This window comes from Streptomyces sp. NBC_00510, from assembly GCA_036013505.1.
Lineage (GTDB): Bacteria > Actinomycetota > Actinomycetes > Streptomycetales > Streptomycetaceae > Actinacidiphila.
This window is the reverse complement of record CP107851.1, coordinates 3529281-3586951: the sequence shown is the minus strand read 5'-3', so window position 1 is coordinate 3586951 and position 57671 is coordinate 3529281. Positions and strand designations below refer to the sequence as shown.

Below are 57671 nucleotides of genomic sequence, written 5' to 3'. Positions count from 1 at the left end.
TGGCCCTCACCCAGGAGCTGGCCCAGAAGGAGAACCACTTCCGGTCGCTCGTGCAGGGCTCCAGCGACGTCATCATGATCGCCTCGCCGACCGGCGTGCTGCGCTACGTGAGCCCCGCCGCCAAGGGTGTGTACGGCTGCGATCCCGAGGAATGGGTCGGCACCGAGTTCGCCACCCACATCCATCCCGAGGACCTGGGCCGGGTGGTGCACGAGGTGCGCCGCTTCCTGGCCGCCCACGCGGCCGAGGAGCCCGCCACCCGCATCGAGTGCCGCATACGGCACGGTGACGGCAGCTGGCTCAACGTCGAGTCGATCGTCAACCGGCACCAGGGCGGCCTGATCTTCAACAGCCGGGATGTCACCGAGCGCGTCCGGCTCCAGGCCCAGCTGCAGCACAACGCCTCGCACGACCCGCTCACCGACCTGCCCAACCGGGCCCTGTTCACCGAACGGATCCGCCAGGCGATCGGCGGCCGCCGGGCCGGCGACGGCGACACCGGCACCACGGCGGTGCTCTTCATCGACCTCGACGGCTTCAAGGCGGTCAACGACACCGTCGGCCACCAGGCCGGCGACGAACTCCTCGTCCAGGCGGCGCGGCGCCTGCGGGACTCGGTGCGCGCCGGCGACACCGCCGCGCGCCTGGGCGGCGACGAGTTCGCCGCCCTCATCTGCGGCACCAGCGCCGACCGCCATCTGCGCGAGTACCAGGTCCACGAGGTCGCCGACCGGCTCCGCGCCGCCCTCTCCGAGCCGTACCGGGTGGACGGCACCGAGGTCCGGGTGGCCGCCAGCATCGGCGTGGCCTTCGCCGACCCCGGGGTCAGCGCCGGCGAGCTGCTGCGCAACGCCGACCTGGCGATGTACCGGGCCAAGCAGGCCGGCAAGGGCCGGGTCGAGATGTACGCGCCCGCCATGCAGGCCGAGGTGGTGCGCCGGGCCGAGCTCGCGGGGCGGCTGCGCACGGCCCTGCGGGACGGCGAGTTCGCCCTGCTCCACCAGCCCGTGGTCGACCTCGGCACCGGCGAGGTGACGGCGGTCGAGGCGCAGGCCCGCTGGCGCTCCGCGCAGGGCATCCTCTTCACCCCGGCGGAGTTCCTGCGGGTCGCGGAGGACACCGACCGCACCGCGCAGTTGGCCCGCTGGCTGCTGGAGGAGGCGGTCGGCCAGGCCGCGCTGCGCCACGCCGCGGGCTGCCCGGTCCCCGTCGCCGTACGGCTGTCCACCCGGCGCCTGATGCACCGCGAGCTGCCCACCAAGGACGTCGAGGCCCTGCTCGAACGGCACGGGCTGCCACCGGACTCCCTCGTCCTGCAGATCGCCGACCAGGACCCGCGGATCTCCCTGGACGAGCTGGAGCGGCGGCTGACCGCGCTGAGCCGGCTCGGGGTGCGCATCTCCCTGGAGGGATTCGGCAGCGGCTACGCGCCCATGAACGCGCTGCGGCGGCTCCCCGTCGACGTGCTCAAGCTGGACCGGGGGCTCACCGAGGGCGTCGTGGAGTCACCACGGCTGCGGAAGATCACCGCGGGGCTGCTGCGCATCGCCGAGGACCTCGGGATCCGCTCGGTGGCCGAGGGCGTGGACCGTCCCGAGCAAGTGCTGGTCCTGCGTGAGATGAGCTGCACCCACGGTCAGGGCATGGCATTCTCGGGGCCGCTGGACGAGCACCGGCTGCGCTCCTCGCTGACCCGCGGGGGCTACCCGGTGCCCGGTGGGCCGGTCCCGCTCGGCAGCAGCCGGATCTCCGTGCGCGGCACACGTAAGGCGGACGAGCTACGCTCAAATAATGAGACGCCCGTCCCACCCGCTTGACACTCCCCGCTCGCGAGGAGGAAGGTCAGTCCCATGCGCACCCGAATTCTCGTACTTGGAAAGCGCGTCGGCTGACCCGGGGCCCCTGACCGCCTCGTGGAACGCACCGACGCGCTCCCCTCGCTTGCCTGCCGGCACGAGGGGTTTTTTGTTGCCTGGGATCCAGACATACCGCCCTCTCCACCCTCAAACTCCTGAGAGATGAGAACCAGATGACCGAGCAGGCCACCGGGGCCCACCACCCGCAGCCGCGGGCCCGCGGCGCCGCGCCGCAGCCCACCCCCGCCGAGCGCGTCACGGGCGCCCAGTCCCTCATTCGTTCTCTTGAGGCGGTCGGTGCCGACACGGTGTTCGGCATCCCGGGTGGTGCGATCCTCCCCGCGTACGACCCGCTCATGGATTCCTCGAAGGTGCGCCACGTCCTGGTCCGGCACGAGCAGGGGGCGGGCCACGCCGCCACCGGCTACGCGCAGGCCACCGGCAAGGTCGGCGTCTGCATGGCGACCTCGGGCCCGGGCGCGACCAACCTGGTCACCCCGATCGCCGACGCCCACATGGACTCGGTCCCCATCGTCGCGATCACCGGCCAGGTGGCCTCCAAGGCGATCGGCACCGACGCCTTCCAGGAGGCGGACATCTGCGGCATCACGATGCCGATCACCAAGCACAACTTCCTCGTCACCAACGCGGACGACATCCCGCGCACCATCGCCGAGGCCTTCCACATCGCCTCCACCGGCCGCCCCGGCCCGGTCCTGGTCGACATCGCCAAGGACGCCCTGCAGTCGCAGACCACGTTCTCCTGGCCGCCCACCGCCGACCTGCCCGGCTACCGCCCGGTCACCAAGCCGCACGCCAAGCAGATCCGTGAGGCCGCCCGGCTGATCAACGAGGCCAAGCGCCCCGTGCTGTACGTCGGCGGCGGCGTCCTCAAGGCCCGCGCCACGGGCGAGCTGCGCATCCTGGCCGAGCTGACCGGCGCCCCGGTCACCACCACCCTCATGGCGCTGGGCGCGTTCCCCGACAGCCACGCCCAGCACGTCGGCATGCCCGGCATGCACGGCTCGGTCTCCGCCGTCGCGGCCCTGCAGAAGGCCGACCTGATCGTCGCCCTCGGCGCGCGCTTCGACGACCGCGTCACCGGCAAGCTCGACTCCTTCGCCCCGTACGCCAAGATCGTGCACGCCGACATCGACCCGGCCGAGATCTCCAAGAACCGCGTCGCCGACGTGCCGATCGTGGGTGACGCCCGTGAGGTCATCGCCGACCTGATCGTCGCCGTCCAGGCCGACCACGAGGCGGGCCGCCGCGGCGACTACGCCGACTGGTGGAAGCTGCTGAGCGGGCTGCGCGACACCTACCCGCTCGGCTACGACCTGCCCGCAGACGGCAGCCTGTCCCCGCAGCAGGTCATCCAGCGGATCGGCGAGCTGGCCCCCGAGGGCACCCTCTTCGCGGCCGGCGTCGGCCAGCACCAGATGTGGGCCTCGCAGTTCATCTCCTTCGAGCGGCCCAACACCTGGTTCAACTCCGGCGGCGCCGGGACGATGGGCTACGCCGTCCCCGCGGCCATGGGCGCCAAGGCCGGCCGGCCCGGCGCGACGGTGTGGGCGGTCGACGGCGACGGCTGCTTCCAGATGACCAACCAGGAGCTGGTCACCTGCGCGCTGAACAACATCCCGATCAAGGTCGCCATCATCAACAACGGCGCCCTGGGCATGGTCCGGCAGTGGCAGTCGCTCTTCTACAACGAGCGCTACTCCAACACCGTCCTGCACGCCGGCGAGACCAACGCGGGCCGCGGCTCCCACCAGGGCGTCAGCCAGACCCCGCCGGCCGGTACCCGCGTCCCGGACTTCGTCAAGCTGTCGGAGGCCATGGGCTGCGTCGGCCTGCGCTGCGAGTCCCCCGACGAGCTGGACGAGGTCATCGAGAAGGCCAACGCCATCAACGACCGCCCGGTCGTCGTGGACTTCATCGTCCACGAGGACGCCATGGTGTGGCCGATGGTCGCCGCCGGCACCTCCAACGACGAGATCATGGCCGCCCGTGACGTCCGCCCCGACTTCGGCGACGCCGCGGACGACTGAGGACCGAGAGAGAAGCAGAGGAACGACGCGACATGTCCAAGCACACGCTCTCCGTCCTGGTGGAGAACAAGCCCGGCGTCCTGGCCAGGATCACCGCCCTGTTCTCCCGGCGCGGCTTCAACATCGACTCCCTCGCCGTCGGCACCACCGAGCACGCCGACATCTCCCGCATCACCATCGTGGTGAACGTGATCGAGGACCTCCCGCTGGAGCAGGTCACCAAGCAGCTGAACAAGCTGGTCAACGTCCTGAAGATCGTCGAGCTGGAGCCGTCCGCCGCCGTCCAGCGCGAACTCGTCCTGGTGAAGGTGCGCGCCGACAACGAGTCCCGCTCCCAGATCGTGGAGATCGTCCAGCTGTTCCGCGCCAAGACCGTGGACGTCTCGCCCGAGGCGGTCACCATCGAGGCCACCGGCGGCGCCGACAAGCTCGAGGCCATGCTGAAGATGCTGGAGCCCTTCGGCATCAAGGAGCTCGTCCAGTCCGGCACGATCGCGATCGGCCGCGGCGCCCGCTCGATCACCGACCGCTCCCTGCGCGCCCTCGACCGGACCGCATAGCGAGACCGTAAAACTTGATTCCGCCCGCGGACGTAGTGTGTGGGCAACCCCCCAGATCACCAAGGAGAGACCCGAAGTGGCCGAGCTGTTCTACGACGACGATGCCGACCTGTCCATCATCCAGGGCCGCAAGGTCGCGGTCATCGGCTACGGGAGCCAGGGGCACGCGCACGCGCTGTCGCTGCGCGACTCGGGTGTGGACGTGCGGGTCGGCCTGCACGAGGGCTCCAAGTCCAAGGCGAAGGCCGAGGAGCAGGGCCTGCGCGTGGTGACCCCCGCGGAGGCCGCGACCGAGGCCGACGTCATCATGATCCTGGTCCCGGACCCGATCCAGGCGCGGGTGTACGAGGAGTCCGTCAAGGACAACCTGAAGGACGGCGACGCGCTGTTCTTCGGTCACGGCCTGAACATCCGCTACGGCTTCATCAAGCCCCCGGCCGGTGTCGACGTGTGCATGGTCGCGCCCAAGGGCCCGGGTCACCTGGTGCGCCGTCAGTACGAGGAGGGCCGCGGCGTGCCGTGCATCGCGGCCGTGGAGCAGGACGCGACCGGGAACGGCTTCGCGCTGGCGCTGTCCTACGCCAAGGCGATCGGCGGCACCCGTGCGGGTGTCATCAAGACGACGTTCACCGAGGAGACCGAGACCGACCTGTTCGGTGAGCAGGCGGTGCTGTGCGGTGGCACGGCGGCGCTGGTCAAGGCCGGTTTCGAGACGCTGACCGAGGCCGGTTACCAGCCGGAGATCGCGTACTTCGAGTGCCTGCACGAGCTGAAGCTCATCGTGGACCTGATGTACGAGGGCGGCCTGGAGAAGATGCGCTGGTCGATCTCCGAGACCGCCGAGTGGGGTGACTACGTCACCGGTCCGCGCATCATCACCGACGCCACCAAGGCGGAGATGAAGAAGATCCTCGGTGAGATCCAGGACGGCTCCTTCGCCAACAACTGGATCGCCGAGTACAACGCCGGCCTGCCCCGGTACAACGAGTACAAGAAGGCCGACGAGAACCACCTGCTGGAGACCACCGGCAAGAAGCTCCGCAAGCTCATGAGCTGGGTGGACGAGGAGGCGTAAGTCCTCCGCACCGCGGTCGGAACCGGTCCCGGGGGCGCCGCGCCCCCGGGACCGGCGGCTTTGGCCACCCCGTACACCCTCGTGCGGGTGATCCTTCCACGTTGGCGCAGGATGCCGGGCCCGCCGCCGATACACTCCATTAACAAGCGCGTCAGGCTCACAGCGTCGTGCGTCTTCCACGCGGCATGCCATCCCTCTCCACCGCCTTCGGCCGTCGGGACGCGGCCGTAGACCAGGGACTAGTGAGGACTCACGTGAGCAACCCCGTCGTACTCATCGCTGAAGAGCTGTCGCCCGCCACCGTTGACGCCCTCGGGCCGGACTTCGAGATCCGGCACTGCAACGGCGCCGACCGGGGAGAACTCCTGAGCGCGATCGCCGACGCCGACGCCATCCTGATCCGCAGCGCCACCAAGGTGGACGCCGAGGCCATCGCCGCAGCCCCCAAGCTCAAGGTCGTGGCCCGCGCGGGCGTCGGCCTGGACAACGTGGACGTCTCCGCGGCCACCAAGGCCGGCGTGATGGTCGTCAACGCCCCGACCTCCAACATCGTCACCGCCGCCGAGCTGGCGTGCGGCCTGCTGATCGCCGTGGCCCGCAACATCGCGCCGGCGAACGCGGCCCTGAAGCAGGGCGAGTGGAAGCGCAACAAGTACACCGGCGTCGAGCTCGCCGAGAAGACCCTCGGCGTGGTCGGCCTCGGCCGCATCGGCGCCCTGGTGGCGCAGCGCATGTCGGCCTTCGGGATGAAGATCGTCGCGTACGACCCCTACATCCAGCCCGCGCGCGCCGCCCAGATGGGCGTGAAGATCCTCAGCCTCGACGAACTGCTGCAGGTCTCCGACTTCATCACCGTGCACCTCCCCAAGACCCCGGAGACCGTGGGCCTGATCGGCGAGGAGGCGCTGCGCAAGGTCAAGCCGCACGTCCGCATCGTCAACGCCGCCCGCGGCGGCATCGTGGACGAGGAGGCGCTGTCCGCCGCGCTCAAGGAGGGCCGGGTCGGCGGCGCCGGCCTGGACGTGTACGCCAAGGAGCCGTGCACGGACTCGCCGCTCTTCCAGTTCGACAACGTCGTGGCCACCCCGCACCTGGGCGCCTCCACCGACGAGGCCCAGGAGAAGGCGGGCATCTCCGTCGCCCGCTCCGTGCGCCTGGCGCTCGCCGGTGAGCTGGTGCCGGACGCGGTCAACGTCCAGGGCGGTGTCATCGCCGAGGACGTCCGCCCGGGCCTGCCGCTCGCCGAGAAGCTCGGCCGGATCTTCACCGCCCTCGCGGGCGAGGTCGCGGTCCGCCTCGACGTCGAGGTGCGCGGCGAGATCACCCAGCACGACGTGAAGGTGCTGGAGCTCTCCGCCCTCAAGGGCGTCTTCGAGGACGTGGTCGACGAGACCGTCAGCTACGTCAACGCCCCGCTCTTCGCGCAGGAGCGCGGGGTCGAGGTCCGCCTCACCACCAGCAGCGAGTCGCCCGACCACCGCAACCTGGTCACCGTGCGGGGCACCCTCTCCGACGGCACCGAGGTGGCCGTCTCCGGCACGCTGGCGGGCCCCAAGCACATCCAGAAGATCGTCGCCGTCGGCGACGACGACGTGGACCTGGTCTTCGCCGACCACATGGGCTTCCTGCGCTACACCGATCGTCCCGGCGTCGTCGGCACCATCGGCCGGATCCTGGGTGACGCCGGCGTCAACATCGCGGGCATGCAGGTCGCCCGTGACCAGGCCGGCGGCGAGGCGCTGGTCGCGCTGACCGTCGACACCGCCATCCCGGCGCCGGTGCTGGCCGAGATCGCCGAGGAGATCGGCGCGAGCTCGGCCCGCGCGGTCAATCTCGAGGACTGACGGCCGGTTCGCTCCGCTGGGGGCGGCCGACCCGGGCGATCCGGGACGGCCGCCCCTTCGCCGTCAGCGCCGCCATCGCGGGGGAGCCGGGCCGGAAGCGCAGCGCCACCGCCGCCAGGAAGACCAGGCCCAGCACGGGGTACGGGGAGGCGAAGGGCTGCAGCCACCACGCCAGGTGCAGATCGAGGTCACCGGCCTTCGGCACGATCCACAGCGTGCGCGCCAGGAAGGCCACCGCGGCCACCCGCAGCGCCCAGCGGGGCGCTTCGGCGGCGAGCAGGATCAGCATCGGCACGCACCACACCCAGTGGTGCGACCAGCTGATCGGCGTGATGAGCAGCGCCGTCACCGCGCAGCACACCACGCCCCAGGCCTCCCGGCCCAGCCGGCCCATCCGCACCGAGACCGCGAGCCCCGCGCAGGCCACCACGAACGCGGCGACCGCCCACACGGCGCCAGGGTGGGCGGTGTGCAGCATCCGGGCGACCAGGCCCTGCAGGGACTGGTTGTCGACGATCCAGACCTTGCCGATCCGGCCGGTGTCGAACAGGCAGCGGGTCCAGTAGTCGACCGTCGCGCCGGGCAGCGCGAGCGCACCCAGCAGCGTGGTGCCGGCGAAGGCGGCTGCGGCGACCGCGGCCTCCTTGCGCCGGCCGGTCAGCAGCAGGTAGACGGCGAAGATCGCCGGGGTGAGCTTGATGCCGGCCGCCACGCCGATCGCGATGCCCTTGCCGCGTGCGCCGTCCGGCCTGCTCAGGTCCCACAGCACCAGCACGGTGAGCAGCAGGTTGATCTGGCCGTACAGCATCGTCTGGAAGACCGGCTCGAGCCACAGCCCGAGGGCCATCGCCAGGACCACCACCACCCAGCGCGAGCCGCGGGCGCGCGGCCACCCCGTCGCCCGGCAGGACAGGTGCGCGAGCAGCCCGAGCAACAGCAGGTTGCCGCCCATGAAGGCCACCTTCAGCAGCGGTACGGGCAGCCACGTCGTCGGTACGAACAGCAGCGCGGCGAAGGGCGGATAGGTCGCGGGGAGCTTCCACTCGGTGACGGTGAAGCCGTACAGGTCGGTGCCGTCGACGGCGGCCGCGCCCTCGGCACGGTAGACCTGCATGTCGGCCATGGGCACGGGCATCGACAGGCAGAGCACGGTGAAGGCGGCCAGCGACACGACCAGCAGCAGCCCGGCCAGGAGCAGTCTGCGATCGGGGCGCGGTCTGCCGGGGACGGCCGGCGGTGTCCTCCACAGCGCTGGGCGTTCGCGTCCGTGGGCCTCCGTGGAATGAGTCACCGGCTCCTGATCCCCTTGTTTCGCTCCGCGGTGTCCGCGCGGGACGCGCGGGTCACCCGCGTCCAGTGCGTGTTGATCAAGCCCCCCAACGGCCTCGCGCCACGTTACTTGTGCCCCCTCGGGTCGGCAACAGTCCCATCAGTCCCCGAGCCCGGCCGTCTTGAGGGCTATGTGGAGCAGCAGCCGGTCCTCCCCGTCGTCGAGGTCGAGGCCGGTCAGCCGCTCGACGCGGGACAGCCGGTAGTAGAGCGTCTGGCGGTGTATCCGCAGTTCCGCCGCGGCGCGCCCGGCCTGCCCCGCACGGTCGAGGTACACCTCGGCGGTACGTGCGAGGTCGGCGTGCGAGGGGTCCAGCAGCGGGCGCACCGCCGGGTCCACCGCCCCGGTGGGCAGTGCGGCCAGCATCCGGTAGGGGCCGATCGTGTCCCACTCCGCCGTGCGCCCGAGCCTGGGCTGGGCACGGGCGGCGCGGGCCGCGGAGACGGCCTCGTGCCATGCCTCGGGCAGCTCGGCGAGTCCCTGGCGCGGGGCGCTGATCCCGGCCCGCGCGTCCGGCTCCGCCGCCCGGCCGTTGCCCTCCATCAGCCGCGCGGCCGCCGTGAGCGCGGGCCCCGACATCGTCGTCGAGCGCAGCCGTACCAGGGCGGCGAGCGCCGCGACCGGGGGCTCCCGGTGCGTCTCACCCGTGGTCTCCTGCGGCGGCACCACGCACAGCGCGGCGGCGCCCGGCACACCGCGCGGTCCCGGGGCGTCGCCGTCCTCGCCACTCGGCCAGGGAAGGACGCACACCACCGCGTGGGCCTCGTCCGCGTCCGGGCCGAGCGCGGCCCGCAACGCCTCGCGGGCGGCCGTGCGGCCGGGCCCGGGGGCGGAGCCGAGGAGATCGCCCAGCGCCCGGCCGGCGTCGGCGCCCGCGCGGGACTCGGCGGCCAGCAGCGCGCCGATGCGGGCGGCGACCGCCATGGCGGCGGCCAGCTGGGCGTCGGTGTGCCCGCTGGTGTCCAGCAGCCACACGTAGCCGTGGACGACGCCGCCGTGCCGCACCGGCAGGCACAGCCGGGGCCGGAACACCCCGGCGTCGGGGGCGGCGGGGATGCGAACCGGGGCCGTGGCGCGGGCGATGCCGAAGCGCTCGAACCAGGAGCGGACCTCGGCGGTGGAGCGGCGGGTGAGGATCGACCGGGTCCGCACCGGGTCCATGGCACTGTCGTCGTCGCTGTCGTGCGCACCGAAGGCGATCAGCCGGAAGTCGCGGTCCTCCAGGGTCGCGGGGGCGCCGAGCAGCGCCGAGACCTCGTCGACCAGCTCCTGGTAGTCACCGCGCACGCCGCCATTCTCCCTCATACATCTGTATGAGGGATGCCGATCGGATGCGTGACAGCTGTCGATGGCGGGCGGGGTAGGTGGATCCTAGATTTCACGGCGACGCTGCCTGCCCCCTGGGCAGCCCTTCCTCCAGGAGGAGACCGTGCTGGGTCCCGTGCTGCTCGCCGCCTCGCGCAGCGACCGTATGCGCCGCGTCGTCGCGGGCGCGCCGATCACCCGCCCCGTGGTGAACCGCTTCATCGCGGGTGACGAACTGGCGCCCGCGATGGAGACCGTGCGGTCACTGACCGCCTCCGGCCTGGAGGTCACGCTCGACCACCTGGGTGAGGACGTCACCGACAAGGCGACCGCGCTCGCGACCCGCGACGCCTACCTGCGGCTGCTGGAGGCCCTGAAGGCCGAGGGCCTGGGCACCCGCGCCGAGGTCTCCGTCAAGCTGTCGGCCTTCGGGCAGGCCCTGCCGGCCGGCGGCCACGACATCGCGCTGGAGAACGTCCGTCCCGTCGCCGACCTGGCGAGCGAGATCGGCACCACCGTCACGCTCGACATGGAGGACCACACCACGGTCGACTCCACCCTCGCGATCCTCGCCGACCTGCGCCTGCGCCACCCCGGCACCGGCGCCGTCCTGCAGTCGTACCTCTTCCGCACCGAGGAGGACGCCCGCAACCTCGCCGTCGCCGGCTCCCGCGTGCGCCTGGTCAAGGGCGCCTACAAGGAGCCCGCCACCGTCGCCCACCAGGACAAGGCCGAGGTCGACCGCGCCTACGTGCGCTGCCTGAAGATCCTGATGGCGGGCGAGGGCTACCCGATGATCGGCTCCCACGACCCGCGGCTGATCTCCATCGCCCAGGAGCTCGCCCACCGGCACGGCCGCAAGCAGGGCTCGTACGAGTTCCAGATGCTGTACGGGATCCGCACCGCCGAGCAGCGGCGCCTGGCCGACGAGGGCGAGCGCATGCGCATCTACGTCCCGTACGGCGCAGACTGGTACGGGTACTTCATGCGGCGTCTCGCGGAGCGGCCGGCGAACCTGGCCTTCTTCCTGCGGTCCTTCCTCCCCACCCGCTGAGCCCACGACCCCACAAGGACACAAGGAGATGTCTTCCATGGACGCTGTGACCCAGGTCCCCGCCCCGGTGAACGAGCCGGTGCACTCCTACGCCCCGGGGAGCCCGGAGCGGGCCCGGCTGGAGGCGAAGCTGAAGGAGCTGGCCGGGAACCCGGTGGAGCTGCCGATGACCATCGGCGGCGTGCGGCGGATGGGCGGCGGCGAGCGCTTCGACGTCGTGCAGCCGCACAACCACGGCGCCCGCCTCGGCACCTACGCCAACGCCACGCAGGACGACGCCCGCGACGCGATCGACGCCGCGCTGACCGCCGCCCCGGCCTGGCGCGCCATGTCCTTCGACGACCGCGCCGCCATCATCCTGCGCGCCGCCGACCTGCTGGCCGGCCCCTGGCGCGAGACGATCGCCGCCTCCACGATGCTCGGCCAGTCCAAGACCGCCCAGCAGGCCGAGATCGACAGCCCCTGCGAGCTGGTCGACTTCTGGCGCTTCAACGTGCACTTCGCCCGCCAGATCCTGGCCGAGCAGCCGATCGCCAACTCCCCGGGTGTGTGGAACCGCCTCGACCACCGCCCGCTCGAGGGCTTCGTCTACGCGATCACGCCCTTCAACTTCACCGCGATCGCCGGCAACCTGCCGACCGCCCCGGCCCTCATGGGCAACGTCGTGGTGTGGAAGCCCTCCCCGACCCAGACGCACGCGGCCGTGCTGCTGATGGAGCTGCTGGAGGAGGCCGGGCTGCCCAAGGGCGTCATCAACCTGGTCACCGGCGACGGCATCGCCGTCTCCGAGGTTGCCCTGGAGCACCCGGACCTGGCCGGCATCCACTTCACCGGTTCCACCCGGACCTTCCAGCACCTGTGGCGGACGGTCGGCAACAACATCGACAAGTACCGCTCCTACCCGCGGATCGTCGGCGAGACCGGCGGCAAGGACTTCGTCGTCGCCCACCCCTCGGCCGATCCGGCGGTGCTGAAGACCGCGCTGACCCGCGGCTCCTTCGAGTACCAGGGCCAGAAGTGCTCCGCCACCTCCCGCGCCTACATCCCGCGCTCCCTGTGGGAGAACGGCTTCAAGGAGGAGTTCGCGGCCGAGGTCGACGGCCTCACCATGGGTGACGTCACCGACCTGTCGAACTTCATCGGCGCCGTGATCGACGAGCGCGCCTTCGCCAAGAACAAGGCCGCCATCGACCGCGCCAAGGCCGACCCGACCGTCGAGGTCGTCGCCGGCGGCACCTACGACGACAGCGTCGGCTACTTCGTCCGGCCGACCGTGCTGGCCTCCTCCGACCCGGAGAACGAGATCTTCCGCGAGGAGTACTTCGGCCCGGTCCTGGGCGTCCACGTCTACGACGACGCCGACGAGGGCGCCTTCGAGGCGATGCTGACCCAGATGGAATCGGTCGCCGCGTACGCGCTGACCGGCTCGGTCGTCGCCCGTGACCGCGCCGCGGTCGCCCACGTCATGGAGCGGCTGCGCTTCGCCGCGGGCAACTTCTACATCAACGACAAGTCCACCGGCGCCGTGGTCGGCCAGCAGCCGTTCGGTGGCGGCCGCGCCTCCGGCACCAACGACAAGGCGGGTGCGGCGCAGAACCTCATGCGCTGGACGTCGACCCGGTCGATCAAGGAGGCCCTGGTGCCCCCGACCGACTACCGCTACCCGCACATGGGCTGACCTCCGCGTCACCCGGACGAGCCCGCAAGGGGCAGGGCCCGGTACCCCCGATTCCGTGGGGTGCCGGGCCTTCGCCGTCTCAGATAGTAGGAAGTCCGAGTAATTGTGGAGACAGATCGGCGGAGCTGTCCTAGCTTTGTAGGAGCCGAACGTCTCGCTCCACCAGCGACCGGCGGACAGTCGCGCACCTGTGGCAGGTCACCCCCTGCAGCGCCGCTCCCCGCCCCGTTCTATGGCGACACAACCCTCTCTTCTTCTCCGGGAGCTGTTCACCATGGACGAGACCGCCCGCAAGAACGCCGCCGAAGCCCTCCAGCGCGCCCTGGACCGCCGTGACAACGGCGGATCGACGGGACACGAGCCGCGTTGACCGGCCACTCCGTTCCCCATCCCCTCCGCCGTCTGCGACGCCTGGCCTACCTGGCCGTCCGCGCGATGGTGAAGTGATCGATCCGTCTGCCGTTCTCGGCGAGCGCCGAGACGACCAGCCGCGCCGTCCCACCGGGCGGCGCGGGCTGCGACTCCACGGCCAGGAACGAGTGGCCGGTGTAGCGGACGCGTGACCACTCCACCGTCTCCGTGGCCTTGTGGGCACCCTTCACCCAGCGGTAGGTCTCCACGCCGTCCAGGTCCTTGACGTGCCCTTCGTGGCTGTCCGGCACCGGGAAGGCGTACAGGCTCTTCCCGGCGCCGCCCGCCGTGACGTAGACGATGCCGTCCCGCTCGGGGTGTGCGGTCGCCCCGATGGGGACGTCCTTGCCCACGGCGTCGCGGCGCACCGCGTCGGTGCGCTCGTAGACGTGGTTGTGCCCGTTCACCACCAGGTCGACCCGGTGCTTCTCGAAGAGCGGTACCCAGGCCTCGCGCACCCCGCCCTCGGAGGCGTGCGCGCTGGTGGTCGAGTAGGCGCAGTGGTGGAAGAAGACGACGACGAAGTCGACGCCGCGCCGCGCCCGCAGCTCGCCCAGCCGCCGGTCCAGCCAGGCGGTCTGCCGGCCGCCGCTGATCCCGTGGTTGGCCGGGATCTCGTACGACACGTCGTTGGCGTCCAGCGCCACGACGGCCACGTTGCCGTAGCCGAAGGAGTAGACGCCGGGGAGCCGCACCGGGTCCGGTCCGTTGCCCGGCAGCGACCAGCGGGCCTCCTGGCCGCCGTAGCCGTTGGGGGAGTACCAGGCCTCCATGTCGTGGTTGCCGAGCGCGACCATCCACGGGACGCGTGAGGCGACGCTCTCGGTCTGGGCGAGGAACTGGTCCCACACACGCGCGTCGTAGGTGTCGCCCTCCTTGCCCCGGCCCGAGTCGTCGGCGTAGCAGATGTCGCCCGCGTGCAGGTGGAACGCGGGGTTCTGAGCCAGGATCAGACTGTCGTTGGCCAGGGCGTGGTAGCCGACACCCTGGTCGCCGAAGGCCGTGAACACGAACGACCGGCGCTGCCCGGGGTCCGGTGCGGTGGCGAAGGAGCCGATCGTGGCGTAGGCGGGCGCCGACGCGGGGTCGAAGCCCTGGTGTCCCACGCCGTAGTAGTACGTGGTGCCGGGGCGCAGCCCGTCGAGCGCCGCGTGCAGGTAGTACTGCTCCACCGCGGGCAGTTCCTTGCCGAGCGCCGCCGTGTGCAGCGGGCGCACCTCGGCCTCGATCCGCTGCCCGAGGTCCCAGGGCCGCAACCCCACCCGGACGAACGGCCCCCGCACCGGCAGCGGCACCTGCCAGGAGACGCGCATCTGGGTCCTTGGATCGGCACCGAAGGCCAGGTGCCGGCCGAACGGGGCCACCAGCGCACCGTCCACGTGGACCGCGGCCGGCTCCCTCCCGGCGTACGCGGACGCGCCCAGCACACCGGCCCCGGCGACGATCCCGGTGGCCGCGACACCGCCCCGGATCACCCGTCTGCGGGAGTGCCGCTCCCGCAGCCAGGCGTGCTGCTCCGCCATGCTCAGACGGCCGGCGAGGTCCTCGTCGATGCCCATGCGTGGAGTGTCCATGGACAGGGAATTCCCTTCCGCCGCCAACTCAGCACGGTCATACGGGTGAACAGCACCTGGCGCGTACAGGAGGCGTCCGCCATGCGGACATCATGTGTCATTCCATGGACGGCAGAGTAGGGTTCTCGCCATGTCTCGCAGCATCAGTCTCGCAGTGATCCCCGGCGACGGAATCGGCCAGGAGGTGGTGGCCGAGGGCCTGAAGGTCCTGTCCGCCGTGCTTCCGCAGGACGTGAAGCTGGAGACCAAGGAGTACAGCCTCGGCGCCAAGCGCTGGCACGAGACCGGCGAGACCCTGCCGGACGCGGAGCTGGAACAGCTCAAGGCCCACGACGCGATCCTGCTCGGCGCCGTCGGCGACCCGTCGGTGCCCTCCGGCGTCCTGGAGCGCGGGCTGCTGCTGAAGCTCCGCTTCGCCTTCGACCACCACGTCAACCTGCGGCCCTCCCGGCTCTTCCCGGGTGTGAAGGGTCCGCTGGCCGGCGAGCCGAGCATCGACTTCGTCGTCGTCCGCGAGGGCACCGAGGGCCCGTACGTCGGCAACGGCGGCTCCCTGCGCACCGGTACGCCGCAGGAGGTGGCCACCGAGGTCAGCCTCAACACGGCGTTCGGCATCGAGCGCGTGGTGCGCGACGCCTACGCCCGCGCCCAGGCGCGCCCCCGCAGGAAGCTGACGCTGGTCCACAAGAACAACGTCCTCGTGCACGCCGGCCACCTGTGGAAGAACATCTTCGACAAGGTCGGCGAGGAGTACCCCGAGGTCACCACCGACTACCTGCACGTGGACGCGGCGACGATCTTCTTCGTCACCCAGCCCGAGCGCTTCGACGTGATCGTCACCGACAACCTCTTCGGTGACATCCTCACCGACCTGGCCGCCGCCGTGACCGGTGGCATCGGCCTCGCCGCCAGCGGCAACATCAACCCGGGCGGCGCGTTCCCGTCGATGTTCGAGCCGGTGCACGGCTCCGCCCCGGACATCGCCGGCCAGGGCAAGGCCGACCCGACCGCCACCGTGCTCTCGGTCGGCATGCTGCTGCGGCACCTCGGTTACACCGCCGAGGCCGAGCGGATCGAGGCCGCCGTCGCCGCGGACCTCGCCGAGCGCTCCGGGACGCGCAGCACCTCCGAGATCGGCGACGCGCTCGCCGCGCGAGTAGCCGGCTGACCGCCGGGTTAGCCTCCGCCAGTCGGCCCGGCCGGTCAGTGACCGCTCCACGACTGACCCTGACCTCTCGGGCCGCGCATGTATGTCCCCGGCCCCGCCGCTGCGATAATCAGCGGTGGGGCCGCTGTGCGAGGGGAAACTCGGACGTCCTAGCACCTCGGGACGGCGGGTGCGGTCCGCCCTGACCCTGACGCGAAGGACACGACAGATGACGACGCCCACGATCGAGCTCAAGCCCTCCTCGCGCCCGCTGCCCGACGCGCAGCGCGAGGCGATCCTCGCCAGCCCCGGCTTCGGCCGCCACTTCACCGACCACATGGTGACGATCCGGTGGACCGAGGGCCGTGGCTGGCACGACGCGGAGCTCGTCCCGTACGCGCCGCTCTCCATCGACCCCGCGAACATGACGCTGCACTACGCGCAGACGATCTTCGAGGGTCTCAAGGCCTACCGTCAGCCCGACGGGTCCGTCGCCACCTTCCGTCCCGAGGCCAACGCTGAGCGCTTCCAAGCCTCCGCCCGCCGCCTGGCCATGCCCGAGCTGCCCGTCGAGACCTTCCTCGCCGCCGTCGACGCGCTCGTCACCCAGGACGAGGCGTGGGTGCCCAGCCAGGGCGAGCAGTCGCTGTACCTGCGTCCCTTCATGTTCGCCACCGAGGTCGGCCTCGGCGTCAAGCCGGCCAACGAGTACCTGTTCATGGTCATCGCCTCCCCGGCCGGGGCCTACTTCCCCGGTGGCGTCAAGCCGGTCTCCGTCTGGCTCTCCGAGGAGTACGTCCGTGCCGCGCCCGGCGGCACCGGCGCCGCGAAGGCCGGCGGCAACTACGCCGCGTCGCTGGTCGCCCAGGCCCAGGCCATCGAGCACGGCTGCGACCAGGTCGTGTGGCTCGACGCGATCGAGCGCCGCTGGATCGAGGAGATGGGCGGCATGAACCTGTACTTCGTGTACGGGAACACGATCGTCACCCCCGAGCTCACCGGCTCCCTCCTCCCCGGCATCACCCGCGCCTCGCTGCTGCGCATCGCCGCCGACCTCGGCTACGAGGTCCGCGAGGGCCGCATCTGCGTGGACGACTGGAAGAACGGCAACGCGGACGGATCGCTGACCGAGGTCTTCGCCTGCGGCACCGCGGCCGTCATCACGCCGGTCGGTTCCGTGAAGTCCACCCGCGCGGACTGGACCGTCGGTGACGGCAAGCCGGGCGAGGTGACCATGAAGCTGCGCAAGGCGCTGCTCGACATCCAGACCGGCCAGTCCCCCGACACCCACGGCTGGATGCACCCTCTGGGCCGCTGACCGCCCGCCGCCCCCGTACGGCGCCGCGCCGGGCAGGACCCGCGCGGCGCCGTACACCTGTCCGCGCGGCGCCGTACACCTGTCCGCGCGACGGCGGGGCCGGGCGGGGGAGCGGCCCCGCCTCACACGGTGACCGCGACCCGTTCCGGGGTCCGCGCCGGCGGCACGGGGTGCGGGCGGCCCGCGTTGAGCACGAGGTACACCGCGGCCGTGACGGCACCCGATATCAGGAAGCTGAGGTCGATCCCGCCGGTCACGGACAGCAGGGGCCCGCTGTAGGCCGGGGTGTCGACGGCGAGCAGCCCGATGCCGGACCCCGCCGCCCAGGCGAGCGTGGCCTGCACGTTCCAGCCGCCGCGGTACCAGTACAGACCGCCGCGGCTGCGCCGGTTGTAGACCTGGAGGGCGTCGGCGTCGTAGCGGCCCCGGCTCCGGGCGAATCCGATGAGGGTGACGACCGCCCACGGGGTGCCCACGGCGGTGAGCAGCAGGACGAACGAGGTCATCGCGTCCTGCGCGGCCCAGGCGAAGTGCCCGAAGTAGACCAGTGCGGTGGAGACCGCGGCCACCACGTAGGTCGCCTGCGTGCGCGTCGCCCGCGGCAGGATCGCGTCCAGGTCCAGGCCCATGCTGTAGAGCATCAGCCCCGCGTTGCCCACCGAGCCCGCCGACGCGTTGGCCAGCAGCAGCACCAGGTACCAGGCGGGCGCCGCCGCGACGAGGGGCCCCGCGTAGTCCTCGCCGGCCCCCACCGCGAGCGCGGTGAAGGTGCCGAAGAGCTGGGGCACGAGCAGTCCGGCGACGAGCCCGGCGCAGGTGGCCCGGAAGACCCGCGGCTGGGAGAAGCGGCGCGGCGATATGTAGCGCGTGTAGTCGCCCAGCAGCGTGATGAACGCGATCGGCCCGCTCAGGCCTGCCGAGACCGTGGCGAGCAGCCAGGTCGGCCAGAAGCCGCCGAGCAGGTACTCCGTGCCGGCGGGCGCGGCCGTCGTGAAGTCCCCCGCGTACGCGAGGACCCCGATGACCAGCAGCACCGTCAGCCCTATGGACAGGGCACGGCTGAGCCGCAGCAGCATCCGGTAGCCGAAGACGGCGGATGTGGCGGTGCAGGCCGCGAGCAGGGCGTAGACCACGGCGTAGCTCCAGCCGCCGGCCGGCAGCCCGACGAGCCGGCCGAGGCAGCCGACGACGGCGTCACCGCCGACCCACAGGGTCAGCGCGGTGTAGCCGAGCGACAGGAGCAGGCCGATGACCGAGCCGAGCAGCCGGCCGCGCACGCCGAAGTGGGCGCCGCTGCTCGTGGAGAGGTTGGTGGCGGTGCGCAGCGAGACCAGCGCGAGCGGGGCGACCAGCACCGTGCCGACCACGGTGCCCAGGATCAGGGACGTGACGGAGGCCCACCAGCCGAGGCCGAACGAGACCGGGAGCCAGCCGAAGACGATCACGCCCAGCGCGAGGTTGGAGCCCAGCAGGATGCTGACCAGGTCGCGGGGGCGACTGGTCCGTTCCTCATCGGGGACGGTGTCCACTCCGCGTTGTTCGATCTGCATGGCGGGCTCCCTTGCCGTGCCGGGAAAGTTTGAACGCCACTCAATTTCCTCTGACCCAGGGTCGAGGTCAATACTTCCCCTGGGTGGCTTTCAGGTTTAGAGTGGTGCTCTAATCGGTGATCGATGTGGGAGGTGCGGAGGCGTGAGGCTCACCCCGACCGAGCGCGACCGGCTGCTGCTGTTCGGCGCCGCGGAGCTGGCCCGGGCCCGCCGGGCGCGCGGGCTGCGGCTCAACGTGCCCGAGGCCACCGCCCTGATCGCCGACACGGTCTGCGAGGCCGCGCGGGACGGCGCGCGCCTCGCGGAGGCGGTCGAGGCCGGCCGTGCCGTGCTCGGCCCCGGCGACGTGCTGCCCGGGGTGGCGGACGTCGTCACCGAGGTCCACGTGGAGGCCGTCTTCGACGACGGGTCCCGGCTGGCCGTGGTCACGGACCCGATCGGCGGGGGCTCGCTGGGGGCGGACGCCCCCGGCGCCGTGCTGCCCGGCCCGGCCCATCCCGAGCGGCCCCCGGAGGTGGTGGTGGCCGTGCTCAACACCGCCTCCGTACCGGTCAGCGTGACCTCGCACTTCCACTTCTTCGAGGCCAACCCCCGGCTGGACTTCGACCGTTCGGCGGCGTACGGCATGCGGCTGGACGTGCCGGCCGGTTCCTCCGTGCGCTTCGGGCCGGGGGAGGCGCGGGAGGTCGGGCTGGTCCCGGTCGGCGGCGACCGTGTGGTGATCGGTTTCGCCGGGCTCGTCGACGGCCCGCTCGACGCGCCCGGCGCGAAGGCGGAGGCGCTGCGGCGGGCCGCCGCCTGCGGATACCTGGGAGCGGGGTCATGAGCATCGACCCGTACGAGTACGCCGCCGTGCACGGACCGCGTGCCGGAGACCGGGTCCGGCTGGGCGACTCGGGCCTGGTGGTCCGCGTCGAGTCGGACTCCCAGCGGCCCGGGGACGAGTTCCTCGCCGGGTTCGGCAAGACCGCCCGCGACGGGCTGGCGCTCAAGGCCGCCGCCGTCCGCGAGACCTGCGACGTGGTGATCAGCAACGTGCTGGTCATCGACGCGGCCGTCGGCATCCGCAAGGTGTCCGTCGGCATCCGCGAGGGCCGCATCCACGCCATCGGCCGGGCCGGCAACCCCGACACCCTCGACGGGGTGGACGTCGTGGTCGGCACGGGCACCTCCATCGTGTCCGGCGAGGGGCTGATCGCCACCGCCGGAGCCGTGGACACCCATGTCCACCTGCTGTCCCCGCGCATCATGGAGGCCTCGCTCGCCTCCGGGGTCACCACGATCATCGGCCAGGAGTTCGGGCCCGTGTGGGGCGTCGGCGTCAACTCGCCCTGGGCGCTGCGGCACGCCTTCAACTCCTTCGACGCCTGGCCCGTCAACATCGGCTTCCTCGGCCGCGGTTCGTCCTCCGACCCGGCGCCGCTGGTCGAGGCGCTCGCCGAGGGCGGGGCGTCCGGCTTCAAGGTCCACGAGGACATGGGCGCCCACACCCGCGCCCTGGACACCGCGCTGCGCGTGGCCGAGGAGTACGACGTCCAGGTCGCCCTGCACAGCGACGGCCTGAACGAATGCCTGTCCGTGGAGGACACCCTGCGCGTGCTGGAGGGCCGAACGATCCACGCCTTCCACATCGAGGGCTGCGGCGGCGGTCACGTCCCCAACGTCCTGAAGATGGCGGGCGTGCCCAACGTCATCGGCTCCTCCACCAACCCCACACTGCCCTTCGGCCGCGACGCGGTCGGCGAGCACTACGGGATGATCGTCTCCGTCCACGACCTCAAGCCCGACCTGCCGGGCGATGCCGCGATGGCCCGCGACCGCATCCGCGCCGGGACGATGGGCGCCGAGGACGTGCTGCACGACCTGGGGGCGATCGGCATCACCTCCTCCGACGCCCAGGGCATGGGCCGCGCCGGTGAGACCGTACGCCGCACCTTCGCCATGGCCGGCAAGATGAAGTCCGAGCGCGGCCCCCTGGAGGGGGACGGCCCGGACGACGACAACGCCCGCGTGCTGCGCTACGTCGCCAAACTCACCATCAACCCGGCGATCGCCCACGGCCTCGCCCACGAGATCGGCTCGATCGAGGTCGGCAAGCTCGCCGACATCGTGCTGTGGCGGCCGCAGTACTTCGGCGCCAAGCCGCAGATGGTGCTCAAGTCCGGCTTCCCCGCGTACGGGGTCACCGGCGACCCGGGCGCCGCCACCGACACCTGCGAACCGCTCGTCCTCGGCCCGCTGTTCGGGGCCCACGGCGCGACCGCCGCCGACCTGTCCGTGGCGTTCGTGGCCCGCCCCGCCCTGGAGCTGGAGCACGACCGGATGCCCACCCGGCGCCGCCGCGTGGCCGTGCGCGGCACCCGCGGCATCGGCCCGGCCGACCTCGTCCTCAACTCCCGCACCGGGCAGGTCGACGTGGACGGCGGGACGGGCCTGGTGACGCTCGACGGCGACCCACTGCGCTCCGAGCCCGCGGAACAGGTGTCGCTCAGCCGTCTCTACTTCTTGTGACAAGGACCAGCACGATGCCCACCACCCCCGCCGCCGACGGCTACGCGATGCCGCCCGAGTGGGCCCCGCACACCCGCACCTGGATGGCGTGGCCGTCTCCCAGCGTCACCTTCGACGGCGCCGAGGACCTGGCCGTGTCCCGCGCGGCCTGGGCCGCCGTGGCCCGGACGGTCGCACGCTTCGAGCCGGTGACCGTCGTGGCGCGGCCCGAGGACGCCGCCGGCGCCCGGGAGCTGCTCGGCTCCGGTGGCGCGCAGGTCACGGTCGCCGAGGCGCCGCTGGACGACGCCTGGATGCGCGACATGGGCCCGACCTTCCTGACCGGTGCCGGACGCCTCGCGGCCGCCGACTGGACGTTCAACGGCTGGGGCGCCCAGGAGTGGGCGGCCTGGGGGCACGACGCGGAGATCGGCGCCTTCGTCGCCGGACGGGCGGGCGCGACCCGCTACGCCACGTCCTTCGTGAACGAGGGCGGCGGCATCCACGTCGACGGCGAGGGCACCGTGCTGCTCACCGAGACCGTGCAGCTCGACCCGGGCCGCAACCCGGGCTGGACCAGGGAGCGGGTGGAGGCCGAGGTCCACGCCTTCCTCGGCACCCGCAAGGCGATCTGGCTGCCCCGCGGTCTCACCGCCGACTACGGCCGCTTCGGCACCCGCGGGCACGTCGACATCGTGGCGGCCTTCGTCCGCCCCGGCGTGGTCGTCGTCCACAGCCAGCAGGACCCGGCCCACCCCGACCACGCCGTCTCCCGGGAGGTCGCGTCCCTGCTGCGGGCCGCCACCGACGCCAAGGGCCGGCCGCTGGAGGTCGTGGAGCTGCCCGCGCCCCAGGTCCAGGAGGTGGACGGCGAGCTGGTCGACTACTCCTACGTCAACCACTACCTCTGCAACGGCGCCGTGATCCTGTGCGGCTTCGACGACCCCGCCGACGAGGTCAACAAGGCCGTCTTCGAGCGGCTCCTCCCGCAGCGGCAGGTCGTGCTGGTGGACGCTCGTACGATCTTCGCCCACGGTGGTGGTATTCATTGCGTGACCCAGCAGCAGCCCCAGGTGTGACCGCCCCGGAGGAACAGTGACCGGACCCGCCCGCCCGCGGCGGCGGCTCAAGCAGCCCCGCGAGGACGTGATGGCCGCCGCCATGGCGACCATCGCCGAGCGCGGGCTGGCCGAGCTGACCATCGCGGGCCTCGGCCGGCAGGTCGGCATGAGCAGCGGCCACGTCCTCTACTACTTCGGCAGCAAGGACGAGCTGCTGCTGCAGACCCTCGAATGGAGCGAGGAGCAGCTCGCCGCCGAGCGCCGGCGGGTGCTGGGCAGCCCCACCGCTCCCAGGGAACGGCTCGACGCGGTCATCGACCTGTACCTGCCCGACGGGCGCCGCGACCCGCGCTGGACGCTCTGGTCCGAGATCTGGAACAGGACGACGGCCGCCGAGGAGGTGCTCCGCCGCCAGCTCGATCTCGAACTGGTCTGGCACCGCGACCTGGTCGCCCTGCTCGCCGAGGGCATCTCGCGCGGCGACTTCCGGCCCCTGGATCCCGAGCGCTTCACCGTACGGCTGAGGGCGCTGCTGGACGGCTTCGGCGTGCCCCTGGTCATCGGGCTGCCCGGGTTGGACCGCGAGCAGGCCCTGGAGCACGTCAAGGAGTTCCTGGACGACGCCCTCACCCCGGCGCCCACCGCCTGACGGCCGGCCCGCCGCCGACCGGGTGCCCGCATCCTGAGACCGTGTCCCACGCCCGCGGGTCCTGTGGCAGACTGCCGATGTGCCCTCGTTCGCCATGATTATCGGCAGCAGGCGCGCCGGTCCTCAGTGATCGCCGAACCGCAGACCACCGCGGAAGCGACCACCGTGTCCCAGACCCGCGCGCAGACCTCTCGCACCCGCGAGGGGTCTTTTCGTTTCCCGGCCCACCCGTGCCGGAGGCGGTGCAGCGCGAGGGAAGATGGGGGCAAGTGGAGCCCGGTCTTCCGGAACCACTCACCCGACAGGAGTTGGAACGAACCATGACGGCCGTACTGGACGACAGCTTCCACGTCTTCGACACCACGCTGCGCGATGGCGCGCAGCGCGAGGGCATCAACCTCACCGTCGCCGACAAGCTGACGATCGCCCGGCACCTGGACGACTTCGGGGTGGGCTTCATCGAGGGCGGCTGGCCCGGCGCCAACCCGCGCGACACCGAGTTCTTCGCCCGCGCCGCCGCCGAGCTGGACCTGTCGCACGCCCAGCTGGTGGCCTTCGGTGCCACGCGCCGCGCCGGCGGCAATGCGGCGGAGGACCCGCAGGTCAGGGCGCTTCTGGAGTCGGGCGCACCGGTCATCACCCTGGTCGCCAAGTCCCATGACCGGCACGTCGAGCTGGCCCTGCGGACCACGCTGGAGGAGAACCTGGAGATGGTCCGGGACACCGTCTCCTACCTGCGCTCCCAGGGCCGCAGGGTCTTCGTCGACTGCGAGCACTTCTTCGACGGCTACAAGGCCAACCCGGCGTACGCCAAGGAGGTCGTGCGCGCCGCCCACGAGGCCGGCGCCGACGTCGTCGTCCTGTGCGACACCAACGGCGGGATGCTCCCCGGCCAGATCACCGCCGTCGTCCGCACCGTGCTCGCCGACACCGGGGCCCGTCTGGGGATCCACGCCCAGGACGACACCGGCTGCGCCGTCGCCAACACCCTCGCCGCCGTCGACGCGGGCGCCACGCACGTCCAGTGCACCGCAAACGGCTACGGCGAGCGCGTCGGCAACGCCAACCTCTTCCCGGTCGTGGCGGCGCTGGAGCTCAAGTACGGCCGCAAGGTCCTGCCCGCAGGCGCCCTCGTCGAGATGACGCGCATCTCGCACGCCATCGCCGAGGTCGTCAACCTCACGCCCTCCACCCACCAGCCGTACGTGGGAATCTCGGCCTTCGCCCACAAAGCCGGGCTGCACGCCTCGGCGATCAAGGTCGATCCCGACCTCTACCAGCACATCGACCCGGAACTGGTCGGCAACACCATGCGCATGCTGGTCTCCGACATGGCGGGCCGTGCCTCGGTGGAGCTCAAGGGCAAGGAACTCGGCATCGACCTCGGTGACGACCGCGAGCTGATCGGCCGGGTCGTGGCGCGCGTCAAGGAGCGCGAACTGGCGGGCTACACCTACGAGGCCGCCGACGCCTCCTTCGAACTCCTGCTGCGCGAGGAGGTCGAGGGCCGCCCGCTGCACTACTTCCGGGTCGAGTCCTGGCGCGCCATCGTCGAGGACCGCCCCGACGGCACCCACGCCAACGAGGCGACGGTCAAGGTGTGGGCCGACGGCCAGCGCATCGTCGCCACCGCCGAGGGCAACGGCCCGGTCAACGCGCTGGACCGCGCGCTGCGCGTGGCGCTGGAGCGGACCTACCCGCAGCTGGCGAAGCTGGAGCTGGTGGACTACAAGGTCCGCATCCTGGAGGGCAAGCACGGCACGGAGTCCATCACCCGGGTACTGGTCTCCACCTCCGACGGCATCTCCGAGTGGTCCACCGTCGGTGTCGGCGAGAACGTCATCGCCGCCTCCTGGCAGGCCCTGGAGGACGCGTACGCGTACGGGCTGCTGCGCGCCGGCGTGGAGCCGCGCCGGAACGACTGACGGCCGCCGGCCGATGAGGACGCGGACGCGGACGCGGACACGGCACCGACCGTGTCCGCGTCCCCTTCCACGGCGGCCCAACTGCCGTGCATACGCGCGTAGAACGCCGGGCACACTCCACCTGCTCCACCTGCTCCAGCTGCACAGCCGCCCCACCGGAAGCACGGTCACCAGCAGGAGGAATCCCCATGAAGTTCCGCTCCGTCCTGAGCGCACTCGTCCTCGCGCTCGGAGTGCTGTTCGCCCCCGGCGTCGGTCTCGCCGCGTCCCACGACGCCTACGCCGTCACCAAACTGACGCACGCCCAGGCCACGACGATGTTCCGCAACGCCGGGATCACCTGGTCCTCGTCAGGTGGCTGTTCCAACCGCAACAACGCGACCTGCACGTCCTTCGACCAGCTCAACCAGGCGACCGCCCAGGGCGCGGTCACCCTGAAGGGCGCCACCGGCTGCGCCCTGAACATCACCGGCGGCACCGAGACCGGTCACGCGAGCGGCACCTACTCGCACTGGAACGGCTACAAGCTCGACTACGGCAAGAACAGCTGCGTCACCAACTACATCCACAGCGCCTTCACCTACATCGGCCTGCGCGGTGACGGCGCCCCCCAGTACCGCTCCGGCTCGGGCAACATCTACGCCGACGAGGGCAACCACTGGGACGTCCTGTACTACAACTGCGGCGGCTGCTGATCCTCGCCGGGTGAGCCGCCCGCGGCCCGGTCCCGGCCGAGCCGCGGGCGGTCCCGTACCTTCACGACAGGCGCCTCGCAGCCGTCGAGCTCCAGCACCACGAGCTCGTTGCGGCCCGGGCGCAGCAGCGGCCACGGCCGGCTTCCGTTCGGCCGACCGGGAGGGCGGTCACGCCCAGGCCCGCACCTCCACCGGGTCGCCCACCGCGATCGTGCCCGCCCGGAGCACCGCCGCCTTCATCGCGAAGCTCACCTTGTTGCCGTACTCCGGCTCCCGCCGGTAGCCGGCCAGGGTGCGCACCGGCTCCGGGCCGGCCGTACGGCCGGTCGCCTGGTCGACCAGCGGCACGGAGCAGCGCATCGCGCGGACGGAGTAGCCGAGCCGGGCGGTGCCGACGTCCATGAGCCGCACCCGGTCCTCGGTGTGGGGCTCGCTCCAGCCGGCGACCACGATGTTGGGACGGAAGCGGTCCATGGGCACGGGTGTGCCGCCGCGCTCGGTGATGCGCCGGTTGAGGTCGTCGAGCGAGGCCAGCGAGGCCACCGAGAGGGCGTGGGCGTCGGCGAAGTTGACCTTGCCGGGGTGCTCGCCCCAGCCGTCCCGGTCGAAGCCCGGGCGCACGCGCACCAGGCGGGAGGGCGCCCCCAGCGCCTCGGAGAACCAGCGCGCGGCCTCCTCGCCCTGGTCCACCGCCGGTCCCAGCGGCCGGTCGAACAGGACGACCTCACGCGGCGGCCCCGCGTACGCCACCTCCAGCGTGAGTTCCCCGGCGCCGGGCGCCGACAGCGCCAGGTGCTTGCCGTCGTCGGTGACGTCCGCGCGCACCACGGCCATCCGCGGCAGCGTCCGCTGACTGCGGAAGGACCCGTCGGCGGCGTCGACCACCATGAACGTACGGTCGTGGGCCAGACCGGTCGCGCCGACGGCGACGCCGTCCAGGGGCACGCCGGCACAGCCCTTGACGGGGTAGCAGGTCAGCGAGTGCACGGTCGCGGCGGTCATGGGGCTCGTCCTTCCCGGGGCGGAGAAACCCATTCGATCACGCTCCCGCTCCCGGCGTACGGTCATCGCGTGACCGATGCCACAGCGATACGGATCAGGCCCGGACGGGCCGCGGACGCGGACGCGATCACCGCGGTCTTCCTCGCCTCCCGGGCGGCCGCCATGCCCTGGCTGCCCCGCCTGCACACCGACGAGGAGACCCGGTGGTGGGTCGCGAACGTCGTCCTGGAGCAGTGCCGGGTGTGGGTCGCGGAGCAGACCGCGACCGGCGCCGCGACCGGCTTCGCGGCGCTCGACGGCGACTGGCTGGAGCACCTCTACCTGCGGCCCGACGCACGCGGACGCGGCATCGGCTCGCGGCTGCTCGACGAGGTCGTGCGCCACCACCCGGACGGCCCACTGTCGTTGCACGTCTTCCGGCGCAACGCCGCGGCACGCGCGTTCTACGAACGGCACGGCTTCCGGGCCGTCCCCGGCAGCGAGAGCACCGCGAACGAGGAGGGCGAGCCGGACCTGACCTACCGTCTGCCGCCCGTGGCCGACCGGTGACCAACGGCACACGTACCGACCAGTAACGCGGGGGTCCCGCGGATCATAAAGTGAGCGCCGTACGCTCCCCACCCTCGAACCCCGGGAGACCGCATGCGTTCCGCGAAGGACTTCTTCCGACCGCTGGCCGTGGGGGCCCCGGCCCCCGTACGGGAAGTACCGTTCCGGCCGTCGCGGATGATCCACTTCTTCGATCCGAGCAACGAGAAGATGGCCGCGAAGGTCCCCTCCATCGCCCCCAAGGTGGACGTCCTGCTGGGCAACCTGGAGGACGCCGTCTCGGCCGACCGCAAGGAGGCCGCACGCGCCGGGCTGGTCGCCACGGCCAAGGCCCACGACTTCGGCGACACCCAGCTGTGGACCCGGATCAACAGCCTCGACTCGCCGTGGGCGCTGGACGACCTGCTGACCCTGGTCACCGAGATCGGCCACAAGCTCGACGTCGTGATGGTGCCCAAGGTGGAGGGCGCCGAGGACATCCACTACGTCGACCGGCTGCTCGCCCAGCTGGAGGCCAAGGCGGGCATCGCGCGGCCGATCCTCGTCCACGCGATCCTGGAGACCGCCACGGGCGTGGCGAACGTCGAGGAGATCGCCGGGGCCAGCCCCCGGATGCAGGGCATCTCCCTCGGCCCGGCCGACCTCGCGGCGAGCCGCCGCATGAAGACCACCCGCGTCGGCGGCGGGCATCCCGGGTACCTCGTGCGGGAGGACCCCAAGGACGCCGATATGGAGCTGCCGCGGCTGACCTTCCAGCAGGACCTGTGGCACTACACGATCGCGCGCATGGTCGACGCCTGCGCCGCGCACGGGATCCTGCCGTACTACGGGCCCTTCGGCGACATCAAGGACACCACCGCCTGCGAGGACCAGTTCCGCAACGCCTTCCTGCTCGGCTGCGTCGGGGCGTGGAGCCTGCACCCGGTGCAGATCGACATCGCCAAGCGGGTCTTCTCCCCGGCGCCGGCGGACGTCGCCTGGGCGCGCAGGGTCATCGACGCCATGGGTGACGGCACCGGAGCGGTGATGATCGACGGCAAGATGCAGGACGACGCCACGGTGAAGCAGTGCCACGTCGTCGTCGAGCTCGCGGAGGCGCTGGCCGCCCGCGACCCGGAGCTGGCGCAGGCGTACGAGGCCGCGTACAAGGAGCAGGAGCAGAACCGATGACCGACGCGATCCTGCGGCCGCGCCGCTCCGTCCTGTACATGCCCGGCGCGAACGAGCGCGCCCTGGAGAAGGCGAAGACCCTCCCCACCGACGCGCTCATCCTCGACCTGGAGGACTCCGTCGCGCCGGACGCCAAGGCCGACGCCCGCAAGCGGGTCGCCGCGGCGGCGGCCTCGGGGGAGTACGGGTACCGGGAGGTCACCATCCGGGTGAACTCGCCCGGCACCCCCTGGCACGAGGACGACCTGCGGGCCGCCGCGGAGGCGGGCCCCGACGCCGTGGTCGTCCCCAAGGTGGACTCGGCCGCGACCGTGCACGCCATCGAGCGGGCCCTGGAGGCCGCCGGCGCCCCGGACCACACCGCCATCTGGGCGATGGTGGAGACTCCGCGCGCGATGCTGGACGCCCGTGCCATCGCGGCGGCCTCGGAACGGCTCGGCGTCCTGGTGATGGGCACCAACGACCTCGCCAAGGAACTGCACGCCGAGCACGTCCCGGGCCGCGCCCCGCTCCTCACCGGACTCTCCCTCGCCCTTCTGGGTGCGCGCGAGGCCGGCAAGGTGATTTTGGACGGTGTCTACAACGACGTCACGGACGAGACCGGCTTCGAGGCCGAGTGCGTCCAGGGCCGGCAGTTCGGCTTCGACGGCAAGACGCTCATCCACCCCAGGCAGGTGGAGGTATGCAACAGGGTGTTCGCCCCCTCGCAGGAGGAGGCCGACAGGGCGCGGCGCATCATCGAGGCCTTCGAGGAGGCCGTGGCCGAGGGCCGCGGGGTGGTCACGGTGGACGGCCGCATGATCGAGAACCTCCATGTGGATGACGCCCGGCGTGTCCTTGCGCTGGCCGAGGCGGTATCCGGAAGGTAGCGGTCCCGTTGCGTCCGGGTGGACGACCGCTACAAAGAAAAGGTCCCGCACGTGCCGTGCGGGGCCTTTCTTGTGTTGGTTCTGTCCAGATGCTCCATGAAGCGGGTCCGGACACTGTACGAAGTCGACGCCGATTATGACGGCCCTCCGCTCGTATGGTCGATGTCATGAGCGTTTTGGACGAGGTGCCGACCCAGCCCGCCGAGGCCGAAGGGGCCGAAGAGGCCGCGCAGCCGGCGAACGACGCCCGCGGGCGCGTCGCGGAACTGCACGCCATCCGCGAGCAGGTCCGGCTCGGCCCCAGCGAGAAGGCGACCCAGGCCCAGAAGGCCAAGGGCAAGCTCACCGCGCGCGAGCGCATCGAGCTGCTGCTCGACGAGGGCTCCTTCAACGAGGTGGAGCCGCTGCGGCGGCACCGCGCCAGCGGGTTCGGCCTGGAGGCGAAGAAGCCCTACACCGACGGGGTCATCACCGGCTGGGGCACCGTCCACGGGCGGACCGTCTTCGTGTACGCCCACGACTTCCGGATCTTCGGCGGCGCGCTGGGCGAGGCCCACGCCAGCAAGATCCACAAGATCATGGACATGGCCATCTCGGCCGGCGCCCCGCTGGTCTCGCTCAACGACGGTGCCGGCGCCCGCATCCAGGAGGGCGTCTCGGCGCTCGCCGGCTACGGCGGCATCTTCCAGCGCAACACCCGCGCCTCCGGTGTGATCCCGCAGATCTCCGTGATGCTCGGCCCCTGCGCCGGCGGCGCCGCGTACTCCCCGGCCCTGACCGACTTCGTGTTCATGGTCCGCGAGACCTCGCAGATGTTCATCACCGGCCCGGACGTGGTCCAGGCCGTCACCGGCGAGAAGATCTCCCAGAACGGGCTCGGCGGCGCCGACGTCCACTCCGAGGTCTCCGGTGTCTCGCACTTCGCGTACGACGACGAGCAGACCTGCCTGGAGGAGGTCCGCTACCTGCTGTCGATGCTGCCGCAGAACAACCGTGAGAACCCCCCGTCGGTCCCCGCCGCGGACCCGGCCGACCGGCGCGGCGACGTCCTGCTGGACATCGTCCCGGCCGACGGCAACCGCTCGTACGACATGCACCAGGTCATCGAGGAGCTCGTCGACGACGGCGAGTACCTGGAGATCCACGAGCGCTGGGCGACCAACATCATCGTGGCCCTGGCCCGCCTCGACGGCCAGGTCGTCGGCATCATCGCCAACCAGCCCGCCTCCCTCGCCGGCGTCCTCGACATCGAGGCCAGCGAGAAGGCCGCGCGCTTCGTCCAGATGTGCGACGCCTTCAACATCCCGCTCATCACCCTTCTGGACGTCCCCGGCTTCCTGCCCGGCGTCGACCAGGAGCACGGTGGCATCATCCGGCACGGCGCCAAGCTGCTGTACGCGTACTGCAACGCGACCGTGCCGCGGATCTCGCTGATCCTGCGGAAGGCGTACGGAGGTGCCTACATCGTCATGGACAGCCAGTCGATCGGCGCCGACCTCACCTACGCCTGGCCGACCAACGAGATCGCCGTCATGGGCGCCGAAGGCGCCGCCAACGTGATCTTCCGGCGCCAGATCGCCGAGGCCGACGACCCCGACGCCATGCGCGCCCGCATGGTGAAGGAGTACAAGTCCGAGCTGATGCACCCCTACTACGCCGCCGAACGCGGCCTGGTGGACGACGTGATCGACCCCGCCGAGACCCGCGAGGTCCTCATCCGCTCGCTCGCGATGCTGCGCACCAAGCACGCCGACCTGCCGTCCCGCAAGCACGGCAACCCGCCCCAGTAAGGGAGAGACGAACCCCGTGAGCACTCCTGCCGACAGCACCTCCGCCGCGCTCGTGCGCGTGGAGCGCGGCCACGCCAGCGACGAGGAACTGGCCGCACTCACCGCTGTCCTGCTCGCCCGCGCCGCGGCCCAGGGCCAGGACGCGACCGACTACGTCAAGCCCCGCTCCACGGCCGGCTGGCGCCGCCTCGAGCGGCAGTCCGGCTTCAGCGCGCCGCACAGCTGGCGCAGCTGACCCTCCGGCTCCGAACGGCGGCGCGGCACCCCTCCCGGGTGCCGCGCCGCCGTCGTCGTACGGGGACGTCCTCACCACATGCCGCCCGCGATGTCGTCGAAGACGGCCTCCCACAGCCCGTCGCCCCGTGGATCATCGACGAGACGTCGGTGTGGACCACCCTCGCAGTCCGTCAGGTCCTCGACGAGGGACGCGGCCCGCAGCGGCGTCGGGCCGCCCGCGAGGTCCTTCCGGAACTCGAAGAGCACACCGTCGGCCACCGGCAGCCCCACGTCCGCCAGGAAGCCGCGTGTGGGCCCGTGCGTGAGCCCTGCGTCCTGCCCCGTGGCGCGGACGCGCACGATCTGCTCCGGGGCGAAGACCTCGGCAAGGGAAGCGGCCGTCACGGGGGCGACCACCCCATGCCTCCGGGGATGCCGACGTGCGCCGGGTCGTCCGGTTCGAAGGGCGCGGGCAACGGTCCTCCTGTCGTCCGGCCCGACGCGCGAAGGCCCCGCACATGTCGTGCGGGGCCTTTCGCGTCGTACGGGAAGCGGGAACCGCTACCGCAGCCGCGCCATCAGCGCGTGCTCGACCAGCGTGATGAGCGCGCTCTTCGCCTCGGCGCGGTGCCGGGCGTCCGTGATGATGATGGGTGCCTCGGGACCGATCTGGAGGGCCTCGCGGACTTCCTCGGGGTTGTACGGCTGGTGGCCGTCGAAGCCGTTGAGGGCGATGACGAACGGCAGACCGCTGTTCTCGAAGTAGTCGACGGCCGGGAAGCAGTCGGCCAGCCGGCGGGTGTCGACCAGGACGACGGCGCCGATGGCGCCGCGCACCAGGTCGTCCCACATGAACCAGAAGCGGTCCTGGCCCGGCGTGCCGAACAGGTAGAGGATCAGGTCCTCGTCCAGGGTGATACGGCCGAAGTCCATCGCCACGGTCGTCGTGGTCTTGTCCGGCGCGTGCGTCAGATCGTCGATCCCCGCGGAGGCGGAGGTCATCACGGCTTCGGTACGCAGCGGGTTGATCTCCGATACGGCACCGACGAACGTGGTCTTGCCCACGCCGAAGCCGCCCGCCACCACGATCTTCGCCGAGGTGGTTGAGCGAGCTGGACCGCTAGAGCTTGCGAAGTCCACTGAGCACCCTTTCGAGCAGTGTCACGTCTGGCTGTCCGCCCGAGGCATCGTCGCCACCGGGCTGGTGAATGGCGACGAGCCCGGCCTCCGCCAGGTCGGCGACGAGGATTCGGGCGACGCCGAGGGGGATGGAGAGGAGCGCGGAGATCTCCGCGACCGACTTGATCTCCCGGCAGAGGATGCAGATCCGCTGGTGCTCCGGCAACTGGCCCCGCAGCTGCACCGGGTCGGCGGTCGTGCTGACCAGTGCCTCGATGGCGAGCTGGTAGCGCGGCCGGGTGCGGCCACCGGTCATGGCGTAGGGACGTACCAGACCGGACGGCGGCTTGGAACGCCCGGTCTGCGCTGTCCGAGGCGGTGGCGCCTGCGGGGGTTCGTACGGCTGGATCCTCGGCTGCCGGTGCGACGGCGTGGGGCCGGGACCGGGGTCCTGGCTGGGTGCCGAGGGAAAGTCGAACCGCTTGAAGGGCGGCTGCTGTTGGTGATTGCCGTACTGATCTCCGCCTGGGGGCGTTGCCACGGTTCCTCCTCCAGCTGGGTAGCGCGTCTGAAAACCCTACGGGTCTCCAGACGCGCCCGCATGCCTGTCCGTTAGTTGAGCAGGCTGCCCTGCAATTCCGCACGCAGATCGGGCGTGAGCACATTGCCCGCCCGGTCGACCAGCAGGGCCATCTCGTAGCCCACGAGGCCGATGTCGCACTCCGGGTGCGCCAGCACGGCCAGCGAGGAACCGTCCGAGACGGACATGATGAAGAGGAAGCCGCGCTCCATCTCCACGACGGTCTGGTTCACGTGCCCGCCCTCGAAGATGCGCGAGGCACCCGCGGTCAGCGAGGTCAGACCGGAGGCCACCGCGGCCAACTGGTCAGCACGGTCCCGCGGGAAGCCTTCGGACATCGCCAGCAGCAGGCCGTCGGCAGAGACCACAACCGTATGGGAGACCCCTGGGGTCTGGTCCACGAAACTGGTGATCAACCAGTTCAGGTTCTGTGCCGCCTGGCTCATCGGACTCAACTAACGCTCCTGGTGCTTGGGGCCGAAGCCCTGGCCGTTCGTGTCAGTTCCCGCAGTGCGTCCCTGCTGGACGCCGCGCCGCAGATTGCTCAGGCGGCCACGGACGTCCTCGGGTGCACGGGAGACCATCGGTCCGCCCTGCGGAGTCTGCTGTGCGGTACCCGGGACCAGGTTGGCCTTGGGGACCCGTCGGGGCAGGCCGGAGGGGGTGACCCCGCCCGCCTTGGGCTTGCGGGCCTGTTCGGCCCGCTGCCAGTTGTCGTCGTTCGTGGAGCGCCACTCCGACTCCCCGTCCGACGCCGGTGCGGAGGGCGCCGGCTGCGCCGGGAAGCCGTCCGTCGACTGGGGCTCCGGCTGTGCCGGGGCCGCCGGGCCGGACTGCTGCCATCCGCGGTCGCGGCGCGGCAGTCCCGCGTCGGTCACCGAGGACTGCAGCGGGCCGGTGGCCGCACCCGGTCGGTCGAAGCCTACGCGCTCCGGGGCCTCGAAGGGGGTGGCTGTGGCGGAATCGGCCGTCGCCTGGGCCGGGAAGGCCTGCGGCTGGGCCGCCTGCGGCAGGTCGCCGCCGGGCGTCGCCGTCCACTGCTCCTGGGCGTACCCGTTCTGCTGCTGCCAGTCGTCCTGGGTGTAGCCGTTCTGCGGAGCGGTGTACCCCTGCTCGGCGTAGCCGCCTTCGGTGTACACCGGCTCCTGGAACCCGGGCTGCGCGTCGTAGCCGTGCTGCTCCTGGAACGGCTGGGCCTGCGGCTCCTGGTAGCCCTGCTGTTCGTAGCCGTTCGCCGGGAAGCCGTTGTCCTGGAACGGGGTCTCCCGGAACGCGGCGTCGGCGCCGGCCTCCTGGTAGCCGTCCTGGAAGCCCTGTTCCTGGGCGTCGCCCTCGAACGGCAGGTGCTCCGGGGCACGGTCGCCGGCCGCGGCCTCGAGCTGGGCACGGCGCTGGTCGCGCATGAGCGAGCGGCCGACCGGGTCGAGCGAGCGGGTGTCGCCCGGGGCCTCGGCGCGCTCGTAGCGCGAGTCGTCGAAGCCGAGCTCCGCGGCGGTCGGCCCGTAGGCGGCGAACTGCGGGGTCTCGAGCTCCGGCACGATCCGGGACACGGTGAAGTCGTCCTCCAGCGGCATCTCCTCGCCGCCGCCACCGTGGGTGATCGGCTCGGGGAGCATGACCAGCGAGGTGGTGCCGGCCTGCTCGCCGGACGGGCGGAGCTGGACGCGGATGCCGTGCCGGTCGGCGAGGCGGCCGACCACGAACAGGCCCATGCGCTTGGAGATCGACGCGTCGACGGTCGGCGGTTCGGCCAGCTTGTGGTTGATGTCCGCGAAGTCCTCGGCGGTGAGGCCGATGCCCTTGTCGTGGATCTCGACCATGACGCGGCCGTCGGGCAGCCGGGTCGCGGTGACCCGCACCTTGGTCTGCGGCGAGGAGAACGTGGTGGCGTTCTCCAGCAGCTCGGCCAGCAGGTGCACGAGGTCGGTGACGGCGGTGCCGTGGATCTCGGTCTCGGGGATGCCGACCAGTTCGATGCGCTCGTACGCCTCCACCTCGGAGGCCGCGGCGCGGAGCACGTCGACCAGCGGGACCGGCTGGTTCCAGCGGCGGCCGGGCTCCTCGCCGGCGAGGACCAGGAGGTTCTCGCCGTTGCGGCGCATACGGGTCGCCAGGTGGTCCAGCTTGAAGAGGTTCTCCAGCTGGTCCGGGTCCGCCTCGTTGTTCTCCAGGTCCGTGATCAGCGTCAGCTGGCGCTGGATGAGGCCCTGGTTGCGGCGGGAGAGGTTGGTGAAGATCGCGTTGACGTTGCCACGGAGCAGGGCCTGCTCGGCGGCGAGCCGTACGGCCTCGCGGTGGATCTGGTCGAAGGCGCGGGCGACTTCGCCGATCTCGTCGTTCGAGGTGATCGGGATCGTCTGGACGCGGGTGTCGACCTTGCCCGGATCGGTGCGGGAGAGCTGGTCGACCAGGGCGGGCAGGCGCTGCTCGGCGACCTCGAAGGCCGCGGTGCGCAGCCGCCGCATGCTGTTGCTCATCGAGCGGGCCACCATCGCGGCCACGATGAAGGCGATGATCAGCGCGACGAGCACGATGGCGGAGTTGACGATCGCCTCGATGCGGGCACTGTCGGCGATGTCGCTCGAGTCGTTGTACGCCTGGTTGGCCAGGTGCTGCTCGACGCTCTTGTAGGCGTCGAAGGCGAGGGTGGTCGCGCCGAACCAGCTCTCCGCGGTCACGCCCTGGGCCTTGAGCTGCTCAGTGCTCTGACCGGAGGCGATCAGCTTGATCATGTTCTCCAGGCTCGGCGGAGCCTTGAAGGGCTGGCCGGCCTGCTTGGCCGCCTGGGCGGCCTGGGTGACCTGCTCCTTGCCCTTCTCCAGGGCCGCGTCCTGCGCGTCCAGCAGCCGCTGGTAGTCCGCGTCGGTGCCACCGCCCCGGTACTCCTCCAGCGCGACCTGCTGGAGGTAGGCGTACGAGGTGAAGGCGGTCAGCTGGAGCTGCAGCTCGCCGTCGGCGAGCTTGTCGCGGTCCTCGACGAGCAGGTGGGTGCCGATGGAGCGGGTCAGCGACTCGGCGGCCTTGGTCAGTTCGAGCGCGTAGAGGGTGCGGCCGTAGGAGGCGATGCTGTTGGTGCCGAAGCCCAGCTCGTTCGCGAGCTCCATCAGCGGGTGCTGGACCTCGACGTACTTCTCCTCGGTCTGCACGCCCGGGAGCTGCCGGGTGAAGGCCGTGTCACGCAGCTTCGCCAGGACCTTCTCGCCCTCGCGGATGTTCGCCACGCGGCGCTGCAGCCGGTCGCTCACGGGCAGCTCGGCGACGGCCGCGTCGAACTTCGCGGCCGCCTGGTCGGTGGCCGCGCGGGTCGCGACGACGTTCTTGTTCTCGGTGTCGCCGGCCAGCAGGGGAACAACGCTGAGGTCGCGTTCGTTCAGGACGGCGTTGGCGTAGTCCACGGCGGCGCGCACGGCGTTGGCGGTCCGCACCGCGTCGTCGGCGTCCTGCCAGGTCTGCACCGAGCTCTGCACCCGGAAGCCGCCGAAGACCAGGGCGACCATCACCGGGATGAGGAGGATGACGTTCAGACGGGTGGCCACCCGCCAGTTGCGCATGGCGAAGCGGCTGCCCGGGCTCGTCACCGGCTCCGGCGCGGTGGCCGCCTCGGGGGCAGCGGCCTGAGCCGTGCCGTATCGCGCAGGCGGGGTGAAATTGCCACGCGGGTGGTCCGCGGGACCCGGCTCTGCTCGCCTCGTGTTCCTCACTCGACCAACAACCTCTCGGCGACGGCGCGGGCGGCGCCGTTCCTACTCTCGGGTTTCGATGAATTCCAGCACGTCATGGGGGTGCTCCACAAACGTCCGGCGAGGACTGCGAAGCCATGATCACGCGCCGGTTAAAAGGGGCATAAGCGTAAAGCGGTGGCAATTCACTGGGTAGATGTATGCGCAGTGAAGCCGACTGGGCGCGGGCGGTGTTCGGGTTGTTCCGATTCGCGGTCGAAACGTTATGAACAGAAGGACCGGCCATGTCAAAAGACACAGCCGGTCCATACGCGAAGTGGCAAGCTGGAACGCTTACTTGAGACGAGCGAGCAGCGCGTGTTCGACGAGCGTGATCAGCGCGCTCTTCGCCTCGGCGCGGTGCCGGGCGTCCGTGATGATGATGGGGGCGTCCGGGCCGATCTGCAGCGCTTCCCGGACCTCATCGGGCGTGTACGGCTGGTGGCCGTCGAAGCCGTTGAGGGCGATGACGAACGGCAGACCGCTGTTCTCGAAGTAGTCGACGGCCGGGAAGCAGTCGGCCAGCCGGCGGGTGTCGACCAGGACGACGGCGCCGATGGCACCGCGGACCAGGTCGTCCCACATGAACCAGAAGCGGTCCTGGCCCGGCGTACCGAACAGGTACAGGATCAGGTCGTCGTCGAGCGTGATACGACCGAAGTCCATGGCCACGGTCGTCGTGGTCTTGTCGGCCACGTGCGTCAGATCGTCCACGCCCGCGGATGCCGAGGTCATCACGGCCTCCGTACGGAGCGGGTTGATCTCCGAGACCGCCCCGACGAACGTGGTCTTGCCCACGCCGAAGCCACCCGCCACCACGATCTTCGCCGAGGTGGTGGACCGGGCCGCGGGCGGCGCACCGTACGCCGCCTGCTGCCCCGGCCTAGAGCTTGCGAAGTCCACTGAGCACCCTTTCGAGCAGTGTCACATCAGGCTGTCCGCCGGCCTCGCCGCTGCTCGGCTGGTGGATGGCGACCATACCGGCCTCAGCCAGGTCGGCCACCAGAATCCGGGCCACCCCCAGCGGGATCCCCAGCAGTGCGGAGATCTCGGCGACCGACTTGATCTCCATGCACAGGTGGCAGATGCGCTGGTGTTCGGGGAGCAGCCCCTGGTAGGCACTCGGGTCCGCGGAGGTGCTGACCAGTGCCTCGATGGCGAGCTGGTAGCGCGGTCGGGTGCGACCACCGGTCATGGCGTACGGCCGCACCAGCGGCTGGTCGCCTTCGCCCCCGTACGGCGCATGGTGGGGCGCGCCGTACGGGCCGGGCGAGGCGGGCGGCGGGGTCATGAATGGTCCTCCGGGTAAGAGCGGACGCGTGTCGCGAGTAGTCATGGGGCGTGCATTCGGCCGGGCTCCGGGGAGGAGCTCAGCCCATCAGGCTGCCTTGGAGTTCTGCGCGCAGGTCGGGGGTGAGAACGGCGCCCGCTCGGTCGACGAGCAGGGCCATCTCGTAGCCCACGAGGCCGATGTCGCACTCGGGGTGCGCCAGTACGGCCAGCGAGGATCCGTCCGAGACCGACATCAGGAGGAGGAAGCCGCGCTCCATCTCCACGACGGTCTGGTTGACGCTGCCGCCCTCGAAGATGCGGGACGCGCCCGCTGTCAGCGAGGTGAGGCCGGAGGCGACGGCCGCCAACTGGTCGGCACGGTCACGGGGGAAACCCTCGGACATGGCCAGCAGCAGGCCGTCGGCGGATACCACCACGGTGTGGGACACCCCGGGGGTGTTGTCCACGAAGTTGGTGATCAACCAGTTCAGATTCTGTGCCGCCTGGCTCATCTGACTCAACTAACGCTCCTGCTGGTGAGTGGTGCCAAAGCCGCGGCCGTCGGTCGTTCCCGTACCGGCCTGGCGACCCTGCTGGATACCGCGACGGAGGTTGGTCAGGCGTCCGCGCACGTCGTCGGGGGCCCGCGAAACCTGCGGACCGCCCTGTGGGGCTTGCTGGGGAGCACCGGCTCCCGGGACGAGGTTGGCCTTGGGGACCCGCCGCGGCAGCCCGGAGGGGGTGACCCCGCCCGCGGACGGCTGGCGGACCTGGCCCGCGCGCTCCCACACCTCGTCGTTCGGCGAGGACCGCCACGCCGCCGAGTCGCGCCGAGGGGGCTGCGAGGGCTGCGGCGGGTGCGCCGGCTGCGAAGGCGGCGCCGCGTGCTCGGCGCGGGCCCGCTGCGGGGCGGGCTGCTGCGGGTGCTGCTGCGGGGCGGGCTGCTGCGGGCGCTGCGGCGGCCGGGTGGGCGCTGCGGCACCCGGGCCGTTGCCGTTGTGCTGCGGGCCGACCGGGCCGCGCTCGACGTGCACCTGCTGCATGCGCTCGGCGCGACCGGTGCGGAACCAGTCCGACTCGAGGGAGTCGAAGATCGGGCTCGGCTCGTCGTGGCGAACGGGGGCCGGAGGCAGCGCCATCGGCTCGCTGACGGCCGGCAGGGGCTGCCGGTCGGCCTGCGGGGCCGCGGGACGCTGCTGGTGGGCGGCGCCGGGTTCCTGGGCGTACCCGCCGGAGTGGCGCGGTCCCTGGGGCGCCGCCGGGGCGGCCGGCGGGGTCTGCTGCGCCTGCGGCACGTGGGGTGCCGCGGGGCGCTGGAAGACGTCGCTGCGGGTGAACTGGCCCTGCTGCTGCGGGGCCTGGCCACCGTGCTGCGGCATCTGCGGCATCTGCTGGGGCTGGCCGCCGTGCTGCGGCATCTGCGGCATCTGCGGCATCTGCTGGGTCTGGGGGCCGCCGTACGCCGGTGCGGTGTGCGGCATGGCGTTGAAGTCCGGGCGCTCGAACTGCGCCGTGCTCTCCAGGTCCTCGTGACCGCGCGGCATGTCGGCCTCGGGGCCGTGGGCCGCGCCCATCGGCTGCGGCGCCGCCGGACGCTGCGGGGGAGCCGCCGGTCGCTGCGGCTGCTGCTGCGGCCGGCCCTGGCCACCCGGGACCTGCTCGTTGGCCCAGCTCGGGCCCGAGCGCTGCGGGCCGGGCGCCGTCGGGGCACCGGGGCCGGCCGGACGGCCGCCCTGCGGGCCCATACCGGGACCGGAGTTGAGGGCCGGACGCGACGCGGAACCGGACACCTGGCCGCGCTGCCCACCGCGGTGCATGCCGGCGAGGCCCGTACCGCCGCCGCCACCCATGGCCGGCGCGGGACCGCCCGGAGCCGCGGCGGGGGCACCGCCCGGCTGCTGACCGCGGTTGCCCGCGCCGGGCTGGGGCTTGGCGCCACCCTGGGTGACGTCCACCGGCAGCATGACGAGCGCGGTGGTGCCGCCCGAGTCGGACGGACGGAGCTGGATCCGGATGCCGTGTCGCAGGGACAGGCGGCCGACCACGAACAGACCCATGCGGCGGGAGACGGAGACGTCCACCGTCGGCGGGTTGGCGAGCCGCTCGTTGATGTCGGCGAGGTCCTCCGGGGAGAGACCGATGCCGGTGTCGTGGATCTCGATCAGCACGCGGCCGTCGGGCAGCGCGTGACCGGTGACCCGCACCTTGGTCTGCGGGGAGGAGAACGAGGTCGCGTTCTCCAGCAGCTCTGCGAGCAGGTGAACGAGGTCGTTGACGACGCGGCCGGTGACCTCGACCGCCGGCACCGAGGTGAGCTCGATGCGCTCGTACTGCTCCACCTCGGAGGCGGCGGCGCGGAGGACGTCGACCAGCGGGACCGGGCGGGTCCAGCGGCGGCCGGGCTCCTCGCCCGCGAGGACGAGGAGGTTTTCGCCGTTCCGGCGCATACGGGTCGCGAGGTGGTCGAGCTTGAAGAGGTTGGACAGCTGGTCCGGGTCGGCCTCGCGGGACTCCAGTTCGGAGATCAGGCTCAGCTGACGCTGGATCAGGCCCTGGCTGCGGCGCGAGAGGTTGGTGAACATCGCGTTGACGTTCCCTCGCAGCAGCGCCTGCTCGGCGGCGAGTCGGACCGCCTCGCGGTGGACCTCGTCGAACGCGCGGGCCACCTGGCCGATTTCGTCGCGGGTGTGGATGCCGATCGACTCGACCGAGGTGTCGACGTCCTGCGGGTCGGACTCGGAGAGCTGCTTGACCAGCTCGGGCAGTCGCTTCTGGGCGACTTCCTGGGCGGTGTCCTGCAGCCGGCGCAGCGAGCGGACCATGGACCGGGCGACGACGAAGGCGCCGACGACCGAGATGCCGAGCACGAGGAGGATCAGCGCACCGCTGATGATCGCCTCTTGCTGGGCCTCGTCGCGCAGCGTCAGGGCCTTCTGCTGCATCTGCTGCAGCAGGGTCTGCTCGATCTGGCCCATGAGCTGGATCTTGGTCTTGGCGTCGTCGTCCCAGTCCAGGTAGGTGCCCTGGAAGTTCTGGATGCTCGACTCGGAGGCCGCGATGCGGTCGGCCTGCTCGTCGACCTTGGTGACGATGTCGTTGCCGCCGTTGAGGCCCTTGAGGAGGTCCTCGGCGTTCGTCCGTCCGTAGATCTGGCTGAACTGCTTGAGTTCCGTGCCCTCGGAGCGGTGGGCGCCCTGCAGGTAGCGGAAGTCGTTGGAACTGAGGTTGCGGTTGTCGGCCAGCGCGGCGCTGACGATCGCGCGCTGCATGGAGTCGTACTCCTTGGCGGACGAGAACGCCGCCAGCGCGCGGGTGCTGGAGATCATGTCCGAGTTACCGGTCGCCTCGGCCATCTCCTGGGAGAGGTCGATGAGCGAGCGGATGAGCTCGTCGTACTCGCTGACCGTCTGCGCGACGTAGCCGGGCTGGTCGTAAGAACGCTCGCGGATGGCGTTCAGGGTGCCGAGCTGGCGGCTGATCGCGGTCAGCGAGGCGTTGACGCCCGTGAGGTCAGGGGAGACCTCGTTGGCGGCGTTGACGAACGCCGTGCGCGCCAGCTTGGTCTTCTGCAGCGCGGCCGCGATGTTGTCGTCGCCCTCGTCCCGGGGCGTGCTGGACAGCGGGCCGGCCGAGACGTCTCGCTCCTCCTGGAGCGCGGCGGCGAGCTTGGTCGCCTGCTCCGTGAGGTCGGTCAGCGAGGTCATGGCCTCCAGCTGCTGCACGTTCTCCAGCGAGCTCTGGATGCGGAGCGCACCCAGGGTGGTCGCGGCGACCACCGGCAGCGCGAGCAGCGACACCAGACGAGTGCTGATGCGCCAGTTGCGCATGGCTATTCGGGAGCCGTGCTTCGGGCCGGTGCGCACACCGCTTCCCGGCGTGGCGCTGCTCTGTGCGCCCGCGGTTCCGGCGTCTGCGGTTTCATCCCGGCGGGCGGGACCGTGATCGGTCCCACCGCGCTGTTCCGGGTCGCCCGCAGCGCCGCCATCCCTCTTGAAACGTCCCTGCACTAGCGTCGCAACCTCTGGACCAGGCGTCCCCCGCACGGGCGGCAGGACGGTGTCGAGTCTTCGGAGTCCCGCCCTCCCCGGCGGATACCCATTGGCCGCCGCCGCTCGGCGATCGCACGCTCCCCCCTGCGCGCCGGCATCTGTTGATACGGCGGTCCGGGGAATTCCAGCACAGTGCCGCACGTCCAACAAGGGCCGACATGTTTCGAGTGGAATACGTGACTCAGTGCGTCCGATGGATCACACGGTGTCGGTGGCCTTTCGGATGTCTTCCGGCAATCCGGGCTTTCTCCAGGGGTGTTGGGGCCCGCCGGCCGGCGCCCGGCTGCTGCCAACCGGGGGTGAAGAGTCCGGATGGGCCGTGATGTCGGTTTCGCTGGTATCGGGCGGCCGACCGATACGCCCTGCTTGTCCCCGCGTTCGTGAGGAAAATCACAGACCGTCAGTTGTATTGGTCATCCAGATCGGGGAATGGGCGCCGATAGATTGACGTTTGACACAGCCGTGTACTACGTCAACCGCGCCTCGCTGGGCGCCCGGTAACAACACGAGGTTCTGACCGGCCCATGAAGACGACCATGATCATGCGACCCATAGCCAACCCGCGCCGCACCACCCTCGCGCACCTGGTGGACGCCGAGGACACGCGGACCGCAGAGGTCGCTCCGGCCGTCGAGGACGCGGAAGCCGTCGTGCTGCCCCGGCAGACCGCCAACCCCCGCCGCACCGTCCTGACGGAGCTGCCGACCGCCTGAGGCGCGGCTCGGCGGGCGGGTCCGGGAGCCACCCCCGGGATAACCTGGAGCGTCAGTCTCCGGCCAGTGAGGTGAGCTGCTTCCCGTGCGCATCGCCAGGTTCTCCATCGACGGCAATGTCGCCTTCGGCGTCGTCGAGGGCGACGAGTCCGTCCCGGACGGACTCGTCCTCGACATCATCAAGGGCATCCCGTTCGCCGAGTACGAGCGCTCCGGCACGAAGGTGCCGCTGAGCAAGGTCCGGCTGCTGCCGCCCGTGCTCCCCAGCAAGGTCGTCGCGATCGGGCGGAACTACGCCGAACACGCCGCCGAACTGGGCAACGAGGTGCCGGAGGTCCCGGTCGCCTTCTTCAAGCCGTCCACCTCGGTGATCGGCCCGGGCGACCCCATCGTCTACCCCTCCTTCTCGCAGGAGGTGCACCACGAGGCCGAGCTCGCCGTCGTCATCGGACGGATGTGCCGCGAGGTCCCGCGCGAGCGCGTCGCCGAGGTCGTCCTCGGGTACACCTGCGCCAACGACGTCACCGCGCGGGACGCCCAGAAGGCCGAGAAGCAGTGGGCGCGCGCCAAGGGCTTCGACTCCTCGTGCCCCATCGGCCCCTGGATCGAGACGGACCTGGACCTCGCCGCCGCCAACGACCTCGCCGTCACCGCCACCGTCAACGGCGAACCGCGCCAGTCCGGCCGCACGAGCCAGATGATCCGCTCCATCGAGGACCTGATCGTGCACATCACCGAGGCCATGACGCTGCTCCCGGGCGACGTCGTCCTCACCGGCACCCCGGCGGGGGTCGGACCGCTCCACGTCGGCGACGAGGTCGCCGTCACCATCGAAGGCATCGGCACTCTCACCAACAAGGTGATCAAGCGTGACTAGCGCAGCACCCGTACGCGTACGTTTCTGCCCCTCGCCGACCGGCAACCCGCACGTGGGCCTGGTCCGCACCGTCCTGTTCAACTGGGCGTTCGCCCGCCACCACCAGGGCACCCTGGTCTTCCGCATCGAGGACACCGACGCCGCCCGCGACTCCGAGGAGTCGTACCAGCAGCTGCTGGAGGCCATGCGCTGGCTCGGCTTCGACTGGGACGAGGGCCCCGAGGTCGGCGGCCCGCACGCGCCCTACCGGCAGTCGCAGCGCATGGACGTCTACAAGGACGTCGCCGCGAAGCTGCTCGGGTCCGGCCACGCGTACAAGTGCTACTGCACCACCGAGGAGCTCGACGAGCGCCGCGAGGCCGCCCGCGCCGCCGGCCGCCCCTCCGGCTACGACGGCCACTGCCGCGACCTCACCGCCGAGCAGGTCGACGCGTACGAGCGCGAGGGCCGCGAGCCCATCGTCCGCTTCCGCATGCCCGACGAGACGATCACCTTCACCGACCTCGTCCGCGGCGAGCTGACCTTCACCCCGGACAACGTGCCCGACTACGGCATCGTCCGGGCCAACGGCGCCCCGCTGTACACGCTGGTCAACCCGGTCGACGACGCGCTGATGGAGATCACGCACGTGCTGCGCGGCGAGGACCTGCTGTCCTCCACCCCGCGCCAGATCGCGCTCTACCGCGCGCTCGCCGAGATCGGCGTCGGCAACGGCACGACCCCGTACTTCGGCCACCTGCCGTACGTCATGGGCGAGGGCAACAAGAAGCTCTCCAAGCGCGACCCGCAGTCCTCCCTCAACCTCTACCGGGAGCGCGGCTTCCTCCCCGAGGGCCTGCTGAACTACCTGTCGCTGCTCGGCTGGTCGCTCTCCGCCGACCGCGACGTCTTCACCGTCGAGGAGATGGTGGCCGCCTTCGACATCGACGCGGTCAACGCCAACCCGGCGCGCTTCGACCTCAAGAAGGCCGAGGCGATCAACGCCGACCACATCCGCATGCTGGACGTGAAGGCGTTCGCCGAGGCCTGCGGCCCGTGGCTGAAGGCCCCGTTCGCCCCCTGGGCGCCCGAGGCGTTCGACCAGGCCGCCTTCGAGGCGATCGCGCCGCACGCGCAGACCCGTCTGACCGTGCTCTCCGACATCACCGACAACGTCGACTTCCTCTTCCTCGACACGCCGGTGGAGGACGAGGCGTCCTGGCAGAAGGCGATGAAGGACGCGGCCGCCGCCTCGGCGCTGCTCACCACCGCCCGCGAGAACCTGGCGGCCGCCGACTGGAACGCCGAGGCCCTGAAGGACGCCGTCCTCGCCGCCGGCGAGACCCACGGCCTCAAGCTCGGCAAGGCCCAGGCGCCGGTCCGGGTCGCCGTCACCGGCCGCACCGTCGGACTGCCGCTCTTCGAGTCCCTCGAAGTGCTCGGCCGCGAGCGCACCCTGGCCCGCGTCGACGCCGCCCTGGCGAAGCTCGCCGGCTGACCGCGGTACGCCGATCCGCCCCGGGCCCTTCACCAGGAGCCCGGGGCGGCACGCTTCCCGGACCACGCCATGCGCCGCAGGACCAGGCCCCCGATCCCCCCGCTGCCCCAGCGCCGCGGGGTCGACCCCGTGCGCGTGCGGCTGCCCGGCACCGGGACCTGGGCGACGGTCCGCGACCACCTGGTGGACCGGTTCGGCGCCGCGGTCTCCCCGCAGCGGGTGGACGCCATGTTCGCGGCGGGGGAGGTGCACGGCGCCGACGGCCCGCTTTCCCCTGACGCCGCCTACCGTCCGGGCGGCTACGTCTGGTTCCACCGGGAACTGCCGGAGGAGGTCCCGGTGCCCTTCGGCATCGAGGTGCTCCACCGGGACGACCGGCTGCTCGTCGTCGACAAGCCCCACTTCCTCGCCACCATGCCGCGCGGCGGCCACGTCGTGGAGACGGCGCTCACCCGGTTGCGCCACGACCTCGCGCTGCCCGAGTTGAGCCCGGCCCACCGCCTCGACCGGCTCACGGCGGGCGTGGTGATGTTCGTGATCCGCCCCGAGCTGCGCGGCGCCTACCAGACGATCTTCCGGGACCGGCTGGCCCGCAAGGAGTACGAGGCGGTGGCCCGGCACGACCCCGCCCTGGCGCTGCCGCGCACGGTGGAGAGCCGGATCGTGAAGGAGCGCGGTGAGATGGCGGCCCGGGAGGTCCCCGGCGAGCCCAACGCCCGCAGCCACGTGGAACTGCTGGACCACCGCGACGGGCTGGCCCGCTACCGGCTCCGCCCCGAGACCGGCCGTACCCATCAGTTGCGGGTGCACATGAACGCCCTGGGGGTGCCGATCCTCGGCGACCCCGTCTACCCGCACGTCCTGCCGCCCGCCGCACCCGGCGACTTCTCCCGCCCGCTGCGGCTGCTGGCCCGGGTGCTGGAGTTCGACGACCCCGTGACGGGCGAGCGGCACCGTTTCGAGAGCGGCCGGACGCTGTTCACCCGGTGTCCGCCACGTGCCGGTACCCCGGACGGAGCACAGGGCTAGAGTCGGCATATGCCGATCCGCGCCGTGCTCTGGGACATCGACGACACGATCTTCGACTACTCGGGCGCCGAGCGGGCCGGAGCGCTGCGTCACCTGGAGGCCGAGGGTCTGCTCGGCGCGTTCGGCGGCGAGGAGCGGGCGCTGCGGACGTGGCGCGAGGTCATGGAGACGCACTACGCGCGCTTCCTCACCGGAGAGCTGACCTTCACCGAGCACCGCAGGGAGCGGGTCAGGGCCTTGCTGGGGCCGACCGTCGGCGACGCCGCGGCCGACGCCTGGTTCGCGGCCTACTACGTCCATTTCGAGGCCGCCTGGGCGGTCTTCCCCGACGTCGTACCGGTCCTGGAGGCCCTCACCCCCGGCTACCGGCACGGCCTGCTGTCCAACTCCAGCACCGCCCACCAGGAGCGCAAGCTGACCCGGCTGGGCCTGCGCGACCGCTTCGAGTGCCTGGTGTGCTCGCAGGAACTGGGGCACGCCAAGCCCGCGCCGGAGGCCTTCCTGGGAGCGTGCCGGGCGCTGGGACTGCCGCCGGCGGAGGTCGCCTACGTGGGCGACAAGGCCGACACCGACGCGCGCGGCGCGGACGCGGCGGGCCTGTACGGGGTGTGGCTGGACCGTACGGGTTCCGTCACCGCGCCGGACCTGCGGCGGATCATGGGGCTCGCGGAGCTGCCCGCACTTCTGGCGGCGGATACTCGTTTTGGAGCCCCGTCACCGATCGGGTAATGTTCTTCCTGCGCCGCCCGGGCGGGCCGAAAAGGCCAGCGCGGGAAGCGCGGCCAAACAAAACCCCCCACGGGGGGTTGAGTTTTGGTGGGGTATGGTGTAATTGGCAGCACGACTGATTCTGGTTCAGTTAGTCTAGGTTCGAGTCCTGGTACCCCAGCGCAGATCTTCTGCAAAGCCCCCGTTGTGTAGCGGCCTAGCACGCTGCCCTCTCAAGGCAGTAGCGCCGGTTCGAATCCGGTCGGGGGTACTGATCTCTCTGGCAGGGATCGCTAGGGCCCCCGTTGTGTAGCGGCCTAGCACGCCGCCCTCTCAAGGCGGTAGCGCCGGTTCGAATCCGGTCGGGGGTACTTGACACACCATGGGGTATGGTGTAATTGGCAGCACGAGTGATTCTGGTTCATTTAGTCTAGGTTCGAGTCCTGGTACCCCAGCACATTTCCACAAGACTTGCCCCCGTTGTGTAGCGGCCTAGCACGCCGCCCTCTCAAGGCGGTAGCGCCGGTTCGAATCCGGTCGGGGGTACATCGAGGAGAGGCCCCCCGCTTCGGCGGGGGGCCTCTCCTGTTTCCCCGTCCGCGGCCGTTCCTGGCGGCCCGCCTCACCCAACTCCGAAGCGGCGCCGGGACTCCTCGGCCTCGGCGAGCCGGCGCAGGCTCAGCAGCACGGGCTCGTAGAGCACCGTGAGCGTCACGGCGGCGGCCGCCTGTTCCAGCGGGGTGTCGTACGTCTCGACCAGATCCAGGTCGTGGACGGCCTGTTGGGCGGCCAGCCGCGCGTAGGGCGCCAAGTGCCGCGCGCCGCTGGGGTATCCGAGGCGGGTCAGGGCGGCGACCGCCGTGACGAGCATCCGGTACGCGGGGGAGGGGCCGTGCTCCTCGCCGCCGTACCGCCAGCCGAGTTCGGCCATCAGACCGTCCACCTCGCGGCGGGCGGTCTCCGTCGCCGGGTCGTCCTCGTCGGGCTCCGGGCCGTGCGGCAGGACGAAGGTGGCGGCGCCGAGCCGCAGGTGCTGGTTGAGCGACTCGTCCTCCACCGCGGCGAGCACCTCCCGTGCGGTGGCCACCGGCACCTTGCCGATCTGGATCAGCGCCCGGACGAAGCGCAGCCGGCGCAGGTGCTCCTCCCCGTACTCGGCCTGCGTGGCCGTGACGCGACGGCCGGGCTGCAGCAGTCCCTCGCGCAGGTAGTACTTGATCGTGGCCGTCGCCACGCCGCTGCGTTCACTCAGCTCCGCCAGTCGCATTCCCTTGCGCCCTCCGTTGGATAGTGGCACTATCCAAGCATGGATAGTGCCACTATCCAAGACGACCGACAGGGGATCCTCATGTCCGCGCAGCTGATTCCGGGCCGCAACACCGCCGCCGCCGAGGGCGGCGTCGTCGTGTTCCTCATCGGGATGCGGATCAACCGCTTCCGGTCCCTGGGCAGCTGGCTCCCGGTGTTCCGGGCCATGCCGCGCATGCTGCGGGAGCTGTCGCAGGACGACGGGAGCGGGTTCCTCGGGTACCGGCTGCTGTTCGGCGGACCCCGTGTGATCTACGTCGTCCAGTACTGGAAGTCCACGGAGCAGCTCTTCGCCTACGCCTCCCAGCGGGACAAGCAGCACCGGCCCGCGTGGGCGGCGTTCAACCGCCGCGCGCGGGCCGGCAAGGGCCGGGTGGGCTTCTGGCACGAGACGTACGCCGTGCCGGCGGGCGGCTACGAGTCCGTGTACGTCGACATGCCCGCCTTCGGACTGGGCGCCGCGACCGGGGTCGTCCCGGTGGGCCGCCGTGGTGAGACGGCGGCCCAGCGGCTGAAGGCGGGCGAGGGGCGGGCGGCCTGAGGCCGGTGTCCCGGGCTCAGCCGCTGCGGCGCAGGGACTCGGACAGGCGGGCGGCGGCGTCGACGACGGACTGGGCGTGCATGCGCCCGGGGTGCCGGGTGAGCCGCTCGATCGGGCCGGAGACGGAGACCGCCGCCACGACGCGGTTGGACGGGCCGCGCACCGGGGCCGAGACGGACGCCACGCCCGGTTCGCGCTCGCCGATCGACTGGGCCCAGCCGCGGCGCCGTACGCCGGAGAGCGCGGTGGCGGTGAAGCGGGCCCCCTGCAGCCCGCGGTGGAGCCGCTCCGGCTCCTCCCACGCGAGCAGGACCTGGGCGGCGGAGCCGGCCTTCATCGGCAGCGTGGAGCCGACCGGGACGGTGTCCCGCAGTCCGGACAGGCGCTCGGCGGCGGCCACGCAGATGCGCATGTCGCCCTGGCGGCGGTAGAGCTGGGCGCTCTCGCCGGTCATGTCGCGCAGATGCGTGAGCACCGGCCCGGCCGTGGCCAGCAGGCGGTCCTCGCCCGCCGCGGCGGCCAGTTCGGACAGCCGCGGGCCGAGGATGAAGCGCCCCTGCATGTCGCGCGCCACCATCCGGTGGTGCTCCAGGGCGACGGCAAGACGGTGTGCGGTGGGGCGGGCGAGACCCGTGGCGCCCACGAGCCCGGCCAGGGTGGCCGGGCCGGACTCCAGTGCGCTCAGCACCAGAGCCGCCTTGTCGAGAACGCCGACGCCACTACTGTTGTCCATGCAACGATACTCGCGTCTCACTCTGTGAAACGCAAGTTCAATTTTCCGGCGGACGCGGCACGCTGGAATGCACAGGGCCGCTGCGGCCACTCCCCACAAGGGGGTGGACACGCAGGGCAACGACGAACAGGCCGGCAGAGCGGCCGGTCGGAGGGAATGCGATGGCACGGACACTCGCGGAAAAGGTCTGGGAGGATCACGTCGTACGGCGCGCCGAGGGCGAGCCCGACCTCCTCTTCATCGACCTGCACCTGCTCCACGAGGTCACCAGCCCGCAGGCCTTCGACGGTCTGCGGATGAACGGCCGCCCGGTGCGCCGGCTGGACCTCACCATCGCGACCGAGGACCACAACACCCCCACCCTCGACATCGACAAGCCGATCGCCGACCCGGTGTCGCGCACGCAGCTGGAGACGCTGCGCAAGAACTGCGCCGAGTTCGGGGTGCGGCTGCACCCGCTGGGCGACGTCGAGCAGGGCGTGGTGCACGTCGTCGGTCCGCAGCTGGGCCTGACGCAGCCGGGCATGACGGTCGTCTGCGGTGACAGCCACACCTCCACCCACGGCGCCTTCGGCGCGCTGGCGTTCGGCATCGGCACCAGCCAGGTCGAGCACGTGCTGGCCACCCAGACCCTGCCGCTGGCCCCGTTCAGGACCATGGCGATCACCGTCGACGGCGAGCTGCCCGACGGCGTCAGCGCCAAGGACCTGATCCTGGCGATCATCGCCAGGATCGGCACCGGCGGCGGTCAGGGCTACGTCATCGAGTACCGCGGCTCGGCCATCGAGAAGCTCTCGATGGAGGCCCGGATGACCATCTGCAACATGTCGATCGAGGCGGGCGCCCGGGCCGGCATGATCGCCCCCGACCGGACCACCTTCGACTACCTGCAGGGCCGTCCGCACGCCCCGCAGGGCGAGGACTGGGACGCCGCGGTCGCGTACTGGAGCACGCTCAGGACCGACGAGGACGCCGTCTTCGACCACGAGGTCGTCATCGACGCCGCCTCCCTGTCCCCGTTCGTCACCTGGGGCACCAACCCCGGCCAGGGCGCACCGCTGAGCGCCTCCGTGCCGGACCCGGCCGGCTTCGAGGACCCCAGCGACCGCCTGGCCGCCGAGAAGGCCCTGGAGTACATGGCCCTGGAGCCCGGTACGCCGCTGCGCGAGGTGAAGGTCGACACCGTCTTCGTCGGCTCCTGCACCAACGGCCGCATCGAGGACCTGCGCTCCGCCGCCTCCGTCGTCAAGGGCCGCAAGATCGCCGACGGTGTGCGGATGCTGGTCGTGCCCGGCTCGGTCCGGGTCGCCCTGCAGGCCGTGGAGGAGGGCCTGGACAAGGTCTTCAAGGAGGCCGGCGCCGAGTGGCGGCACGCGGGCTGCTCGATGTGCCTGGGCATGAACCCCGACCAACTGGCCCCCGGTGAGCGCTCCGCGTCCACCTCCAACCGCAACTTCGAGGGACGGCAGGGCAAGGGCGGCCGCACCCACCTGGTGTCGCCGCAGGTCGCGGCCGCGACCGCGGTCACCGGCCACCTCTCGTCCCCCGCCGATCTGCCCGGCGCAGCCGTCCTGGAGGCCTGAGAACGATGGAAGCTTTCACCACGCACACCGGCCGCGCCGTCCCGCTGCGCCGCAGCAACGCCGACACGGACCAGATCATCCCGGCCCACTGGCTGAAGAAGGTCACCCGCAACGGCTTCGAGGACGGCCTGTTCGAGGCCTGGCGCAAGGACCCCGAGTTCGTCCTCAACCGGCCCGAGCGCCAGGGGGCCACCGTCCTGGTCGCGGGCCCGGACTTCGGCACCGGCTCCTCCCGCGAGCACGCGGTGTGGGCCCTGCAGAACTACGGTTTCAAGGCGGTCATCTCCGCGCGCTTCGCCGACATCTTCCGCGGCAACTCGTTGAAGAACGGCCTGCTCACCGTGATCCTGCCGCAGGAGACGGTCGAGGAGCTCTGGAAGCTGACCGAGTCCGACCCGACGGCCGAGATCACCGTCGACCTGGAGGCCCGCGAGGTCCGCGCCGAGGGGATCACCGCCCCCTTCGAACTGGACGACAACGCCCGCTGGCGGCTGCTCAACGGCCTGGACGACATCAGCCTCACCCTGCAGAACGAGGCCGACATCACCGCCTACGAGACCAAGCGCCCCTCCTTCAAGCCGCAGACCCTGCAGCTCTGAGCGGTCCGGCGGCCCCCGCGGCCGCCGTCGTCCCACCTCCGCAGCGCCCCCCGCCCCCACCGGGCGGGGGGCGCTGCGGCGTGTTCGGCTCCACACCTCGTGACAACTCACCGCAGATGACACAATCGGCACATGGAACACGATGGCCAACTCGAGCTGTACGGGTTCCTCGCTGCCAGGTTGAAGCAGGCCCACACCCGGGTGGCGGGTCTGCAAGTGCCGGAGGACGTCAGGATGCAGTTGACCCGGCGGCTGCTCGTCATCACCGCGGCCGCGAAGCACGATCTCGCAGGTGCGGCAAGGCGTCTGGAGGAACTGATGAAGGACCTCGACGAAGGCCGATTCCCCGATCAAAGGTCTTCCTGAGCCCCGAGTTCGTTGCGGCACAAGGGTGATTCGCCCGTTTCGTATTTGATTTGCGGTATATATCCGCCTAGCGTGCGAAAAAGCCCGAACCTCATCGCCGGGCAAGTTTCCGAAGGGGAAGACGTGAACAAGGCGCAGCTCGTTGAAGCGATTGCCGACAAGCTCGGCGGCCGTCAGCAGGCCGCGGACGCGGTCGACGCCGTCCTGGACGCGATCGTCCGCGCGACGGTGAGCGGGGACCGGGTCTCGGTCACCGGCTTCGGCTCGTTCGAGAAGGTGGAGCGTCCCGCCCGCTACGCCCGCAACCCCCAGACCGGGGAGCGGGTCCGGGTCAAGAAGACCTCCGTCCCGCGCTTCCGCGCCGGTCAGGGCTTCAAGGACCTGGTCAGCGGGTCGAAGAAGCTCCCCAAGGTCGGAGAGGTCTCCGTCAAGAAGGCGCCCAAGGGCAGCCTGAGCGGAGGCGTCACCGCCAAGGCCACCACCAAGAAGGCCGCCGCGAAGAAGACGACGGCGAAGAAGGCCACCGCTGCCAAGGCGGCCACGGCCAAGAAGACCACCGCCGCCAAGGCCACGGCCAAGAAGGCCACCACTGCCAAGGCGACGACGGCGAAGAAGGCGGCCGCCAAGAAGACCACGGCGAAGAAGGCGACCGCCAAGAAGACCGCCCCGGCCAAGAAAGCGCCCGCCAAGTCGGCGGCCCGGAAGACCGCCACCAAGCGGACCGCGAAGCGGTAACGATTCCGCGGACCCGCACACGCCGACGGGCCGGGTACCCCTGACTCAGGGGCACCCGGCCCGTGCCGTCATGTGCTCAGGCCCCCGGGTCGGGGAAGGTCTGCAGCGTCACGAACACCACCCGGCGCCCGTCCCCGCTGCCCTCGGTGCGGATCCGCACCCGCTGACCGGGCCGCAGCAGCCGCAAGCCCCCGGCGTCGAACGCCGCCGCGTCGAACGGCAGCGGCGTCCCGTCGTCCAGCAGCACGCTGCCGGCGCGGGTCTCGGGGTCGTAGGTGTACGCGGTGGCCTGCATGGGCCTCAGCCTATCGGGCACCGCTTCCCGGGGCCGGTGCGCCCGCGGCCGGCCACCCGGCGGGCCCGGGCACCGCGGGACCCTCCTGCGGAGCCGCCCGAAGTCCGGGCCGCAGCAGCGCCCGCGTGTGCGGCCCGACCCCCAGCACCAGGGCGGCGGCCAGGTCCTCGCCCGTATCCACGTCCCGGCGCACGGAGTCCACGTCCGGCAGGACGATCTCGTGGGCGCCGGAAGCCCGGTGGCGGGCCCGTGAGGGTCCCCCGAAGGCCGGCGCGAGGGCGGTCCCGGCGGTGGCCGCCAGCAGCGTGGTGCCGATTCCGGCCGCGTCGGCCAGAAACGACCGTCCTGGGCGCCGCGCGGCCGCGCGGAGCACCGCTGCCAGTTCGGCGGGCCGCAAGGCCGGGAGATCGGCGTTCAGGGCCGCCACGGCCGCCGTGGGGTGGCGTCTGCGGACCACCTCGGCGCCGTGCCGCAGCGCGGCGTTGAGCCCGGCCGCCGGGGAGTCCGCCTGGACGCGCGCCCCGAGGGCCGACAGCGCGGCCCCGGCGAGCGGATCATCGGTGACGACCGTCACATTTCGTACCGCCTCGCAGGAGAGGGCGGCGGCCACCGTGTCCTGCGCGAAGGCCAGTGCCAGCCCGGGCCGCACGGGGCCGACGGCCTCCGCGAGGCGGCTCTTGGCGGCGGCCAGCGGCTTCAGCGGGACGACGAGCGACCATTCCACGGGTGGTGACACCGAACTATTGTGCTCGGGTCCCCCGGGCCCACCGCCACCCTGCCCCCAACCCCCCTTCCCGGCGGCCCGCCTCCGGGTGCACGATCTCCCTGGTACGTGCCCGGGCCTCCTGGCCTCGGTGCTTCCGCCGGGGAGCACCCCGAGGGCCTTTCGCCCTGGCGTTACGGTGGCCCTACCGGCGACACTTGTGCGGCCGCACCGGCCGTACGGTGCCGCCGACCACAGCAGGCCGCGATCCGGTGATCCCGGGTCGGCGGCGGAACGAGGAGGAGTTCTGGTGTCCCGCCGCAGAATCGGCTTCTGGTACCGGCTCGCAGCCGTCATCGCCAAACCGCCGCTGGTCGTTCTCTTCAAGCGGGACTGGCGCGGAATGGACCACATTCCGGTCGAGGGCGGATTCATCACGGCGGTCAACCACAACTCGTACCTCGACCCGCTGTCGTACGCGCATTTCCAGTACAACAGCGGGCGGGTCCCCCGCTTCCTCGCGAAGGCGCCGCTGTTCAAGCCCGCCTTCGTCGGCGCGATCCTGCGCGGCACCGGCCAGATCCCCGTCTACCGGGAGAGCACCGACGCCGCCAACGCCTTCCGGGCCGCGGTGGACGCCATCAACTCCGGCGAGTGTGTCGCCTTCTACCCGGAGGGCACGCTGACCCGCGACCCCGAGATGTGGCCGATGGTGGGCAAGACGGGCGTCGCCCGGGTCGCGCTGATGACCAAGGCCCCCGTGATCCCGGTCGCCCAGTGGGGCGCCAACGAGGTCATGCCGCCGTACGCCAAGGAGAAGAAGCTCCGCCTCTTCCCGCGCAAGACGCTGCGGGTCGTCGCCGGGCCGCCGGTGGACCTGTCGGCCTTCTACGGACAGGAGGCCAGCGTCGAGGTACTCAAGGACGCCACCGACACCATCATGGCCGCGGTCAGCGAGCTGCTGGGCGAACTGCGCGGTCAGACGCCGCCCGCCGAGCGCTTCGACCCGCGCAAGCAGAAAGGCAGCACCAAGTGACTACGCGCTGCGCGGTCTACGGCGCGGGCTCCTGGGGCACCGCCTTCGCGATGGTCCTCGCCGACGCGGGTGCCCAGGTCACCATGTGGGGCCGCCGCCCCGAGGTGATCGAGGCCGTCAACAGCACGCGCACCAACCCGTACTACCTGCCCGGGACCGAGCTGCCGGAGTCGATCCGGGCCACCACCGACCCCGCCGAGGCCGCCCGGGACGCGGAGTTCGTGATCCTCTCCGTACCGTCGCAGACGCTGCGCGGCAACCTGGCCGAGTGGCAGTCGCTGCTGCCCCGCGACTCCGTGCTGGTCAGCCTGATGAAGGGCGTCGAACTCGGCACGGCCAAGCGGATGAGCGAGGTCATCGAGGAGGTCGCCAAGGCGGGCCCGGAGCGGGTCGCCGTGCTGTCCGGCCCCAACCTGGCCAAGGAGATCGCCGCGCGGCAGCCCGCCGCGAGCGTGGTCGCCTGCCGTGACGAGTCCGTCGCCAAGCGGCTGCAGGCCGCCAGCCACACCGCGTACTTCCGCCCGTACACCAACACCGACGTCGTCGGCTGCGAACTCGGCGGCGCGGTGAAGAACGTGATCGGCCTGGCGGTCGGCATCGCCGACGGCATGGGCCTGGGCGACAACACCAAGGGCTCGCTGATCACGCGCGGACTGGCGGAGACCACCCGGCTCGGCATCGCGCTCGGCGCCGACCCGCTGACCTTCTCCGGCCTGGCGGGTCTGGGCGACCTGGTCGCGACCTGCTCCTCGCCGCTGTCGCGCAACCACACCTTCGGCTTCAACCTGGGCAAGGGCATGACGCTGGAGGAGACCATCGCGGTCACCCGGCAGACAGCCGAGGGCGTCAAGTCCTGCGAGTCGGTGCTCGACCTGGCCCGCCGGCACGGCGTCGACATGCCCATCACCGAGACCGTCGTCGACATCGTGCACAACGGGAAGCAGCCCGTCGTCGCGGTCAAGGAGCTGATGTCGCGCTCCGCGAAGTCGGAACGCTGACGTCCGGAACGGTAAGGTCAACGCGACATGAGCATTCAGCCTTCTTCCCGCAAGCCGCGCGTCGCCGTCGTCTTCGGCGGACGCAGCTCCGAGCACGCCATCTCGGTCGTCACCGCAGGCGCGGTGCTGAGCGCGATCGACCGCGACAAGTACGACGTGCTGCCGATCGGCATCACCACCGACGGCCGTTGGGCGCTCACCGCCGACGACCCGTCCCGGATGGCGATCGCCGACCGCACGCTGCCGAGCGTCGCGCAGCTCACCGAGTCCTCCGACGGCACGGTGCTGCTGCCGGTGGACCCGGCCAGCCGTGAGGTCGTCTACAGCGAGCCCGGCTCGGTGCCCAAGGTCCTGGGCGACGTCGACGTCGTCTTCCCCATGCTGCACGGCCCGTACGGCGAGGACGGCACCCTCCAGGGCCTGCTGGAACTCTCCGGCGTGCCCTACGTCGGCTCCGGAGTGCTCTCCTCGGCCGTGGGCATGGACAAGGAGTACATGAAGCGGGTCTTCACCTCCTTCGGCCTGCCCGTCGGCCCGTACGTCGTGATCCGCCCGCGCGAGTGGGAGAACGACCCGGCCGCCGCCCGCAAGAAGGTCGTGGACTTCGCCGCCGACCACGGCTGGCCGGTCTTCGTGAAGCCCGCCCGTGCCGGGTCCTCCATGGGCATCAGCAAGGTGGACGACCTCGCCGGCCTGGACGAGGCGATCGAGGAGGCCCGCCGGCACGACCCCAAGGTGCTCGTGGAGTCGCTGCTGCGGGGCCGCGAGATCGAATGCGGCGTCCTGGAGTTCGAGGACGGCCCGCGCGCCTCGGTCCCCGCGGAGATCCCCCCGGTCACCGCGCACGACTTCTACGACTTCGAGGCGAAGTACATCGACTCCGCCGAGGGCGTCGTCCCCGCGCCGCTGACCGCGGAGCAGACCGCGCAGGTGCAGCGGCTCGCCGTGGCCGCCTTCGACGCGGCCTCCTGCGAGGGCCTGGTCCGTGCGGACTTCTTCCTGCAGGACGACGGCGAGTTCGTGATCAACGAGATCAACACGATGCCCGGCTTCACGCCGATCTCCATGTACCCGCGCATGTGGCAGGAGAGCGGCGTCGGCTACGCGGAACTGGTGGACCGGCTGATCCAGGCCGCGCTGCGGCGCTCCACCGGCCTGCGCTGAGCGCGAGCGGCCGGGAGCGGTCCGCCGGGCCCGTCAGAGTTCGGAGGGGATCGTCGTCTCCACGGCGCGTCCGAGGTCGGTCAGCGGATCGACCTCGGGCGCGTAATCGGCCGGCACCGTCACCTCGACGAAGGTCCTGCGGCCGGTCGTCGTGAAGCGGTAGCCGTCGTCGGTCTTCTCGATGAGCCAGCTCACGCCGTTGACCTCCACCGCGTCCGCGGTGGGGTTGTACGCCGCGCTGCCCGGGGTCAGCATCTCGGGTCGTGGCACGCCGCAGCGCAGCACCACCGTAGGATCCCCCCATCCGGCGGTGAGGTCGGATACGGGGCTCACCGACCGCTTCGACAGGCCGTCGACCTTCCGCGGCAGCGCGTCGTGGAGGGCGCCGCACATCCGGGCGGCGGAGGCGGAGGGCGACGGGACGGCGACCCCGCCCGCGGCACCGCCGGAAGCGGAAATCCAGACCGCCGCCGCGGACAAGCACGCGACGGCGGACAGGGAGACGAGCGCGACCCGGCGGTACATCACCCGCCGAGCCTACAGGGGGCCTACAGATGGACGACCGGACAGGTCAGGGTGCGGGTGATGCCCTCCACCTGCTGCACCTTCGCCACCACGAGGCGCCCCAGGTCGTCGACCGTGTCGGCCTGGGCACGCACGATCACGTCGTACGGACCGGTGACGTCCTCGGCCTGGATGACCCCGGAAATCTTGGAGATCACCTCCGCTACTGCCGAGGCCTTCCCGACCTCGGTCTGGATCAGAATGTACGCCTGTACCACGGAACCTCCAGGGCGGCTACGAGGATCATGTGGGAGGGAACGTCACGGTACCGCGTCGCGGTATGCCGCGGGGAGACCCGCGCGGTACCGGCCGCGCCGAAGCCGTCGCGCAAGCG

General features: G+C 71.5%; 53 protein-coding genes and 5 tRNA genes (1 of these 58 only partly in view). 38 read left to right on the top strand and 20 right to left on the bottom strand.

Features of this window, described 5'->3' with window-relative positions; translation table 11 throughout:
• The 5 genes from OG937_15740 to serA all read left to right on the top strand — a co-directional run.
• Window positions 1-1817: the 3' portion of an EAL domain-containing protein gene (locus tag OG937_15740; GenBank protein WUD73042.1), read on the top strand. Its footprint begins 1018 nt before the window's first position; the window shows 1817 of its 2835 coding nt (coding positions 1019-2835); the start codon falls outside the window, past its left edge; its stop codon occupies window positions 1815-1817.
• Window positions 1818-2029: 212 nt separating this feature from the next.
• The gene (locus OG937_15735) at window positions 2030-3907 is read left to right on the top strand and encodes an acetolactate synthase large subunit (GenBank protein ID WUD73041.1); all 1878 of its coding nucleotides are present in this window, start codon (window positions 2030-2032) and stop codon (window positions 3905-3907) included.
• A gap of 32 nt (window positions 3908-3939) precedes the next feature.
• Window positions 3940-4467, top strand: coding sequence for an acetolactate synthase small subunit (gene ilvN / locus OG937_15730; protein ID WUD73040.1), 528 nt, complete (start codon window positions 3940-3942; stop codon window positions 4465-4467).
• A 76-nt stretch (window positions 4468-4543) separates the two neighbouring features.
• A complete protein-coding gene (gene ilvC / locus OG937_15725) occupies window positions 4544-5542 on the top strand; it encodes a ketol-acid reductoisomerase (GenBank protein ID WUD73039.1) in 999 nt (332 codons plus the stop codon).
• Between the two features lie 254 nt (window positions 5543-5796).
• Complete coding sequence (gene serA, locus OG937_15720; protein ID WUD73038.1) at window positions 5797-7386, top strand: phosphoglycerate dehydrogenase; 1590 nt, start codon at window positions 5797-5799, stop codon at window positions 7384-7386.
• Here the strand turns inward: serA and OG937_15715 are convergent.
• Together OG937_15715 and OG937_15710 are read right to left on the bottom strand one after the other, a co-directional pair.
• On the bottom strand, window positions 7370-8677 hold the full coding sequence (locus OG937_15715; GenBank protein ID WUD73037.1) for a glycosyltransferase 87 family protein: 1308 nt from the start codon (window positions 8675-8677) through the stop codon (window positions 7370-7372). The two genes, serA and OG937_15715, sit on opposite strands and share 17 nt — an antisense overlap.
• Window positions 8678-8815: 138 nt before the next feature.
• Window positions 8816-10003, bottom strand: coding sequence for a helix-turn-helix domain-containing protein (locus OG937_15710; GenBank protein ID WUD73036.1), 1188 nt, complete (start codon window positions 10001-10003; stop codon window positions 8816-8818).
• A gap of 142 nt (window positions 10004-10145) precedes the next feature.
• Between OG937_15710 and OG937_15705 the strand changes: the two genes are divergently transcribed.
• On the top strand, window positions 10146-11075 hold the full coding sequence (locus OG937_15705; GenBank protein WUD73035.1) for a proline dehydrogenase family protein: 930 nt from the start codon (window positions 10146-10148) through the stop codon (window positions 11073-11075).
• Window positions 11076-11112: 37 nt separating this feature from the next.
• Entirely contained in the window at window positions 11113-12753 is a 1641-nt protein-coding gene (gene pruA / locus OG937_15700) for an L-glutamate gamma-semialdehyde dehydrogenase (GenBank protein ID WUD73034.1), read from the top strand.
• Window positions 12754-13169: 416 nt separating this feature from the next.
• Here pruA and OG937_15695 read toward each other — a convergent pair whose 3' ends face one another.
• Entirely contained in the window at window positions 13170-14738 is a 1569-nt protein-coding gene (locus OG937_15695; GenBank protein WUD73033.1) for a metallophosphoesterase family protein, read from the bottom strand.
• A 130-nt stretch (window positions 14739-14868) separates the two neighbouring features.
• Between OG937_15695 and OG937_15690 the strand changes: the two genes are divergently transcribed.
• Both OG937_15690 and OG937_15685 read left to right on the top strand, forming a co-directional pair.
• Window positions 14869-15906, top strand: coding sequence for a 3-isopropylmalate dehydrogenase (locus OG937_15690; GenBank protein WUD73032.1), 1038 nt, complete (start codon window positions 14869-14871; stop codon window positions 15904-15906).
• Between the two features lie 208 nt (window positions 15907-16114).
• Window positions 16115-17203, top strand: a complete 1089-nt coding sequence (locus OG937_15685) for a branched-chain amino acid aminotransferase (protein WUD73031.1) — start codon at window positions 16115-16117, stop codon at window positions 17201-17203.
• Between the two features lie 122 nt (window positions 17204-17325).
• On the opposite strand, the gene OG937_15680 is transcribed toward OG937_15685, so the two are convergent.
• Window positions 17326-18753 carry a cytosine permease gene (locus OG937_15680; protein ID WUD73030.1) on the bottom strand — a complete coding sequence of 476 codons (1428 nt, stop codon included), beginning with the start codon at window positions 18751-18753 and terminating at the stop codon, window positions 17326-17328.
• Between the two features lie 142 nt (window positions 18754-18895).
• Between OG937_15680 and ureA the strand changes: the two genes are divergently transcribed.
• The 6 genes from ureA to OG937_15650 all read left to right on the top strand — a co-directional run bounded on the left by ureA (window position 18896) and on the right by OG937_15650 (window position 25573).
• The gene (ureA, locus tag OG937_15675) at window positions 18896-19579 is read left to right on the top strand and encodes an urease subunit gamma (GenBank protein WUD73029.1); all 684 of its coding nucleotides are present in this window, start codon (window positions 18896-18898) and stop codon (window positions 19577-19579) included.
• Window positions 19576-21264: an urease subunit alpha gene (locus tag OG937_15670; GenBank protein ID WUD73028.1), complete on the top strand. Its 1689-nt coding sequence runs from the start codon at window positions 19576-19578 to the stop codon at window positions 21262-21264. The genes ureA and OG937_15670 overlap by 4 nt, the downstream gene beginning before the upstream one ends.
• Window positions 21265-21278: 14 nt before the next feature.
• Window positions 21279-22322 (top strand): agmatine deiminase family protein, encoded by a 1044-nt coding sequence (locus OG937_15665; protein ID WUD73027.1) that lies wholly within the window; start codon window positions 21279-21281, stop codon window positions 22320-22322.
• 16 nt (window positions 22323-22338) lie between these two features.
• Window positions 22339-22953, top strand: a complete 615-nt coding sequence (locus OG937_15660; GenBank protein ID WUD73026.1) for a TetR family transcriptional regulator — start codon at window positions 22339-22341, stop codon at window positions 22951-22953.
• 320 nt (window positions 22954-23273) lie between these two features.
• Window positions 23274-24878, top strand: coding sequence for a citramalate synthase (gene cimA, locus OG937_15655; protein WUD73025.1), 1605 nt, complete (start codon window positions 23274-23276; stop codon window positions 24876-24878).
• Window positions 24879-25066: 188 nt separating this feature from the next.
• Window positions 25067-25573: a hypothetical protein gene (locus OG937_15650; GenBank protein ID WUD73024.1), complete on the top strand. Its 507-nt coding sequence runs from the start codon at window positions 25067-25069 to the stop codon at window positions 25571-25573.
• 168 nt (window positions 25574-25741) lie between these two features.
• Here the strand turns inward: OG937_15650 and OG937_15645 are convergent, their stop codons facing one another.
• Entirely contained in the window at window positions 25742-26575 is an 834-nt protein-coding gene (locus OG937_15645; GenBank protein WUD73023.1) for an MOSC N-terminal beta barrel domain-containing protein, read from the bottom strand.
• 69 nt (window positions 26576-26644) lie between these two features.
• Between OG937_15645 and OG937_15640 the strand changes: the two genes are divergently transcribed.
• The 5 genes from OG937_15640 to OG937_15620 all read left to right on the top strand — a co-directional run bounded on the left by OG937_15640 (window position 26645) and on the right by OG937_15620 (window position 31188).
• A complete protein-coding gene (locus OG937_15640) occupies window positions 26645-27124 on the top strand; it encodes a GNAT family N-acetyltransferase (GenBank protein ID WUD73022.1) in 480 nt (159 codons plus the stop codon).
• Window positions 27125-27217: 93 nt separating this feature from the next.
• A complete protein-coding gene (locus OG937_15635; GenBank protein ID WUD73021.1) occupies window positions 27218-28294 on the top strand; it encodes a CoA ester lyase in 1077 nt (358 codons plus the stop codon).
• A complete protein-coding gene (locus OG937_15630; GenBank protein ID WUD73020.1) occupies window positions 28291-29163 on the top strand; it encodes a CoA ester lyase in 873 nt (290 codons plus the stop codon). Before OG937_15635 ends, OG937_15630 begins: the two co-directional genes overlap by 4 nt.
• A 167-nt stretch (window positions 29164-29330) precedes the next feature.
• Window positions 29331-30953: an acyl-CoA carboxylase subunit beta gene (locus OG937_15625; protein ID WUD73019.1), complete on the top strand. Its 1623-nt coding sequence runs from the start codon at window positions 29331-29333 to the stop codon at window positions 30951-30953.
• A gap of 16 nt (window positions 30954-30969) precedes the next feature.
• Window positions 30970-31188 (top strand): acyl-CoA carboxylase subunit epsilon, encoded by a 219-nt coding sequence (locus OG937_15620; protein WUD73018.1) that lies wholly within the window; start codon window positions 30970-30972, stop codon window positions 31186-31188.
• Between the two features lie 71 nt (window positions 31189-31259).
• Here OG937_15620 and OG937_15615 read toward each other — a convergent pair whose 3' ends face one another.
• From OG937_15615 to OG937_15575, 9 genes are all read right to left on the bottom strand, one after another.
• A complete protein-coding gene (locus OG937_15615) occupies window positions 31260-31574 on the bottom strand; it encodes an SUKH-4 family immunity protein (protein ID WUD73017.1) in 315 nt (104 codons plus the stop codon).
• Between the two features lie 156 nt (window positions 31575-31730).
• Complete coding sequence (locus OG937_15610) at window positions 31731-32309, bottom strand: ATP/GTP-binding protein (protein ID WUD73016.1); 579 nt, start codon at window positions 32307-32309, stop codon at window positions 31731-31733.
• Window positions 32290-32829: a DUF742 domain-containing protein gene (locus OG937_15605; protein WUD73015.1), complete on the bottom strand. Its 540-nt coding sequence runs from the start codon at window positions 32827-32829 to the stop codon at window positions 32290-32292. Before OG937_15605 ends, OG937_15610 begins: the two co-directional genes overlap by 20 nt.
• Before the next feature lie 71 nt (window positions 32830-32900).
• Window positions 32901-33314 (bottom strand): roadblock/LC7 domain-containing protein, encoded by a 414-nt coding sequence (locus OG937_15600; protein WUD73014.1) that lies wholly within the window; start codon window positions 33312-33314, stop codon window positions 32901-32903.
• A gap of 9 nt (window positions 33315-33323) precedes the next feature.
• Window positions 33324-36419, bottom strand: coding sequence for a nitrate- and nitrite sensing domain-containing protein (locus OG937_15595; GenBank protein WUD78753.1), 3096 nt, complete (start codon window positions 36417-36419; stop codon window positions 33324-33326).
• Window positions 36420-36881: 462 nt separating this feature from the next.
• Entirely contained in the window at window positions 36882-37490 is a 609-nt protein-coding gene (locus tag OG937_15590) for an ATP/GTP-binding protein (protein ID WUD73013.1), read from the bottom strand.
• Window positions 37471-37878, bottom strand: coding sequence for a DUF742 domain-containing protein (locus tag OG937_15585; protein ID WUD73012.1), 408 nt, complete (start codon window positions 37876-37878; stop codon window positions 37471-37473). Before OG937_15585 ends, OG937_15590 begins: the two co-directional genes overlap by 20 nt.
• Before the next feature lie 79 nt (window positions 37879-37957).
• Window positions 37958-38380 (bottom strand): roadblock/LC7 domain-containing protein, encoded by a 423-nt coding sequence (locus OG937_15580; GenBank protein ID WUD73011.1) that lies wholly within the window; start codon window positions 38378-38380, stop codon window positions 37958-37960.
• Window positions 38381-41866: a nitrate- and nitrite sensing domain-containing protein gene (locus OG937_15575; protein WUD73010.1), complete on the bottom strand. Its 3486-nt coding sequence runs from the start codon at window positions 41864-41866 to the stop codon at window positions 38381-38383.
• A 566-nt stretch (window positions 41867-42432) separates the two neighbouring features.
• Here OG937_15575 and OG937_15570 point away from each other — a divergent pair.
• The 10 genes from OG937_15570 to OG937_15525 all read left to right on the top strand — a co-directional run bounded on the left by OG937_15570 (window position 42433) and on the right by OG937_15525 (window position 47258).
• Window positions 42433-42621, top strand: a complete 189-nt coding sequence (locus tag OG937_15570; GenBank protein ID WUD73009.1) for a hypothetical protein — start codon at window positions 42433-42435, stop codon at window positions 42619-42621.
• 85 nt (window positions 42622-42706) lie between these two features.
• Window positions 42707-43498, top strand: a complete 792-nt coding sequence (locus OG937_15565; protein WUD73008.1) for a fumarylacetoacetate hydrolase family protein — start codon at window positions 42707-42709, stop codon at window positions 43496-43498.
• On the top strand, window positions 43491-44975 hold the full coding sequence (gene gltX / locus OG937_15560) for a glutamate--tRNA ligase (protein WUD73007.1): 1485 nt from the start codon (window positions 43491-43493) through the stop codon (window positions 44973-44975). The genes OG937_15565 and gltX overlap by 8 nt, the downstream gene beginning before the upstream one ends.
• Before the next feature lie 69 nt (window positions 44976-45044).
• Entirely contained in the window at window positions 45045-46004 is a 960-nt protein-coding gene (locus OG937_15555) for a pseudouridine synthase (GenBank protein WUD73006.1), read from the top strand.
• A 9-nt stretch (window positions 46005-46013) separates the two neighbouring features.
• Window positions 46014-46733: an HAD family hydrolase gene (locus OG937_15550; protein ID WUD73005.1), complete on the top strand. Its 720-nt coding sequence runs from the start codon at window positions 46014-46016 to the stop codon at window positions 46731-46733.
• 88 nt (window positions 46734-46821) lie between these two features.
• Window positions 46822-46893: transfer RNA gene (locus OG937_15545), tRNA-Gln, on the top strand.
• A 17-nt stretch (window positions 46894-46910) separates the two neighbouring features.
• A tRNA-Glu gene (locus tag OG937_15540) sits at window positions 46911-46983 on the top strand.
• A gap of 27 nt (window positions 46984-47010) precedes the next feature.
• Window positions 47011-47083 (top strand) — tRNA-Glu (locus tag OG937_15535).
• Between the two features lie 12 nt (window positions 47084-47095).
• Window positions 47096-47167, top strand: a tRNA-Gln gene (locus OG937_15530).
• Window positions 47168-47185: 18 nt separating this feature from the next.
• A tRNA-Glu gene (locus OG937_15525) sits at window positions 47186-47258 on the top strand.
• 76 nt (window positions 47259-47334) lie between these two features.
• On the opposite strand, the gene OG937_15520 is transcribed toward OG937_15525, so the two are convergent.
• The gene (locus OG937_15520; GenBank protein ID WUD73004.1) at window positions 47335-47979 is read right to left on the bottom strand and encodes a MerR family transcriptional regulator; all 645 of its coding nucleotides are present in this window, start codon (window positions 47977-47979) and stop codon (window positions 47335-47337) included.
• An 81-nt stretch (window positions 47980-48060) separates the two neighbouring features.
• Here OG937_15520 and OG937_15515 point away from each other — a divergent pair, with 81 nt between their 5' ends.
• A complete protein-coding gene (locus OG937_15515; GenBank protein ID WUD73003.1) occupies window positions 48061-48561 on the top strand; it encodes a DUF4188 domain-containing protein in 501 nt (166 codons plus the stop codon).
• A gap of 16 nt (window positions 48562-48577) precedes the next feature.
• Here the strand turns inward: OG937_15515 and ndgR are convergent, their stop codons facing one another.
• Window positions 48578-49294, bottom strand: a complete 717-nt coding sequence (ndgR, locus tag OG937_15510) for an IclR family transcriptional regulator NdgR (protein ID WUD73002.1) — start codon at window positions 49292-49294, stop codon at window positions 48578-48580.
• 161 nt (window positions 49295-49455) lie between these two features.
• Between ndgR and leuC the strand changes: the two genes are divergently transcribed.
• The 4 genes from leuC to OG937_15490 all read left to right on the top strand — a co-directional run bounded on the left by leuC (window position 49456) and on the right by OG937_15490 (window position 52577).
• Window positions 49456-50877 (top strand): 3-isopropylmalate dehydratase large subunit, encoded by a 1422-nt coding sequence (gene leuC, locus OG937_15505; GenBank protein ID WUD73001.1) that lies wholly within the window; start codon window positions 49456-49458, stop codon window positions 50875-50877.
• A gap of 5 nt (window positions 50878-50882) precedes the next feature.
• Window positions 50883-51476 carry a 3-isopropylmalate dehydratase small subunit gene (gene leuD, locus OG937_15500; protein ID WUD73000.1) on the top strand — a complete coding sequence of 198 codons (594 nt, stop codon included), beginning with the start codon at window positions 50883-50885 and terminating at the stop codon, window positions 51474-51476.
• A 132-nt stretch (window positions 51477-51608) separates the two neighbouring features.
• A complete protein-coding gene (locus tag OG937_15495) occupies window positions 51609-51842 on the top strand; it encodes a hypothetical protein (protein WUD72999.1) in 234 nt (77 codons plus the stop codon).
• Window positions 51843-51965: 123 nt separating this feature from the next.
• On the top strand, window positions 51966-52577 hold the full coding sequence (locus OG937_15490; GenBank protein ID WUD72998.1) for an HU family DNA-binding protein: 612 nt from the start codon (window positions 51966-51968) through the stop codon (window positions 52575-52577).
• A gap of 76 nt (window positions 52578-52653) precedes the next feature.
• Here the strand turns inward: OG937_15490 and OG937_15485 are convergent, their stop codons facing one another.
• Both OG937_15485 and cofC read right to left on the bottom strand, forming a co-directional pair.
• Entirely contained in the window at window positions 52654-52872 is a 219-nt protein-coding gene (locus tag OG937_15485) for a hypothetical protein (GenBank protein ID WUD72997.1), read from the bottom strand.
• 10 nt (window positions 52873-52882) lie between these two features.
• Window positions 52883-53596, bottom strand: a complete 714-nt coding sequence (gene cofC, locus OG937_15480; GenBank protein WUD78752.1) for a 2-phospho-L-lactate guanylyltransferase — start codon at window positions 53594-53596, stop codon at window positions 52883-52885.
• A gap of 289 nt (window positions 53597-53885) precedes the next feature.
• On the opposite strand from cofC, the gene OG937_15475 reads away from it, so the two are divergent.
• Genes OG937_15475 through OG937_15465 form a run of 3 tightly spaced genes read left to right on the top strand, consistent with a single transcriptional unit; the run spans window position 53886 to window position 56773 of the window.
• A complete protein-coding gene (locus OG937_15475; protein ID WUD72996.1) occupies window positions 53886-54611 on the top strand; it encodes a 1-acyl-sn-glycerol-3-phosphate acyltransferase in 726 nt (241 codons plus the stop codon).
• Window positions 54608-55609 (top strand): NAD(P)-dependent glycerol-3-phosphate dehydrogenase, encoded by a 1002-nt coding sequence (locus tag OG937_15470; protein WUD72995.1) that lies wholly within the window; start codon window positions 54608-54610, stop codon window positions 55607-55609. Before OG937_15475 ends, OG937_15470 begins: the two co-directional genes overlap by 4 nt.
• Before the next feature lie 27 nt (window positions 55610-55636).
• Window positions 55637-56773, top strand: a complete 1137-nt coding sequence (locus OG937_15465) for a D-alanine--D-alanine ligase (GenBank protein ID WUD72994.1) — start codon at window positions 55637-55639, stop codon at window positions 56771-56773.
• A gap of 33 nt (window positions 56774-56806) precedes the next feature.
• Here the strand turns inward: OG937_15465 and OG937_15460 are convergent, their stop codons facing one another.
• Together OG937_15460 and OG937_15455 are read right to left on the bottom strand one after the other, a co-directional pair.
• Window positions 56807-57298 (bottom strand): DUF3515 domain-containing protein, encoded by a 492-nt coding sequence (locus OG937_15460; GenBank protein ID WUD78751.1) that lies wholly within the window; start codon window positions 57296-57298, stop codon window positions 56807-56809.
• A gap of 23 nt (window positions 57299-57321) precedes the next feature.
• Window positions 57322-57555 carry an Lrp/AsnC ligand binding domain-containing protein gene (locus tag OG937_15455; GenBank protein ID WUD72993.1) on the bottom strand — a complete coding sequence of 78 codons (234 nt, stop codon included), beginning with the start codon at window positions 57553-57555 and terminating at the stop codon, window positions 57322-57324.
• Between the last annotated feature and the right edge of the window lie 116 nt (window positions 57556-57671).

What these genes read in the sequence shown, in the direction of transcription:
- OG937_15735 (WUD73041.1), top strand. Translation starts at nt 2,030, where the DNA reads ATGACCGAGCAGGCCACCGGGGCCCACCACCCGCAGCCGCGGGCCCGC.
- ilvN (WUD73040.1), top strand. Translation starts at nt 3,940, where the DNA reads ATGTCCAAGCACACGCTCTCCGTCCTGGTGGAGAACAAGCCCGGCGTC.
- pruA (WUD73034.1), top strand. Translation starts at nt 11,113, where the DNA reads ATGGACGCTGTGACCCAGGTCCCCGCCCCGGTGAACGAGCCGGTGCAC.
- OG937_15695 (WUD73033.1), bottom strand. Translation starts at nt 14,738, where the DNA reads ATGGACACTCCACGCATGGGCATCGACGAGGACCTCGCCGGCCGTCTG.
- OG937_15690 (WUD73032.1), top strand. Translation starts at nt 14,869, where the DNA reads ATGTCTCGCAGCATCAGTCTCGCAGTGATCCCCGGCGACGGAATCGGC.
- OG937_15685 (WUD73031.1), top strand. Translation starts at nt 16,115, where the DNA reads ATGACGACGCCCACGATCGAGCTCAAGCCCTCCTCGCGCCCGCTGCCC.
- OG937_15680 (WUD73030.1), bottom strand. Translation starts at nt 18,753, where the DNA reads ATGCAGATCGAACAACGCGGAGTGGACACCGTCCCCGATGAGGAACGG.
- OG937_15670 (WUD73028.1), top strand. Translation starts at nt 19,576, where the DNA reads ATGAGCATCGACCCGTACGAGTACGCCGCCGTGCACGGACCGCGTGCC.
- OG937_15665 (WUD73027.1), top strand. Translation starts at nt 21,279, where the DNA reads ATGCCCACCACCCCCGCCGCCGACGGCTACGCGATGCCGCCCGAGTGG.
- cimA (WUD73025.1), top strand. Translation starts at nt 23,274, where the DNA reads ATGACGGCCGTACTGGACGACAGCTTCCACGTCTTCGACACCACGCTG.
- OG937_15650 (WUD73024.1), top strand. Translation starts at nt 25,067, where the DNA reads ATGAAGTTCCGCTCCGTCCTGAGCGCACTCGTCCTCGCGCTCGGAGTG.
- OG937_15645 (WUD73023.1), bottom strand. Translation starts at nt 26,575, where the DNA reads ATGACCGCCGCGACCGTGCACTCGCTGACCTGCTACCCCGTCAAGGGC.
- OG937_15635 (WUD73021.1), top strand. Translation starts at nt 27,218, where the DNA reads ATGCGTTCCGCGAAGGACTTCTTCCGACCGCTGGCCGTGGGGGCCCCG.
- OG937_15630 (WUD73020.1), top strand. Translation starts at nt 28,291, where the DNA reads ATGACCGACGCGATCCTGCGGCCGCGCCGCTCCGTCCTGTACATGCCC.
- OG937_15625 (WUD73019.1), top strand. Translation starts at nt 29,331, where the DNA reads ATGAGCGTTTTGGACGAGGTGCCGACCCAGCCCGCCGAGGCCGAAGGG.
- OG937_15600 (WUD73014.1), bottom strand. Translation starts at nt 33,314, where the DNA reads ATGAGCCAGGCGGCACAGAACCTGAACTGGTTGATCACCAGTTTCGTG.
- OG937_15595 (WUD78753.1), bottom strand. Translation starts at nt 36,419, where the DNA reads ATGCGCAACTGGCGGGTGGCCACCCGTCTGAACGTCATCCTCCTCATC.
- OG937_15585 (WUD73012.1), bottom strand. Translation starts at nt 37,878, where the DNA reads ATGACCCCGCCGCCCGCCTCGCCCGGCCCGTACGGCGCGCCCCACCAT.
- OG937_15570 (WUD73009.1), top strand. Translation starts at nt 42,433, where the DNA reads ATGAAGACGACCATGATCATGCGACCCATAGCCAACCCGCGCCGCACC.
- OG937_15555 (WUD73006.1), top strand. Translation starts at nt 45,045, where the DNA reads ATGCGCCGCAGGACCAGGCCCCCGATCCCCCCGCTGCCCCAGCGCCGC.
- OG937_15550 (WUD73005.1), top strand. Translation starts at nt 46,014, where the DNA reads ATGCCGATCCGCGCCGTGCTCTGGGACATCGACGACACGATCTTCGAC.
- OG937_15520 (WUD73004.1), bottom strand. Translation starts at nt 47,979, where the DNA reads ATGCGACTGGCGGAGCTGAGTGAACGCAGCGGCGTGGCGACGGCCACG.
- OG937_15515 (WUD73003.1), top strand. Translation starts at nt 48,061, where the DNA reads ATGTCCGCGCAGCTGATTCCGGGCCGCAACACCGCCGCCGCCGAGGGC.
- ndgR (WUD73002.1), bottom strand. Translation starts at nt 49,294, where the DNA reads ATGGACAACAGTAGTGGCGTCGGCGTTCTCGACAAGGCGGCTCTGGTG.
- leuC (WUD73001.1), top strand. Translation starts at nt 49,456, where the DNA reads ATGGCACGGACACTCGCGGAAAAGGTCTGGGAGGATCACGTCGTACGG.
- leuD (WUD73000.1), top strand. Translation starts at nt 50,883, where the DNA reads ATGGAAGCTTTCACCACGCACACCGGCCGCGCCGTCCCGCTGCGCCGC.
- OG937_15495 (WUD72999.1), top strand. Translation starts at nt 51,609, where the DNA reads ATGGAACACGATGGCCAACTCGAGCTGTACGGGTTCCTCGCTGCCAGG.
- OG937_15485 (WUD72997.1), bottom strand. Translation starts at nt 52,872, where the DNA reads ATGCAGGCCACCGCGTACACCTACGACCCCGAGACCCGCGCCGGCAGC.
- OG937_15465 (WUD72994.1), top strand. Translation starts at nt 55,637, where the DNA reads ATGAGCATTCAGCCTTCTTCCCGCAAGCCGCGCGTCGCCGTCGTCTTC.
- OG937_15460 (WUD78751.1), bottom strand. Translation starts at nt 57,298, where the DNA reads ATGTACCGCCGGGTCGCGCTCGTCTCCCTGTCCGCCGTCGCGTGCTTG.